The sequence below is a fragment of the Diaminobutyricimonas sp. LJ205 genome, from assembly GCF_009755725.1.
Taxonomy (GTDB): Bacteria; Actinomycetota; Actinomycetes; order Actinomycetales; family Microbacteriaceae; genus Ruicaihuangia.
Genome location: NZ_CP046619.1, coordinates 2,785,494 through 2,842,562 on the forward strand (window position 1 = coordinate 2,785,494; position 57,069 = coordinate 2,842,562).

At 64.8% G+C, this 57,069-nt stretch carries 56 protein-coding genes (2 of these 56 running past the window's edge); 14 read left to right on the top strand and 42 right to left on the bottom strand.

All coding sequences use genetic code 11. The features are described 5' to 3' along the window. Positions 1 to 78: the 3' portion of a FadR/GntR family transcriptional regulator gene (locus GO591_RS13595; protein WP_157157313.1), read on the top strand. The gene continues 651 nt to the left of window position 1, outside the view; the window shows 78 of its 729 coding nt (coding positions 652-729); its start codon lies beyond the left edge, outside the window; the stop codon is at positions 76 to 78. Between the two features lie 19 nt (positions 79 to 97). Here the strand turns inward: GO591_RS13595 and GO591_RS13600 are convergent, their stop codons facing one another. The 13 genes from GO591_RS13600 to GO591_RS13660 form a co-directional block, all read right to left on the bottom strand. Then, complete coding sequence (locus tag GO591_RS13600) at positions 98 to 1,417, bottom strand: FAD-binding oxidoreductase (RefSeq protein WP_157157314.1); 1,320 nt, start codon at positions 1,415 to 1,417, stop codon at positions 98 to 100. 171 nt (positions 1,418 to 1,588) lie between these two features. Next, the gene (gene mmsA, locus GO591_RS13605; protein WP_198295482.1) at positions 1,589 to 3,127 is read right to left on the bottom strand and encodes a CoA-acylating methylmalonate-semialdehyde dehydrogenase; all 1,539 of its coding nucleotides are present in this window, start codon (positions 3,125 to 3,127) and stop codon (positions 1,589 to 1,591) included. Between the two features lie 82 nt (positions 3,128 to 3,209). After that, the gene (locus tag GO591_RS13610) at positions 3,210 to 3,914 is read right to left on the bottom strand and encodes an ABC transporter ATP-binding protein (protein ID WP_157157315.1); all 705 of its coding nucleotides are present in this window, start codon (positions 3,912 to 3,914) and stop codon (positions 3,210 to 3,212) included. After that, positions 3,907 to 4,638, bottom strand: coding sequence for an ABC transporter ATP-binding protein (locus GO591_RS13615; protein ID WP_157157316.1), 732 nt, complete (start codon positions 4,636 to 4,638; stop codon positions 3,907 to 3,909). Before GO591_RS13615 ends, GO591_RS13610 begins: the two co-directional genes overlap by 8 nt. Then, on the bottom strand, positions 4,628 to 5,809 hold the full coding sequence (locus GO591_RS13620) for a branched-chain amino acid ABC transporter permease (RefSeq protein ID WP_157157317.1): 1,182 nt from the start codon (positions 5,807 to 5,809) through the stop codon (positions 4,628 to 4,630). Before GO591_RS13620 ends, GO591_RS13615 begins: the two co-directional genes overlap by 11 nt. Continuing rightward, the gene (locus GO591_RS13625) at positions 5,806 to 6,687 is read right to left on the bottom strand and encodes a branched-chain amino acid ABC transporter permease (RefSeq protein WP_157157318.1); all 882 of its coding nucleotides are present in this window, start codon (positions 6,685 to 6,687) and stop codon (positions 5,806 to 5,808) included. Before GO591_RS13625 ends, GO591_RS13620 begins: the two co-directional genes overlap by 4 nt. A gap of 60 nt (positions 6,688 to 6,747) precedes the next feature. Beyond that, positions 6,748 to 7,989, bottom strand: coding sequence for an amino acid ABC transporter substrate-binding protein (locus tag GO591_RS13630; protein WP_157157319.1), 1,242 nt, complete (start codon positions 7,987 to 7,989; stop codon positions 6,748 to 6,750). Positions 7,990 to 8,474: 485 nt separating this feature from the next. After that, positions 8,475 to 10,007, bottom strand: a complete 1,533-nt coding sequence (locus GO591_RS13635; RefSeq protein ID WP_157157320.1) for a cytochrome b/b6 domain-containing protein — start codon at positions 10,005 to 10,007, stop codon at positions 8,475 to 8,477. A gap of 6 nt (positions 10,008 to 10,013) precedes the next feature. Then, entirely contained in the window at positions 10,014 to 10,997 is a 984-nt protein-coding gene (locus GO591_RS13640; protein ID WP_157157321.1) for an electron transfer flavoprotein subunit alpha/FixB family protein, read from the bottom strand. 11 nt (positions 10,998 to 11,008) lie between these two features. Continuing rightward, positions 11,009 to 11,785, bottom strand: a complete 777-nt coding sequence (locus GO591_RS13645) for an electron transfer flavoprotein subunit beta/FixA family protein (RefSeq protein ID WP_157157322.1) — start codon at positions 11,783 to 11,785, stop codon at positions 11,009 to 11,011. 113 nt (positions 11,786 to 11,898) lie between these two features. Next, positions 11,899 to 13,092, bottom strand: a complete 1,194-nt coding sequence (locus GO591_RS13650; protein ID WP_157157323.1) for an acetyl-CoA C-acetyltransferase — start codon at positions 13,090 to 13,092, stop codon at positions 11,899 to 11,901. Positions 13,093 to 13,124: 32 nt separating this feature from the next. Further along, positions 13,125 to 14,285, bottom strand: coding sequence for an acyl-CoA dehydrogenase family protein (locus tag GO591_RS13655; protein ID WP_157157324.1), 1,161 nt, complete (start codon positions 14,283 to 14,285; stop codon positions 13,125 to 13,127). Further along, positions 14,282 to 16,366 (bottom strand): 3-hydroxyacyl-CoA dehydrogenase NAD-binding domain-containing protein, encoded by a 2,085-nt coding sequence (locus GO591_RS13660; protein ID WP_157157325.1) that lies wholly within the window; start codon positions 16,364 to 16,366, stop codon positions 14,282 to 14,284. Before GO591_RS13660 ends, GO591_RS13655 begins: the two co-directional genes overlap by 4 nt. Before the next feature lie 117 nt (positions 16,367 to 16,483). Between GO591_RS13660 and GO591_RS13665 the strand changes: the two genes are divergently transcribed. From GO591_RS13665 to GO591_RS13690, 6 genes are all read left to right on the top strand, one after another. After that, the gene (locus GO591_RS13665; RefSeq protein ID WP_157157326.1) at positions 16,484 to 17,161 is read left to right on the top strand and encodes a TetR/AcrR family transcriptional regulator; all 678 of its coding nucleotides are present in this window, start codon (positions 16,484 to 16,486) and stop codon (positions 17,159 to 17,161) included. 244 nt (positions 17,162 to 17,405) lie between these two features. Continuing rightward, complete coding sequence (locus GO591_RS13670) at positions 17,406 to 18,101, top strand: NUDIX hydrolase (protein ID WP_157157327.1); 696 nt, start codon at positions 17,406 to 17,408, stop codon at positions 18,099 to 18,101. Position 18,102: 1 nt separating this feature from the next. Then, positions 18,103 to 19,368: a quinolinate synthase NadA gene (gene nadA / locus GO591_RS13675; protein WP_157157328.1), complete on the top strand. Its 1,266-nt coding sequence runs from the start codon at positions 18,103 to 18,105 to the stop codon at positions 19,366 to 19,368. 1 nt (position 19,369) lies between these two features. Next, complete coding sequence (nadB, locus tag GO591_RS13680; protein WP_157157329.1) at positions 19,370 to 20,878, top strand: L-aspartate oxidase; 1,509 nt, start codon at positions 19,370 to 19,372, stop codon at positions 20,876 to 20,878. Continuing rightward, positions 20,872 to 21,729, top strand: coding sequence for a carboxylating nicotinate-nucleotide diphosphorylase (nadC, locus tag GO591_RS13685; protein ID WP_157157330.1), 858 nt, complete (start codon positions 20,872 to 20,874; stop codon positions 21,727 to 21,729). Before nadB ends, nadC begins: the two co-directional genes overlap by 7 nt. Further along, on the top strand, positions 21,726 to 22,883 hold the full coding sequence (locus GO591_RS13690) for a cysteine desulfurase family protein (protein WP_157157331.1): 1,158 nt from the start codon (positions 21,726 to 21,728) through the stop codon (positions 22,881 to 22,883). Before nadC ends, GO591_RS13690 begins: the two co-directional genes overlap by 4 nt. A 364-nt stretch (positions 22,884 to 23,247) precedes the next feature. Here GO591_RS13690 and GO591_RS13695 read toward each other — a convergent pair whose 3' ends face one another. The 5 genes from GO591_RS13695 to GO591_RS13715 form a co-directional block, all read right to left on the bottom strand. After that, positions 23,248 to 24,498 carry an alpha-hydroxy acid oxidase gene (locus tag GO591_RS13695; protein WP_304506151.1) on the bottom strand — a complete coding sequence of 417 codons (1,251 nt, stop codon included), beginning with the start codon at positions 24,496 to 24,498 and terminating at the stop codon, positions 23,248 to 23,250. Beyond that, positions 24,474 to 25,322, bottom strand: coding sequence for an ABC transporter permease (locus GO591_RS13700; RefSeq protein ID WP_157157332.1), 849 nt, complete (start codon positions 25,320 to 25,322; stop codon positions 24,474 to 24,476). Before GO591_RS13700 ends, GO591_RS13695 begins: the two co-directional genes overlap by 25 nt. Positions 25,323 to 25,407: 85 nt before the next feature. After that, positions 25,408 to 26,280 (bottom strand): ABC transporter substrate-binding protein, encoded by an 873-nt coding sequence (locus tag GO591_RS13705; RefSeq protein ID WP_157157333.1) that lies wholly within the window; start codon positions 26,278 to 26,280, stop codon positions 25,408 to 25,410. A 284-nt stretch (positions 26,281 to 26,564) separates the two neighbouring features. Continuing rightward, entirely contained in the window at positions 26,565 to 28,169 is a 1,605-nt protein-coding gene (locus GO591_RS13710) for a thiamine pyrophosphate-binding protein (RefSeq protein WP_157157334.1), read from the bottom strand. After that, the gene (locus tag GO591_RS13715; protein WP_157157335.1) at positions 28,166 to 28,975 is read right to left on the bottom strand and encodes an ABC transporter ATP-binding protein; all 810 of its coding nucleotides are present in this window, start codon (positions 28,973 to 28,975) and stop codon (positions 28,166 to 28,168) included. Before GO591_RS13715 ends, GO591_RS13710 begins: the two co-directional genes overlap by 4 nt. 92 nt (positions 28,976 to 29,067) lie before the next feature. Between GO591_RS13715 and GO591_RS13720 the strand changes: the two genes are divergently transcribed. Then, the gene (locus GO591_RS13720) at positions 29,068 to 29,730 is read left to right on the top strand and encodes a TetR/AcrR family transcriptional regulator (RefSeq protein WP_157157336.1); all 663 of its coding nucleotides are present in this window, start codon (positions 29,068 to 29,070) and stop codon (positions 29,728 to 29,730) included. 17 nt (positions 29,731 to 29,747) lie between these two features. Here GO591_RS13720 and GO591_RS13725 read toward each other — a convergent pair whose 3' ends face one another. Both GO591_RS13725 and GO591_RS13730 read right to left on the bottom strand, forming a co-directional pair. After that, positions 29,748 to 30,404 carry a 3-oxoacid CoA-transferase subunit B gene (locus tag GO591_RS13725; RefSeq protein ID WP_157157337.1) on the bottom strand — a complete coding sequence of 219 codons (657 nt, stop codon included), beginning with the start codon at positions 30,402 to 30,404 and terminating at the stop codon, positions 29,748 to 29,750. Further along, positions 30,401 to 31,090, bottom strand: a complete 690-nt coding sequence (locus GO591_RS13730; protein ID WP_157157338.1) for a 3-oxoacid CoA-transferase subunit A — start codon at positions 31,088 to 31,090, stop codon at positions 30,401 to 30,403. Before GO591_RS13730 ends, GO591_RS13725 begins: the two co-directional genes overlap by 4 nt. Before the next feature lie 149 nt (positions 31,091 to 31,239). On the opposite strand from GO591_RS13730, the gene GO591_RS13735 reads away from it, so the two are divergent. Next, positions 31,240 to 32,478 carry an acetyl-CoA C-acyltransferase gene (locus GO591_RS13735; protein ID WP_370455291.1) on the top strand — a complete coding sequence of 413 codons (1,239 nt, stop codon included), beginning with the start codon at positions 31,240 to 31,242 and terminating at the stop codon, positions 32,476 to 32,478. Positions 32,479 to 32,726: 248 nt separating this feature from the next. After that, positions 32,727 to 33,338, top strand: coding sequence for a TetR/AcrR family transcriptional regulator (locus tag GO591_RS13740; RefSeq protein ID WP_157157339.1), 612 nt, complete (start codon positions 32,727 to 32,729; stop codon positions 33,336 to 33,338). 42 nt (positions 33,339 to 33,380) lie between these two features. On the opposite strand, the gene GO591_RS13745 is transcribed toward GO591_RS13740, so the two are convergent. From GO591_RS13745 to GO591_RS13825, 17 genes are all read right to left on the bottom strand, one after another. Continuing rightward, a complete protein-coding gene (locus GO591_RS13745; RefSeq protein ID WP_157157340.1) occupies positions 33,381 to 33,959 on the bottom strand; it encodes a nuclear transport factor 2 family protein in 579 nt (192 codons plus the stop codon). Positions 33,960 to 34,141: 182 nt separating this feature from the next. Further along, the gene (locus GO591_RS13750; RefSeq protein ID WP_157157341.1) at positions 34,142 to 34,918 is read right to left on the bottom strand and encodes an enoyl-CoA hydratase-related protein; all 777 of its coding nucleotides are present in this window, start codon (positions 34,916 to 34,918) and stop codon (positions 34,142 to 34,144) included. Next, positions 34,915 to 35,814 (bottom strand): acyl-CoA thioesterase, encoded by a 900-nt coding sequence (locus tag GO591_RS13755; RefSeq protein WP_157157342.1) that lies wholly within the window; start codon positions 35,812 to 35,814, stop codon positions 34,915 to 34,917. The genes GO591_RS13750 and GO591_RS13755 overlap by 4 nt, the downstream gene beginning before the upstream one ends. Further along, entirely contained in the window at positions 35,814 to 36,557 is a 744-nt protein-coding gene (gene fabG / locus GO591_RS13760; RefSeq protein ID WP_157157343.1) for a 3-oxoacyl-ACP reductase FabG, read from the bottom strand. The genes GO591_RS13755 and fabG overlap by 1 nt, the downstream gene beginning before the upstream one ends. 26 nt (positions 36,558 to 36,583) lie before the next feature. Beyond that, positions 36,584 to 37,036, bottom strand: coding sequence for a MaoC family dehydratase (locus GO591_RS13765; protein WP_232466185.1), 453 nt, complete (start codon positions 37,034 to 37,036; stop codon positions 36,584 to 36,586). Next, positions 37,037 to 38,494 (bottom strand): class I adenylate-forming enzyme family protein, encoded by a 1,458-nt coding sequence (locus GO591_RS13770; RefSeq protein WP_157157344.1) that lies wholly within the window; start codon positions 38,492 to 38,494, stop codon positions 37,037 to 37,039. Continuing rightward, entirely contained in the window at positions 38,491 to 39,306 is an 816-nt protein-coding gene (locus tag GO591_RS13775) for an enoyl-CoA hydratase-related protein (protein ID WP_157157345.1), read from the bottom strand. Before GO591_RS13775 ends, GO591_RS13770 begins: the two co-directional genes overlap by 4 nt. Before the next feature lies 1 nt (position 39,307). Continuing rightward, on the bottom strand, positions 39,308 to 40,090 hold the full coding sequence (locus GO591_RS13780; protein WP_157157346.1) for an enoyl-CoA hydratase/isomerase family protein: 783 nt from the start codon (positions 40,088 to 40,090) through the stop codon (positions 39,308 to 39,310). Beyond that, positions 40,087 to 40,920, bottom strand: a complete 834-nt coding sequence (locus GO591_RS13785; protein ID WP_157157347.1) for an acyl-CoA dehydrogenase family protein — start codon at positions 40,918 to 40,920, stop codon at positions 40,087 to 40,089. The genes GO591_RS13780 and GO591_RS13785 overlap by 4 nt, the downstream gene beginning before the upstream one ends. 5 nt (positions 40,921 to 40,925) lie before the next feature. After that, a complete protein-coding gene (locus GO591_RS13790; protein WP_157157348.1) occupies positions 40,926 to 42,050 on the bottom strand; it encodes an acyl-CoA dehydrogenase family protein in 1,125 nt (374 codons plus the stop codon). Beyond that, positions 42,047 to 42,694 (bottom strand): TetR/AcrR family transcriptional regulator, encoded by a 648-nt coding sequence (locus GO591_RS13795; RefSeq protein WP_157157349.1) that lies wholly within the window; start codon positions 42,692 to 42,694, stop codon positions 42,047 to 42,049. The genes GO591_RS13790 and GO591_RS13795 overlap by 4 nt, the downstream gene beginning before the upstream one ends. After that, complete coding sequence (locus GO591_RS13800) at positions 42,694 to 43,407, bottom strand: ABC transporter ATP-binding protein (protein WP_157157350.1); 714 nt, start codon at positions 43,405 to 43,407, stop codon at positions 42,694 to 42,696. The genes GO591_RS13795 and GO591_RS13800 overlap by 1 nt, the downstream gene beginning before the upstream one ends. Then, on the bottom strand, positions 43,404 to 44,162 hold the full coding sequence (locus GO591_RS13805) for an ABC transporter ATP-binding protein (RefSeq protein WP_157157351.1): 759 nt from the start codon (positions 44,160 to 44,162) through the stop codon (positions 43,404 to 43,406). Before GO591_RS13805 ends, GO591_RS13800 begins: the two co-directional genes overlap by 4 nt. Continuing rightward, complete coding sequence (locus GO591_RS13810) at positions 44,159 to 45,181, bottom strand: branched-chain amino acid ABC transporter permease (protein ID WP_157157352.1); 1,023 nt, start codon at positions 45,179 to 45,181, stop codon at positions 44,159 to 44,161. Before GO591_RS13810 ends, GO591_RS13805 begins: the two co-directional genes overlap by 4 nt. After that, entirely contained in the window at positions 45,181 to 46,056 is an 876-nt protein-coding gene (locus GO591_RS13815; protein ID WP_232466416.1) for a branched-chain amino acid ABC transporter permease, read from the bottom strand. Before GO591_RS13815 ends, GO591_RS13810 begins: the two co-directional genes overlap by 1 nt. 8 nt (positions 46,057 to 46,064) lie before the next feature. Then, entirely contained in the window at positions 46,065 to 47,288 is a 1,224-nt protein-coding gene (locus GO591_RS13820; RefSeq protein ID WP_157157354.1) for an ABC transporter substrate-binding protein, read from the bottom strand. A gap of 34 nt (positions 47,289 to 47,322) precedes the next feature. Beyond that, positions 47,323 to 48,255, bottom strand: coding sequence for a cyclase family protein (locus tag GO591_RS13825; protein WP_157157945.1), 933 nt, complete (start codon positions 48,253 to 48,255; stop codon positions 47,323 to 47,325). A 155-nt stretch (positions 48,256 to 48,410) separates the two neighbouring features. Here GO591_RS13825 and GO591_RS13830 point away from each other — a divergent pair, with 155 nt between their 5' ends. From GO591_RS13830 to GO591_RS13845, 4 genes are read left to right on the top strand one after another with little or no spacing between them, the layout of a single operon-like run. Further along, entirely contained in the window at positions 48,411 to 49,406 is a 996-nt protein-coding gene (locus tag GO591_RS13830) for an NAD(P)H-dependent flavin oxidoreductase (RefSeq protein WP_232466186.1), read from the top strand. Between the two features lie 8 nt (positions 49,407 to 49,414). After that, the gene (locus GO591_RS13835; RefSeq protein ID WP_157157356.1) at positions 49,415 to 50,191 is read left to right on the top strand and encodes an electron transfer flavoprotein subunit beta/FixA family protein; all 777 of its coding nucleotides are present in this window, start codon (positions 49,415 to 49,417) and stop codon (positions 50,189 to 50,191) included. A 14-nt stretch (positions 50,192 to 50,205) separates the two neighbouring features. Then, entirely contained in the window at positions 50,206 to 51,189 is a 984-nt protein-coding gene (locus GO591_RS13840) for an electron transfer flavoprotein subunit alpha/FixB family protein (protein ID WP_157157357.1), read from the top strand. 7 nt (positions 51,190 to 51,196) lie between these two features. Next, positions 51,197 to 52,846 carry a cytochrome b/b6 domain-containing protein gene (locus GO591_RS13845; RefSeq protein WP_157157358.1) on the top strand — a complete coding sequence of 550 codons (1,650 nt, stop codon included), beginning with the start codon at positions 51,197 to 51,199 and terminating at the stop codon, positions 52,844 to 52,846. Between the two features lie 170 nt (positions 52,847 to 53,016). On the opposite strand, the gene GO591_RS13850 is transcribed toward GO591_RS13845, so the two are convergent. From GO591_RS13850 to GO591_RS13870, 5 genes are all read right to left on the bottom strand, one after another. Further along, positions 53,017 to 53,241 carry a thiolase family protein gene (locus GO591_RS13850; protein ID WP_157157359.1) on the bottom strand — a complete coding sequence of 75 codons (225 nt, stop codon included), beginning with the start codon at positions 53,239 to 53,241 and terminating at the stop codon, positions 53,017 to 53,019. After that, positions 53,238 to 53,900: a 3-oxoacid CoA-transferase subunit B gene (locus GO591_RS13855; protein WP_157157946.1), complete on the bottom strand. Its 663-nt coding sequence runs from the start codon at positions 53,898 to 53,900 to the stop codon at positions 53,238 to 53,240. Before GO591_RS13855 ends, GO591_RS13850 begins: the two co-directional genes overlap by 4 nt. Positions 53,901 to 53,902: 2 nt before the next feature. Next, a complete protein-coding gene (locus GO591_RS13860) occupies positions 53,903 to 54,607 on the bottom strand; it encodes a CoA transferase subunit A (protein ID WP_157157947.1) in 705 nt (234 codons plus the stop codon). A 117-nt stretch (positions 54,608 to 54,724) separates the two neighbouring features. Further along, the gene (locus tag GO591_RS13865) at positions 54,725 to 56,374 is read right to left on the bottom strand and encodes a cytochrome b/b6 domain-containing protein (RefSeq protein ID WP_157157358.1); all 1,650 of its coding nucleotides are present in this window, start codon (positions 56,372 to 56,374) and stop codon (positions 54,725 to 54,727) included. Between the two features lie 7 nt (positions 56,375 to 56,381). After that, a protein-coding gene (locus GO591_RS13870) for an electron transfer flavoprotein subunit alpha/FixB family protein (protein WP_157157357.1) crosses the window boundary here: on the bottom strand, positions 56,382 to 57,069 show its 3' portion. 296 nt of this gene lie beyond the right edge of the window; 688 of the gene's 984 nt are visible here — the last part of the coding sequence; its start codon lies beyond the right edge, outside the window; the stop codon is at positions 56,382 to 56,384.

A 57,069-nucleotide genomic window follows, 5' to 3' on the forward strand; every position in this document is an offset into this window, starting at 1 on the left:
GTCCATACGCATAATCGAGGGATTCGAGCTGACACTCGGTCGTCGTCGGTGGCCGGTTTGCCACGGGCACGGGCCTAGGTCGCACGGCCGGGGGCGCTCACCCCCAGGAAGCAGGAACGGCTGCCGGTGCAGCAATGACGTGCCCGTGCCGGAAGACGTTCTCGGGATCGTACTGACGCTTCAGACTCAACAGCCGCTCGCGATCCTCAGGGTCATACGCAGCGAGAACCCGTTCCGGGCCGACTTCATCGCCTTGGAAGTTGAGGACCGGCTGGCCGGCCGACGCGGCATCAGCGAGGCGGAAGATCTTCTCTGCCCGAGCGCGAGAGCTGTGCTCCGTTCTTCCGATAACCGTGACGCTGAACTCCGAACCACGACCGCCGACACAGTTGGCGTGGACTGGCGATCGAGTCATTTCGCCGCCCAGGTGCCGGAATTCGATGTAAGGGGGAAGCCCTCCGTTATCGTCCGGATATGCCTCGAGAACTTCATCCAGAAGGTTCCTGCTCAGGTAGGGAAGGTAGCGGCTCTTCTCCGTGAACGCGACGGGGCCGGCGCCATCGTTGTGCACTTCTCGGATGCGCGAATAGGGCTTCGCATCAACAGCGTCGGTGAGGATGCCCGGCAGCGTACGAATGGGCGCAAGGAGCGCTGACGATTCCCGGCTGTCGCCCACTGACGTGCACCTGAGGTGCAACAGGTGACTGAAACCTTCAGCCTTCACTTCGGGAACCGGTGCCCGAATTGCAACAGATGCCGCGAACCAGTCAGGAAGCGTACGAACCCAGTCCACGAAGAACGGCAGCACGTCAGGAATCGCGTCGGGATGGAAGAAGAGGGCACCACCGTAGAAGGACGGCACCGGGAACAGTGGCACCTCGATCGCGGTTGCTATGCCGAAGCTTCCCTTGCCTCCGCGGACCGCCCAGAAAAGGTCTTCGTATTCGTTCGGCGTAACACGAATGAGTGCACCGCTCGCAGTAACGAGCTCAACCTCGAGGACCGTATCCGCGGCGTACCCGAACTTTCGGGACAGCAAACCAATGCCGCCGCTGAGCGTGTACCCCATGACACCCACGGTTGGAGATGATCCATGCACCGGAGCGAGGCCGTACTTCGTCGTTTCGGCAATGACCTGTCCCCAACGCACGCCCGCCGCGATCCGGGCGGTTCGGCGAGTCGGATCTACCTCAATGCCGGTCATTCGCTGGGTCGTGATCAGGACGGCGTCGTCACTTGTGTCGAACCTTCCGTGCCCCGTCGACTGCACGGCGATTCCTCTGCCCTGCTGAACGGCCGCGAGAACTGCGCCTTGCACATCGCGGGGCGTTTCAGCGAAAACAATCGAGCTCGGGTTGGGCGGGTAGGAAAGACTGAAAGAGTTCAGTTCCTCGATGCGGTCTACCACCGACGCCATCTCGCTTTCTTCGTTGATCCACTATAACGAATATGGCCAGAGAGGGCCCCGCACCGGTTTCAGCATGTGATATTTCCTCGGGCAGTCAGTGATGGAACAGTGGGGCGCAGGCGGCGTCCGCGTTGATCTGCGGACACCGCCTGCGCAGGACTGGCGCGTCGTGCGGATGGATCAGTTAGGCCGGAAGCCGAGGTCGACGCCGGAGGTCGATTCGTCCCAGCGGCTTGTGACGTACTTGGGCCGGTTGTAGAAGCGCCAGGATCCGTTGTTGAGACCGGTGTCGCCGAAGATGGAATCCTTCCAGCCAGCCACGCTGTAGGCAGCGACGGGCACGGGGATGGGCACGTTGATTCCGACCATTCCCGCTTGGGCTTCCCGCTGGAAACGCCTCGCGAGCAGTCCGCTGCGAGTGAAGAGCGATGCCCCATTGCCGTAGCGGTTGGTACGCACGAGCTCGAGTGCCTCGTCGAAGGTTTCGACTCGCACGAGGATGAGAACGGGGCCAAACACCTCGTTCTGGTAGATCTCGGACGACGGGCTGACGCCATCCAGCACCACGGGACCGACGAATGACCCCTGGTCATGGCCTTCCACTGGTTCGGTGCTGCGATCGACAACGGCGGTCGCACCGCCCGCGATTGCGCGCTCAACGAAACCACGGATGCGCACCTGCGCGTCGATGCTGATGACCGGCCCCATCTCCGATGAAGGATCTGCACCGTTACCGACAACGACGTTCATCGCACGTTCGCGCATCTTCTCCGCGAGGGCATCTGCGACATCGCCGACGACCACTGCTGTCGTGACTGCCATGCATCGCTGGCCTGCCGATCCGAATGCGGCCGACGAGAGCGCATCGGCGACTGCATCGAGATTCGCGTCCGGGGCGACGACGAGGTGGTTCTTGGCTCCTCCCATCGCCTGAACTCGCTTGCCCGCTTGCGATGCCCTGCTATAGATCGCCCGAGCAACCGGAGTAGATCCGACGAAGGAGACCGCTGCCGTGTCCGGATGATCGATGAGCGTCTCGACCACCTGCTGCCGACCGTGCAGAACGGTCAGGACTCCGGCTGGCACACCTGCTTCCGCCGCGAGCTGTGCGATGAGCAGACTGGGTCCGGGGTCCTGCTCGCTGGGCTTCAGGATGAAGGTGTTCCCCGAGGCCAGGGCGACCGAGAGCATCATCAGCGGGATCATCACCGGGAAGTTGAATGGCGTAATCCCCACGCAAACGCCCAGCGGGTGCCAGGCCATGAATGTGTCGATGTTTGTGCCGGTCTGCTCCGACAACTCGCCCTTCAGGAGGAACGGCACTGCCGCGGCAAGCTCGACCGCCTCGAGACCTCGCGACACTTCGCCGCGCGCATCGTCCACCGTTTTGCCGTGCTCGGCACTGATGGCCACTGCCAACTCGTCAGTGTGCTCCATCAGCAGTGCGCGGAACCTGTGCAGCACCGCCGCACGCCGAGTCGGCGTGGTGGCGGCCCATGCAGGGAACGCGGCGGCCGCGGCCGCGACAGCGCGATCGACAATCTCACGATCAGCGAGGGAGACCTGAGCGATTTGAACGCCGGTCGCGGGATTGATAACAGGCCATAGCTCGCCCGACTTATCGACTGCGCCGTCGATCCAGTGCGGGATGCCGACCAGTTCGGAGTCCGTTCGGGTGGCATCGATGGTCGCCTGCACGTTGGCGGATGGAATACTCATGGATCTTCCTTTCAGTAGAGGGGATTCTCAGGACGTAACCGGAGCGGCGCTGGATGTGCGCCGCCCCGCGTAGTCGCAGCTTTCACATTGCGAGATAGGCCTCTCGCACTCGTTCGGATCCGAGCAATTCATCCCTTGTGCCAGAGGCCACAACCGTGCCGCCTTCGAGCACGTATCCCCGCCCGCAGATCTCCAGAGTGCGATGCACGTTCTGTTCGACGATGAGGACCGCCACGCCTAGTTCGTGAACTCGAAGGATGAGGTCGAACATGTCGTCGACGATGATCGGAGCCAGCCCCAGCGACGGTTCATCCATCAGCAGGTATTGGGGATCGGCCATCAATGCACGCCCGATGGCCACCATTTGCTGTTGGCCGCCGGACAAAGTTCCCGCTGGCTGATCAGCCCGATCGGCGAGTATCGGAAACAGTCCGTGGACCTTCTCAAGCCGTGACCGCACGATCGCCTTGTCCCGCGTGGTGAATGCCCCGAGCCCGAGGTTCTGCGAAACGGTCAGCTGGTTGAACAACCGGCGCCCCTCCGGCACCAGCGCGAGCCCGGCACTGACGAACTCGTGGGGCTTGCGTGCGGCGAGCGATTCCCCGTCGAGCAGGATCTCGCCTCGAGATACCGGTAGTACCCCGGCAATCGTGTTCACCAGCGTTGACTTGCCGGCACCATTTGCCCCGAGGACTGCAACGATCTCGCCCTTGTCCAAGGTGACGCTTACCGAATTCAGTGCCAGGGCTTCGCCGTAGTGCACCTGGATGTCTTTGACCTCAAGCATGTGACCGTCCTAGGTAGGCGTCGATGACATCATCCCGGCGAAGCACGTCGTCGGGCTCGCCCTCGGCGATGACAGTGCCCGACTGGAGCACCACCAAACGATCGCTCAGGCTCACCACGGCGCGCATGTTGTGCTCGACGAAGATCACGGCCACGCCGGTGTCGCGGATCTTCATGACCAGATCGATCGCCGACTCGATCTCTGAGGGGTTGAGCCCCGCGAGCACTTCGTCGAGCATGACCAGCCTCGGTCGACAGGCAAGGGCTCGGGCAAGCTCCAACTGCTTGCGCTGATGAAGAGTCAGGTGCTCAGCGGTCACATGTGCCCGCTGGGCGAGCCCCACGAATTCGAGCAGTTCCATGGCCTGGTCATCGGCCCGCCCGCGGGGCCCGCTGCGACCGAAGTACCCGCCGATTGCCACGTTCTCGAGGGTGGTGAGCGTGCTGAACGGACGTGGCACCTGATACGTCCTGGCCAGTCCGGACTCCGCTATCTTGTGCGGCACCATGGTGTCGATGCGGGCGCCGCCGAAGACGGCACGACCGCCGTCCAGGGGAAGGTACCCGGACAGCACGTTGATCAAGGTCGACTTTCCCGAGCCGTTCGGGCCGACCAGTCCGACGATCTCGCCCTCGCGCACCTCGAGGTTGACTCCGTTCAGGGCACGCAGGCTGCCGAAGACCTTGACGACCTCCGACACCGAGAGAATGACCTCAGCCGACATGCGCCACCTCTTTCCGTCGTGGCCGAAGTCTGCGCCAGATCGTGGCGGGCACCAGCAGGACGGCAAGGGTCACGAGCATCCCGATCAGCAGTGCGTCAACGAAGCCCCCAACGGCGCCTGTCACGCTCAGAATCGTCACTACCGCAACCAAAGTCACCGCGCTCAGGACGGGCACTTTCTTCCATTGCTCGTAGATGCCGCCATCGAAACGCACGACCACGAGAATCAGCACCGCCCCAGTGAGAATCTGGCTGAGCTCGCTGACCCCGATCCCGGTGAGCCTGTCGCTCAGCGTGTACATGAGCACCGCACCGATGATCGGCCCCAGCCAATGCCGCCGGCCGCCGACGAGCGCCATGAGTACGACGAATACTGACACCTCGATGCCGTAGGTGGTCTCCGGCTCGATGTAGGCGACCATCACGGCGTTGAGCGCGCCGGATGCGCCGGCGATCGCCGCGGCGATCACCAGAGCCGTGAGCTTGTACCGGAAGGTCGGCACTCCGATCGTTTCGGCGACTCGCTCGTCATCCCGAATCGCGAAGAGGCCCTTTCCGAACCGCGAGCGTTGAACCGCGATCGCGGTGATCACCGCGACGATCGCCAAGGCCAGCCCCAGGTAGTAGAGCATGTCGTTGAACGATCCCATCCAGTCCGGATAGCCGACGTCGCCGACGATGAGGACTCCCCCGCCGCCGATGGCGTCCACGTTCCGAACCAGCACGCCGAGCGCGATCGCCAGCGCGAAGGTGAAGAGCGCGAACACCTCATGCGCAAGGCCCCGACGGAAGATGATGTAGCCCAGTCCGAGGCCTAAGAGGCCAGCCAGGAGTGCGCCGACCCCGATCAGCGCGAAGATCGAAAGACCCTCGGTGCCGGCGAGATTGGCGGTGACATACATGCCGGTGCCGTAGAAGGCAGCGTGTCCGAAGCTCAGGTATCCGGAGTATCCGCTGAAGATGTTCCAGCTGGTCGCCTGAGTGATCCAGAAGAAGACCGTGTAGCCGAAGATCAGGTAGTACGCACCGATTCCGAACAGGTCATGGAGGGTCGGGATTGACAGCAGCCCGGCTACGAGGATCACTCCGGCGGTGAGTCCGCGCCAGTGCCAGGACTTCCGTGGCGCCAATCCTGGGGTCGCGATGGGGGGAGCTTCCTGGAGTCGTGTCATGAGCCGCTCACCGCCACAGTCGGGCGGAACATGCCGTTAGGCCGGAAAAGGATTACGAGGACAAGGACCGCGAGCGCCACGAGCTGTGCGAGCGAGGGGCTCGCGAACTGCCGTGTGAACGATTCGACGAGGGCCAGGACCAGGGCGGCGACGCTCACTCCGACCGGGTTTGCCAGACCGCCGAGCAGCACAATGGCGAGGGTGATCGGAACCCAGGCGAGGGCTGCCGAGGGCGACAGCGCGTTCATCGTGCCAATCAACGATCCGGCAACCGCGACGGCGGCACCGCTGATCACGGCGATGACATAGCCGAGGCGTGGCGCATTGATGCCGAACGCCGCTGCCATCGACGGATCCTGTACGCCCGCCCTGATCGCGAATCCGTATCGGCTGCGGTTCAGCAGCCACCAGGCGGACCCGCAGAACAGTATTGCTGCGATCAACCCGAACAGCTGTACCGAGGGGATGGTGAACCCGCCGAGCCAGATCACGGCCTGGGCCCACGGATTCGCCGAGGCCGGAATGCGCACGAGGTCTTGTGTCCAGTAGAACGCGATTCCCGCTTCAATGACGAGAAGCAGCCCGAAGGTCGCGATGAGCGTTCCAAACACGCCCATGCGCGTCTTCGCGACGAACCACTGCAAGCCGACGGCCAGCAACACGCCAAGCGGCACGGTGATCAGCAGGGTCAGCAGCGGATCGACCGCCATCTTCGCCGAGAACTCGTACGTGAGATATGCCGACAGGAAGGCGAAGCCGAAGTGCGCGAAGTTGATCGTCCGCAGCAGTCCCCACGTCAGCGAGAATCCGAGCGCGAAGGTCGCGTAGAGGCCGCCCAATAGGAGGCCCGAAATGATGGTCTGTAGTACTTGGTGCACCGATTCTCCCGTCACGCTCAGCGGAATCGGTGGGGGTCCGGTTGGACCCCCACCGGTTCACTACCGAATTGCGCGCCCGTCGGTCGCGACCTTCGAGGGGTATACGACGTAGAACTCGCCATCCTGGACCTGCTTCAGGTAAGCGAGGTCGCCGTAGTAGTTGTTCTGCGTCGGGTCGAAGTCGATGCCACCCAGCACGGTCTCGATTTCATTTCCCAGGAGGTACTCGCCGATACCCTTCTGGTCCAGGCACTCGCAGCCTTCGACGCCGGCGACGATCGTCTGCCAGCTCGCCCACGAGAGCGCAGCCTGAATCTCGGGCGCCGTGTAGGCGAGACCGGCGTCCTTGGCGGCAGAGACGTACCGGTCGACCATGATGTCGGCACCGGTGTTCGACATGAAGGGCTCATGCGGCTCGAACATGGTCATAGTCGTGGCGCCTTCGACGAGGTCTCCGGCGCTGAGCAGGAGCCCGGGCGCCGGGAACAGGTGGAACTGGTGCCGTGGCTCCCAACCCACCTGCGAAAGAGCGGTCAGCAGGGCCGGCGAGTCGCCGCCCAGGGCTCCGACCCACAGGAGATCCGGGTCGGCGTCCTTGATGCGCTGGGCAATGGGCGCCCAGTCCGTGTTGCCCTGCGGGAAATCGAGTTCAAGGACGACATCCAGCCCGCGGTCCTTGGCGATGTCGATCGCGCCCTTCTCCTCCTCGTGCCCCTTGGCGATGAAGCCGGATGCCGGGTTCTCGTTGACCACGAACGCGACGGTCTTGGGCGCGTCGGAACCGAGTTCTTCGTAGGCGTCGAAGATCGTCGTCGGCATCGTCGAGCTGGAGTTTCGACCGGAGGCGAAGAGCGGGAAGTGCCACTTGTAGTCGTACGCATAGGTCAGGGTGGCGCTGTGGTGCGGGAAGACCATTTCGTTGCGCTCGGCGATGTCCATGGCTGCGGTGATGTTCGCGGTGCCGTAGGGCCCGATGAGCAAGTCGACGTTCTCTTGCGAGATGAGGCGCGTGTATGCCGCTGCCGATGTCTGCGGGTTGGATTCGTCATCCAGGAGCACCCACTCGACTTGGCGTCCCAGCAGGCCGCCGTTCTCGTTCAACCATTCGACGAACTGCTCGCCCGCAACCTTGTGGATCGCGCCGGTTGGGGCGAGCGGTCCGCTCAGCGCAAGCGTGCCGCCGATCCGGATCGGTTCGGTCGAGTTGCCGCTTGGGCTGCTGGGCGGTGCTGATGTGCATCCGGCCAACAGTGCTATCAGAGTTGCGGCGGCAGCTGCCGCCGCGAACTTGGTCCTCGCCATTGAGTAAACCTTTCTCGTGGTCGACATCGCCGTCGACGCAGTCTCGTTATCGATATTGATTGCTTGATACGTTGCGAAATGTGGCGTTAGGGGTTGAGAGGCCCGCGGATGAGAACACGTGTGTGTTCGCCCCCTGAAACGCCCCCCGTTGAATCGCGCCTGGCTTGCGGGTTGTTCACATCGCGGACGTCGGGACCGAGCACCGATTTCTTATAGTGAATATAATGAATGTAATGACATTACGAATTTTCTCGCCGCATTGTCAAGCGAGTCCCGGAGATCTCTGGGATTCCCGATTCGCCTACCGCCAAATTGACCTGAGCGGCCGCACTCACAGATGACCGCGGGAATCTCTGTGTGATCGACACGACGACCTGCGAAGCCGTCCTGGAGGTCGAGGCATCCTCCCGCAGAAGTGCAAGAGGTCCTCTACGCCTCTTCAGGACCGCCAGCCAACCAAATTCCTTGCGCCGGTCGACGACAGATCAGCGTGCGGTGACCTTGCCGGTGAGCTTCGCGATCGGGGCGAGCACCAACGGGCGGGCCGCGATCCAACCGGCGACAATTATGAGCAGCGAGACGAAGAAGATCCAGAACCCGGCCCAGTTGACGACATCGGTGCCGTCATACATGTGGTTCAGGTTCCGCAGCGCCCCCGTCGCGAACACGAGCGCGACGTGCACGATGATGAACGCCACGAAGTACAGCATCACCGGGAAGTGGATCGCCCGCGCCCACTCGACCGGGTACACCCGGTTCAGCGTCTTCGCGTTCTTCGGCCACAGGCCAGACATCCGCACGCCGGTGAGCGCTGCCAGCGGCGCGGCGATGAAGACCGTGATGAAGTACATCAGCTGTTGAAGGCTGTTGTAGTTCACCCAGCCGTTCTCGGTCGGCCAGTCCAGCGACACGTATTGCAGCATCGCGGAGAGGGCATTCGGGAACACCTCCCAGCTGGTCGGGACGATTCGCATCCAGTGCCCGGTGACGAACAGCATCACCACGAAGATGACACCGTTGAGAAGCCACAGGATGTCGAGTGACTGGTGAAACCACAGTGCCAGGCTGATCTTGCCCTTGCCGTTCTTCGACCACTTCGGCGTCCAGAACGCGCTTGGCCGTTTCTCGGTGCGCACCTGCAGCCCGGAGCGGATGATCAACACCATCAGGAACACGTTGAAGAAGTGCTGCCATTGCACCCACGCCGGGAAACCGGGGGTCGCGGTCTCGGGAAGGTGATATTCGCCGGGGTAGGCCGTGAGGAAGTCCTGCATGAACGGCAGGTTCAAGAACCAGGCCGCGGAGACCACCACCACCATCGCCGCGAACAGCAAGGCGAAACCGCCGATCGTGGCGATACCCATCAGCTGTCCACGGGTGTAGACGCCGAACCGTCCGGGCTGCCGGGCAGGCAAGGGCTTCGGTTTGGAGCGGGCCTGCGATGTGGCGGCCGCCGGCGTGGTCGAGAGTGCTGACGTGGTGGGGCGTGCCAGCGGGGCGCGCACTGGCTGTTCCGCAGTGGGAGTCGGAGCCAGCACCGCCAGTGCTACCTCATCCGCTGCTGCTGTTGACAGTCCCCCGGATGCGCCAACAATGCGCGCGGGTGCGAAGCCCGCAGGCGGCCACGGCTCGCTGCCCTTCGCGCGCGGAAGGCCGCGCCGGAGGGGACGATCGGATGCCGCGGCGGTAGGAGCCGCGGCGACCGGCCCTGCGAGCACGACCGGGCTCGTCGCGGCGATGGGAGCCGGTGCGGCGGTGTTCGGATCCGCGTCCGGAGTCGATGTGGCGGCCGTCGGCGCCGCGGCCTGCTCCATCTCGCTAAGCCCGGTCACCGGCTCTAGAGTCAACACCGACGAAGTCGCCGCGGCAGCGGCCGACATCACCACCGGTTGCTCGGGTGCTCCCGCCTCAGCGATGCGCACAGCATCCACGGCCGGCGCGTCGCCGGCAGGTGGCCAGGGTTCACCGCCGGGCCTCCGCGGGAGACCTCGGCGTATCGACCGCACCTGCGTCGCCATCGCCCGCTACTCCTTCTTCGTGTCGATGGCAGCGATCAGCTGTGGCACAACGGTGAACAGGTCGCCGACGACACCAAAGTCCGCGATCTCGAAGATCGGGGCATCCGCGTCCTTATTTATAGCGACGATCGTCTTTGCCGTCTGCATGCCGGCACGGTGCTGGATCGCCCCTGAGATGCCGAGCGCGATATATAGCTGTGGCGCGACCGAAACTCCCGTCTGTCCAACCTGATGGGACTGAGGGATGTAGCCCGCGTCGACCGCTGCCCGGGACGCACCCACGGCCGCGCCAAGCGTGTCCGCGAGTTGCTCAACAAGAGCGAACTTCTCTTGGGATCCCAATCCGCGCCCACCGGACACGACCTTCGCCGCTCCACGCAACTCGGGACGGCTCGAGGTCTCCACCACCGCGTCGAACGAAACGATGGATGCCGCAGGCTTGCCCGATGTAACCACCGACAGCGTCTCCACGGTGGGGGTGGACGCTTCGGCGCGGGCGTCGATCGACCCCTGTCGCACCGTGATCACCGGCGCCCCCCAGGTGACCGCGGAGTCGACGTTGTAAGCGCCGCCATAGACCGAGTGGTGAGCGACGATCCCTTCCGCATCCCGGGAGACCCCGATCGCGTCGACGGCGAGCCCGGACCGGGTGCGGGCGGCAAACCGGCCGGCGACATCCCGACCTGCGACCGAGTTCGAAATCAGCACCGCGTCCGGGCGCACCGCGTCCACGGCGGCCACGAGCGCATCGACCACCGGCACCGTCAAGCTTCCCGTGTCAGCGGCCTCAGCCACCACCACGTTCGCGGCGCCCAGGGCGCCCGCCGCATCCACCGCGGCAGCTCCCGCACCGGGTTCGGTCACCACCAGCGCAACCGGTGTGCCGATCTGGGCGGCTGCGCCGAGCAGGCCCGCCGCGCTGCCCGCTAGTCCGCCGGAAGGGGTGAGCTCGACGAGGACGAGAATGGATTCTGCTGCGTACTCGGTCATGATCTCGGTCCTCACACCAGTCGATTCTGCCGGAGGAACTCGGCGAGCTGCTCGCCCGCGTCGCCCGCATCGACAATCTTCACGCCCGCCTCACGGGCGGGCTTCTCCGCGATCGCGATCAGGATCGACCGCGCGACCTCCGGGTCATCCGGATCGATGTCCAGGTCCGCGAGGGTCAGCGTCTCGAACGGCTTCTTCTTCGCCGCCATGATCCCTTTGAAGTTGGGGAACCGCGCATCCGGCAGCGCCTCCGTGATCGACACCACGGCAGGCAGGGGTGCGCTCACCTGCATCGTGCCGTCATCCGTCGTGCGAACCCCGGTTACGGCGTCCGCAGCGATCTCGATCGACGTCAACGAGGTCGCCTGGGGCACACCGAGCAGTTCCGCGACCATCGCGGGAAGCACGCCGCCCGTCCCGTCTGTGGACAGGTTTCCCGCGATCACCAGATCGAAGCCGGTGCGCTGGATCGCCGCGGCGAGCACCTGTGCGGTCAGCCCCAGATCCGCCCCGCGTAGCGCCTCGTCGGCAACCTGCACCGCCGATGTCGCTCCCATCGCGAGTCCCTTGCGCAACGTCGCCGCCGAGCTGTCCGGTGCCATCGACAGCAGCACCACCTCGGTGTCGGCGTTCTTGTCAGCGAAGGCGAGCGCCACTTCGAGCGCGCGCTCCCCGATCTCGTCGAGAACAACCTCGCCCGCCCCGCGGTCCGCGAGCCCCGTCTCGAGGTCGAGCTTTCGAGCCCCGTATGTGTCGGGAACTTCTTTCACCAGCACGATGATCTTCATCGATATCTCCTCACGCCGCCTTGTTCCGGGGCGACTTTCCCAACACACCCTTACGGCTCTTCACTACTCCCATCCGCCGACACCGAGGCTGGACGGACAACCGCTCGAGGTGGTCACTTCACTCGTAGGACCAGCGCTTCGCCCTGTCCGCCCCCTCCGCAGAGGGCGACGACGCCCGCACCCCCACCGCGCCGCTTGAGCGCATACGCGAGGTGAAGGGCGAGGCGTGCGCCGGATGCGCCGACGGGGTGGCCGAGCGCGATCGCTCCACCGTCAACGTTCACGATGGCTGGGTCGATGTCCAAGTCATCGGCTGATTGCAGCACGACAGAGGCAAACGCTTCGTTGATCTCTACGACGTCAAGGGCCGCGACGGCGGTGCCTTCTTTGGCCAACGCCTGTTTGATGGCGTTCGCTGGCTGCGAGTGCAGCGACCCGTCGGGCCCCGCCACTTGGCCGGACGCACCGATCTCGGCGATCCATTCGTAGCCGTTCTCGATCGCCCAATCCTTGCTGGCGACGACAAGTGCGGCTGCGCCGTCGGTCAGCTGAGATGAGCTGCCAGCCGTGATTGTGCCCGCTGCGCGGAACGCGGGCCTGAGCCGGGAGAGGCTCTCGCTGGTGGTGTCGGGCCGGATGCCGTCGTCCTCACTGACGAGCACGGGCTCACCGCGCCGTTGGGGAACGCTGATCGGAGCGATCTGTTCTGCGAACACCCCGGCAGCGCGAGATCGGGCCGCGCGTTGGTGGGAAGCGGCAGCGAAGGCGTCCTGCGCTTCACGGCTGATCTTGCGGGTGGCGTTACCGTCATCGGTCGCTTCGCCCATGATCAGTTTCTCGAACGGGTCGACCAGTCCGTCGTAGTTGATGGCGTCTTCGAGTTGCTGACTGCCGTAAGGGTGGGCCTTGCGGGAGCCGAGTAGCAGGTGTGGAGCGTTGCTCATCGATTCTTGGCCACCGGCTACGACGACCCGAGCGTCGCCTGCTCGGATCAGGCGGGCGGCGTCGATGACGGCGGTGAGGCCAGAGAGGCAGAGTTTGTTGATCGTCACCGTCGGCACGTCCCATCCGATACCGGCGCCGATGCTGGCCTGGCGGGCTGGGCCCTGGCCGCTTCCAGCCTGAATGACTTGCCCCATGATCACGGCGTCGATCGCCTTCGCGGGCACTCCGCCCGCCTCGAGCGCCGCCTTGATGGCGTGCGCGCCCAGCTCGGAGGCAGTGATCGACGCGAGTGATCCGTTGATTTTGGCGAACGGGGTGCGGGCGCCGCTGATGATGACCGCGGTGTGGTTCTGAGTGCTCATTCTTCCTCTTTCACGAGTAGTGACTCCACCTGTCAGATGTTCTGGACTCCGGCGAGCAGCTGACGCGCCATCACAATCCGCTGGACCTGGTTCGTGCCCTCATAGATCTGAGTGATTTTGGCGTCTCGCATCATCCGCTCCACCGGGAAGTCTCGGGTGAATCCGTAGCCGCCGAGGAGTTGGACGGCATCCACGGTCACTTTCATCGCGACGTCGGAGGCGAAGGCTTTCGCCGCCGCTCCGAAGAAGGTCAGGTCGTCGTCGCCGCGCTCGGATCGGCCGGCGGCGGCATAGGTCAGCTGTCGCGCTGCCTCGATTTGCATGCCCATGTCGGCCAGCATGAACTCGACCCCCTGAAATTCCGCGATCGCCTTGCCGAACTGCTTGCGCTCCTTGACGTAGCCGAGCGCGTAGTCGAGCGCCCCCTGCGCAATGCCAACCGCCTGGGCCGCTATCGTGACGCGCGTGTGGTCGAGCGTCTGCATCGCAATCGCGAATCCGTTCCCTTCCTCACCGATGATCCGGTCCGCGGGGATCCGCACGTCGTCGAAGTAGACCTCGCGGGTCGGTGAGCCCTTGATCCCCAGCTTCTTCTCCGGAGCGCCGAACGAGACTCCCTCGTCGGACTTCTCCACGACGAAGGCGCTGATCCCCTTGCTGCCCTTGTCCGGATCGGTCCGGGCAAGCACGGTGTAGTACTCGGAAACGCCGGCGTTCGTGATCCAGCGCTTGACACCGTTGAGGACCCACTCCCCACCGTCGCGCACGGCACTCGTCTTCTGGTTTGCCGCGTCGCTTCCTGCATCCGGCTCGGACAGACAGTAGGAGAATCCGCCCTCGCCTCGGGCCAGCTTGCCCAAGTACCGCGCCTTGAGTTGCTCGTCGCCGCCGAGCTGGACGGGGAGGGAACCGAGCTTGTTGACGGCTGGAATGAGGGAGCTCGACGCGCACGCGCGCGCGACCTCCTCAACCACGATGACGGTCGCCAGAGCGTCGGCTCCAGCGCCGCCGTACTCCTCCGGAACGTGGGGCGCATGCAGGTCCGCCGCGAGGAGGGCGTCCGCTGCCTCCTGGGGGAACCGCGATTGCTCGTCCACCTCGGCCGCGTATGGCGCGATCTTGGCGTCCGCGATGGCACGGACCGCCTCGCGAATCGCTCGGTGCTCGTCGGATAATGCGTAGAGGTCAGTCATCGAATCACTCCAGTCGTGGTCGGAATAGCTGTCTGAGTTCGTAGTCGGGAGTCTGGTTGCCGTTCGGAAACCCCACGACTATCGAGGTAGGGGGTGACTCCGCCGAGCGCCCACGGGAAATTTGCACCCAGGATGAGTGCTTTATCGATGTCCTCGGCACGCTCGACGACCCCCTCTGCGAGCATCAGGCCGACCTCATCGGCAAGCGCATCGAGGATGGCGCCTGCAATCCCGTCGGCGAAGACGGCATTGTCGCGCCCACTCTTCCGCGCCGGCAGAATCCGTGCCGCCTCCGCTGTCAGCGTCTTGTCGCTATTCAGCACCGCGCGTTGCCCGTCAGCGACCACCTTCGTCAGCCATACGGGGGTGGTGAATCGTTCCGGATACGCTCGGTGCATCGTCTCGTTGACGTGGAGCTGGATGGCTGGCCCCACGAAGTCGAGTAGCCGCAGCGGGCTCATCGGTAGTCCGAGGAAGTCAATTGCGTGGTCCACCACAAGCGGATCGGCGCCGTCGTCGATGGCCCTCAGCACTTCGTCGTACAGGCGCGCCAGCACGCGGTTGACGACGAAGCCGGGAGTGTCGGCTGATACGACCGCTTTGCGCTTGACCGTGTCAGCGAGGGCCAGAACGGTCGCCATGGTGACGCCGTCGCTCTGCCGCCCGCGAATGATTTCGACGAGCGGGACCGTTTGAACCGGGTTGAAGATGTGGAAGCCGATGAAGCGCTCGGGGTGCTGCAGAGCATCCGCCATGTCAGAGATCGACAGCGAACTGGTGTTCGTTGCCATGATCGCGTCGACGGTTACGTACTTCTCTGCGGCGGCAAGGGCCTCCTTCTTGACCTGCATGTCTTCGAAGACCGCCTCGATGACGAAATCGGCTCCGGCGATCGCGTCGAGGTTTCCGCTCGATGAGACGAGGGCTCCGAGCTGGTCTGCGTCCGCCCGAGCGAGTTCGCCTGCTGACGCCGCCGCATCGAGCTGGTCAAGGACAAGCTGCCGTCCGCGAGCAGCGCGTTCGTCGTCGAGATCGGTCAGTACTACCGGGATGCGGCCGAAGCGAACCAGCAGGGTAGCCAGCTGGCTTGCCATCAAGCCGGCCCCGATGACGGCTGCGCTCCGGATAGGCCGGACTTCGTTACCGGTCACTGCGGTCTTCATATCGGCCGGAAGACTGGAGCGCGAGCGAGAAAGGCCGTACGCGTACAGGCTCGCCTTCCCGGCATCGCTGAGCAGCAGCTCGGCGAAGAGGGCCGTTGTCGCCGTCTCTGCCTCGTCGAGTGTCTCGAGCCGGGCGGCATCGAGACGGCGCACAGCCGCTGCGGGCGCGGAGCTCACCGTGGGCCGGGAGCGTTCGAAATCCCGGTGCACCGATTCGAGCTGCGCCGCATACTCTCGATCACCCAACGTGCGGGAACGGCGACCAGCATCGTGCGTCGAAAGTCGCTCGGCCACCACCACGGGCCACGCCTCTGCCCAATCGGCAGCGGGGATCAACTCGTCGACCACACCGAGACGCTTCGCCTCGTCTGCGGTCATGCTGGCACCTCGGCGGGCGTCGCGGACCGCAACATCGTATGCAACCCGTGGGCCGGCCACGCGCGCGAGCTGATGGATGCCACCCCAACCCGGCACCAGCCCGAGCCGGACTTCCGGCAGTCCGATGGCGCGGGTGTCGCTTCGCGCGATCCTGTAATCCGCGAAGAGAGCGAGCTCGAGCGCTCCGCCGAGGGCGTATCCGGTAATGAGAGCGAAGCTGGGGGCATCCAACTCGGTGAGCCGACGGAAAGTCCGCCATCCCTGGACACCGAGCGCTAGTGCCTCTTCTCTTGTTTGCACGCCCGCCAGAGCGCTGATATCGGCTCCCGCCCCGAAGGACTGGGCGCTGCCGAGCAAGACGACGCTCTCGACATTGTGGGCAGCGATGTCATCGATGGCTTCGTTGAACGAGGCGAAGCGCTCAGGGCTCCAGATGACTGGCTTCAGGGAATGCGGGTCGCCCAGATGCACCAGTGCGCTCGGCGCGCGTCGGCCGGGCAGCACGCTGTATTCGACACGAACGTGGGACTCCATTGTCATGCGGTGAATGCCTTTCTTTGCCAAAGAGAATCATGAGACTGAGTCTCATGTCAAGAAACTGAGGTTCATCGGCGCTGTGCGACATCTCCCGAACGGTCTTCAGCGTAGATTTCAGACATGGCCGGTAAGGACTCATCAGCCGCGCAGTCGTCGCCAGACGTGACTGCTGCGGCCATTCATCTGCTTGCCGAACACGGGTACGACACGACTTCAGTCGACGAACTGGCCGATGCGCTCAAAGTCAGCCGGAGCACGTTCTTCCGGCGCTTCGGCACGAAAGAAGACATCGTCTTCGCAGACCACACCTTCTTGCTCGAGCGCCTGGGCGACGTGATGGCGACTGCTCACGGCGACGCGTTCGATGCGGTCAACAAGGGATGCCTCACGGTACTCGAATACCACCTGTCCCGACCAGAAGCGACGCTCGAACGAAGGGCCTTACTGCGCAGCAATCCCTCGCTTCGTGAGCGCGAACTGGTGATGTCGCATCGGTACGAACGCGTCTTCAGAACCCATCTGAGCGCTCAGTTGGGTGATGAATCCGCACGCGGGTGGGTTGCGAGCGCCTACGCGGCATCCGCGGTCGCAGTGCACAATGATGCTTTGCGCGCCTGGTTCGCAGACTCAGGAATCGATGCCCCGCGCCGCCTCAATGCGGACTTGTCCGAGCTCGCGCAGTCCTACCGCCGGAGTTCTGGGCCGCGTTCCCGATCACGCATCGTCCTGACCGCATACGAAACGGATGCACCGATCGAGACGGTCATGGCGAAGATCCGCCACGCGGTAGAGGGTTGAGGGCTTTCGCGCCCTCCTGAATAGCCAAACAGGACGTCGAGACACATCTCGAATGCGAAGGGCACGCTGAGATTGATTTGCAAGACGAGCGGCCATCAGACGGCGCTCCAGACCGCCTCGACGCCACCAGTAAGCTCAACGCTCCCATGCGAGTGGAGGTCCACTAAGTTCACCAACCGTTCACAGACGCTGTAAAATCTCTTAGGGTCATTCAGACCTTTACTCGAAGGGAGAGAGGCGGCTTGTGGACGGGCAGCACGAAGGCGTGTCACTGGCGGTATCGACCGTCATCTTCGCGCTGCGCCCGGACGAGCACACCGGTCAGCCGACACTCTCGCTCCCGCTGGTACGCCGCATCCGTGACCCGTGGAAGGGTCGCTGGGCACTGCCGGGCGGCCCGCTTGGCGTCTCCGAGGGGCTCGAAGCCGCGGCATCCCGGTCGCTGCGCGACACCACCGGGCTCGCCCCACGCTATCTGGAACAGCTCTACGCGTTCGGTGAACCGGACCGGTCACCCGAGCACCGGGTGGTCTCGATCGTGTACTGGGCACTGGTGCATCCGCGCGAGGCGGAGCGTGCCGAGATCGGTGAGAACGTGCGCTGGTTCGCCGCCGACGACCTCTATGACCTGGCCTTCGACCACAACACCATCGTCGACTACGCGCTCTGGCGGCTCCGGAACAAGATGGAGTACAGCCGCATCGCCCACGCCTTGCTCGGCGAGACCTTCACGCTGACGGAACTGCGGCACGTCTATGAGGCTGTGCTGCGTAAGCCACTCGACCCGGCGAACTTCCGCCGCCAGGTCGAGAAGACCCTCGTTCCCACCGACAGCGTCGTCACCGGCGGCCGGCACCGTCCGCCGCGCCTGTACCGCTACGACGACAGCGTGCAGATGACCGACCCCGGACCCCTTCCCTCCACCCTCCGAGGAAACTGACATGAGCTCGATCTCCCTCCCCATGCCGCGTCTCGAACCGCAAACCGCGACCTGCGCCCCCGAACTGGCCTCGCCGCCGTGGACGTTCGACAGCGCACCCGGTTACGGCCCAGGCGCATCGATGGGCGATGTCATCCCGACCGGTGCACCGCGGCAGGGCGCCCTGCCCGAGGAGTACCGGACCGCATCAGCCGACGAGCTGGACCGCCGCGTCATCGCCGCGAAGTCGCGACTCGGCGACCGGGTGGTGATCCTCGGGCATTTCTACCAGCGCGACGAAGTGGTGCGGCACGCAGACTTCGTCGGCGACTCCTTCCAGCTGGCGAACGCTGCACGTACGCGCCCGGATGCCGAGGCCATCGTCTTCTGCGGCGTGCACTTCATGGCCGAGACCGCCGACATCCTGGCGCATCCCGGCCAGTCGGTGATCCTGCCGAACCTCGCCGCCGGCTGCTCGATGGCCGACATGGCCGACATCGACTCCGTCACCGAGTGCTGGGAGCAGCTGGAGGCGCTGTACGGCACCGAACCGGATGCTGCGGGCCGAGCGCCGGTGATCCCGGTCACCTACATGAACTCATCGGCAGCGCTGAAGGCGTTTTGCGGCGAGCACGGTGGCATCGTGTGTACGTCGTCGAACGCCGAGACCGTGCTGGACTGGGCGTTCGAACGCGGTCAGCGGGTGCTGTTCTTTCCCGACCAGCACCTCGGCCGGAACACCGCCAAAGCCATGGGCGTCTCCACCGACCTGATGCCGATGTGGAACCCGCGCAAGCCGCTCGGCGGCAGCGACGAGAAGACGCTGACCGACGCTCGCGTGATCCTCTGGCACGGATTCTGTTCGGTTCACAAGCGCTTCAGCGTCGACCAGATCGACAAGGCGCGGCAGGAGCATCCCGGCGTACGCGTGATCGTGCATCCGGAGTGCCCGATGCCGGTCGTCGATGCGGCCGATGAAGCCGGCTCGACCGACTACATCCGCAAGGCGGTCGCCGGAGCGACCAAGCCGACGACCTTTGCGATCGGCACCGAGATCAATATGGTCGCCCGGCTCGCGGCCGAGCATCCCGAGCACACCATCTTCTGCCTCGATCCGGTGGTCTGCCCCTGCTCGACCATGTACCGCATTCACCCCGGCTACCTGGCATGGGTGCTCGAGGCCTTCGAACGCGGGCAGATTCTGAACACCATCCGGGTCGACGAGGCTGTCGCTGAGCCCGCCCGTGTCGCGCTGGAGCGGATGCTCGCTGCGGCGCCGAGGCGCTGACATGCGCGTCCTCGTTATCGGCAGCGGCATCGCCGGGCTCGTCGTGGCGCTGCGCGCCGCGGTGGAGCACGACGTCACCGTGATCACCAAGGGCGTGCTTGCCGACGGCTCGACCTGGCATGCGCAGGGCGGCATCGCGGCCGCGATCGGCTCGGACGACAGCGCCGGGCTGCACATCGCCGACACCCTGCGGGCGGCCGGCGGACTGGCCGACGCTGACCTGGTTTCCATCCTCTGCACCGAGGGCCCACGGCGGATCCGCGACCTGGTCGGAATCGGCGTGCGGTTCGACCGTGACGGTGCCGCGTTCGCACGCGGGCTTGAGGCGGCGCACTCTCGTGCCCGCATCCTGCACGCCGGCGGCGATGCCACCGGCCGGGCGATCCAGGGTGCCCTGATCCATTCAGTGCAGGATGCGCCGGTGCGGGTGCTCGAGCGCAGCATGCTCACCGAGCTCCGCAGCCACGGTGGACGAGTAAGCGGCGTCGAGGTCCTCACCGACGGCGGCCGGATTGAGTTGAATGCCGACGCGGTCGTGCTGGCGACCGGTGGAGGAGGCATGCTCTACCCGCACACCACGAACCCCGCAGTGAGCACCGGCGACGGGGTGGCAGCCGCACTGCGGGCCGGCGTTGCCGTGCGCGATCTGGAGTTCTACCAGTTCCACCCCACCGCGCTGGCAGTACCGGGATGCCCGCTTGTGTCCGAGGCGGTGCGCGGTGAGGGCGCGGTGCTCGTCGACTCTTCGGGACGCCGGTTCATGACCGGCGTGCACCCTGACGCCGAGCTCGCGCCGCGCGATGTTCTCGCCCGGGCGATCCATGATCGTGAACGCGAGACCGGCAACCCCGTACTGCTGGACGCCACTGCCCTCGGCCGCGCCTACCTGGAGAAGCGATTCCCCACCATCAGTGCCGCCTGCCGGGCGCACGGCTGGGATATCGCCGCTGAACCGGTGCCGGTGACCCCCGCCGCGCACTATTGGATGGGCGGAATCGCCACCGACTCGCACGGCCGATCTTCGCTGCCGGGCCTGTTCGCGGTCGGCGAGGTGGCGTGCACCGGGGTTCACGGCGCGAACCGCCTCGCTTCGAACTCGCTGCTCGAGGCGCTGGTCTTCGCCTGGCGCTGCGCCGACGCGCTGGACGCCGTGTTGTCGCATCCTGCCTGGACTGCCGCCAGGCCCAGCGCGGCGGTGGCACGCACCGCGGCGGCGGCACCGGCCTTCACGCGCGCCACCCTGCAGTCGCTGATGGCCGAGCATGCGGGTCTGCGCCGCGACGGGCACGGCCTGGAACACGCTGCGGGAACACTCGATGCGTGGGCCGCGCAGCTTGCGGCGACGTCCGCATCGACCACCGTCGACCAGGAGGACCGCAACCTCCTCACCGTGGCGCGTGCGCTGGTCGGCGCGGCGCTGGCCCGCGAGGAATCCCGTGGTGCGCACTTCCGAACCGATTTCCCGGCGACCGCCGACTCAATGACCCGCGAAGGGGCACTGGCATGCTGACCGACTCCCGACTCGACGCCGTGGTTTCCGCCGCCCTCGACGAGGACGCTCCATGGGGGGACATCACCTCGACAGCGGTCCTCCCTGCCGCGGCCCAGGCGCAGGCGACGCTGACCGCGCGAGAGCCCGGTGTGCTCGCCGGCTCCGAAGCGTTCTCCGCGGCCATGCGACTGACGGATGCGGCTATCACGGTGGACTTCGCCGCGCGCGACGGCGACCGGTTCGACGCCGGCGACGAGCTCGCGCGCGTGACCGGTCCCGCGCGTTCGGTACTCACCGGCGAACGCGTCGGATTGAACCTAGTGCAGCGGATGTCGGGAATCGCGACCCTCACGGCGCGCTTTGTCGCCGCCGTCGCCGGGACCGGCGCGCGCATCGTCGACACCCGGAAAACCACTCCCGGGCTTCGCTTGCTCGAACGCCACGCGGTGCGCTGCGGAGGGGGCCACAACCACCGCTACTCGCTCTCAGACGCGGTCCTGGTCAAGGACAACCACCTGGCCGTGCTCACCGCCGGCGGACGGGACCTGACCGAGGCGTTGCGCGAAGTGCGCGAAAGGATCGGCCACACCACTCATTTCGAGGTCGAGGTCGACCGCATCGAGCAGATCGAACCGGTGATGGCCGCCGGCGTCGACACCATCATGTTCGACAACTTCAGCGTCGACCAGTTGCGCGAGGGTGTCGCCCTGGTCGCCGGCCGCGCGCTGATCGACGCCAGCGGCGGGGTGAGCCTCGACACGGTCGCCGCGATCGCTGCCACCGGAGTCAACGTGATCTCGGTCGGGGCCCTCACCCACAGCGCACGGGCGATCGACCTGGGCCTTGACATCCGAATCGACGCACCATGACCCGCACCCTCTATCTCGACCACGCCGCGACCACCCCGGTTCGGCCCGAGGTACTCGAGGCGATGTGGCCGCACCTGGCCGGTGGCTATGGCAACCCGTCGAGCACCCACGACATCGGGCGGTCGGCCGCGGCCGCCCTCGCCGATGCGCGCGAGCAGGTCGCCGCCGTGCTCGGCTGCCGGCCCACCGAGGTGACCTTCACCTCGGGCGGCACCGAGGCCGATAACCTGGCGGTCAAGGGCATTGCGCTCGGCCGCCCGCGTGGCAGGCACCTCGTCACCAGCGCGATCGAACACCCCGCCATCCTGGAAAGCTGCGAATACCTTGCCCGCATGCACGGCTTCGAAGTGAGCATCGTCGGCGTCGATGCATCCGGTCTGGTCGATCCGGCCAGCCTCGCCGCCGCGATGCGGGACGACACCACGCTGGTCACCGTGATGACCGCGAACAACGAGGTCGGCACGGTGCAGCCGATCGAGGCGATCGCAAATGCGGCCCGCGCTCGCGGCATCCCGGCGCACACCGACGCGGTGCAGGCGGCCGGATGGCTGGACGTGTCGATGCCAGCGTTGGCAGTGGACTCGGTCAGCCTGGCCGGGCACAAGATCGGCGCGCCCAAGGGCACCGGGGTGCTCGCCACCCGGGGCAGGCTGCCATTCGAGCCGTTGCTCCACGGCGGCGGCCAAGAGCGCGGCCGGCGCTCAGGCACCGAGAACGTCGCCGGCGCAGTCGCCTTCGCCACCGCGCTGCGTCTGGCCGAAAGGGAGCGCGAACAGGCGGCGGCGGCCAGCGCGGCCGTGCGTGACCGGTTCATCGGCCATGTGCTGCACCTGGTCCCAAATGCGCGGCTGACCGGGCATCCGGAACTGCGGCTGCCCGGCACCGCCTCGTTTGTCTTCCCCGGCGCGAGCGGTGAGGCAGTGCTGCTCGAGCTGGAAGCGCGCGCAGTCACCTGTTCAAGCGGATCGGCCTGCGCAGCAGGCCAGGACGATCCGTCACCGGTGCTCCTGGCAATGGGTTTCAGCGCCATGATCGCCACCACCTCGGTGCGATTCAGCTTCGGAGCGGAGACCACGACCGACGAACTGGACGCCGTGGCCGTGGCCGTAGGCCAGGCCGTGCATGCGGTGCAGAGAATAGGAATCGCTGGCTGAGCTGTCTGTGGCGGAACCGGCGCGTGGTGAGGCTCACACCATCTCACCGATGTTCCCCCTTACCGCTGCGTTACCGCTCGGATCGGGCCCGATAACAGAAACCCCCAGGTCCTTGAAAACACAAAAGTTCCGGGGGCTTCACAATGGCGGGTTGTTCTGAAAGCTGAGACGAGCTTACTCCCGACTGGCCACTCTCTTTCGCCCAGTTTTTTCGGCATCCTCCGCAGATGTGCAAGAAATCCTCCGCGTCGGCTGTCGCGTCAGAACGGGTTCCCCACTCAAGCCGCTCCGGAGCAGGAGCCGAGCGGAGGCGATCCTCGTCCTTGGATTTCGACTAACCGACAGGCGGACGCCATCCCGCGAATCAGCCTTTCCGAGGAGATTGATTGACGATTTGGCCGATGTGAGCTCGACTCAGGTCGCCAATCGTCGGCACGCCAAGAAGGCGCATGGTCCGCACGAGTTCGGTTCGCAGGATCTCGAGAGCTCTAGCGACTCCCTCTTCACCGCCGGCCATGAGACCGTACAGGTAAGCGCGCCCGATGAGGGCGAAGTCTGCTCCAGACGCGAGCGCCGCGATGATGTCGGCCCCGTTGCGGATTCCCCCGTCGTACATAATCACTGCGTCACGGCCGAGGCGGCGGCGGATCGCGGGTAGAGCATGCAGCGGCGCAATCGAGCGGTCCAGCTGGCGACCGCCGTGGTCTGACACAACAACTCCATCCGCCCCTATCTCGACGAGGCGCGCGGCATCGTCCGCGTCCAGTACTCCTTTGACTAGCAGGGCGCCCCGCCAATGAGCGCGGATCCAGACGATGTCCGCGTACGTGGTGCGAGAATCCATGATGCGCGTCGACAGGTCAGTCATAGCGAGGCTCGACACATGCTCGAAAGCGAATTTGTATGGCTCGGTCGTGAGGAAGTCGAACCACCAGCGAGGGCGGATGCTGGCATCGAGGACGGTTTTCAGCGAGATCGCGGGTGGAATCGTCATACCGTTTCGCACATCGCGCAGTCGGTTGCCCGCAACCGGACAGTCGACGGTCACCATCAGGGTGTCGTAGCCATGAGCGGCTGCGTCGTGCAAGAGGCGCTCGGTCAGCTCCCGGTCGCGGAACGGGTACAGCTGAAACCACTTCCGCGCCGTAGGAACCGCTGCCGCGAGCTCGCTCACCGACGTCGTGCCGACGGTCGAGAGCGTGTATGGAATTCCGGCGGCAGCGGCAGCACGCGCAACGGCTGGTTCACCCGCGGCGTGCATCATTCGCGTGAATCCCGTCGGGGCGCATCCGAACGGCAGGGCGGATCGCTGCCCCAGGATGCTCACGCTCGGATCAACGTCGGCGACGTCAACGAGCACACGCGGATGAAACTCGACAGCATCCAGTGCCGCGCGAGCGCGGGCGTCCCCTATCTCGTCGTCAGCTGCTCCGTCGGCGTAGTCGAACGGGCCCTTTGGAGTGTGGCGACGCGCGAGTCGGCGGATTTCGGCGATCGTATGGGCATGCTCGAGCGCGTTGAATTTTGGCTTCGCTGGTCGGAGAAACGGTGCGAGCTCGCCGAGCCGCGGCATCTGTCTCCGCATGCGGGTCATCGCGTGGCGGGCGGCTGCCAACGCAGGAGCCGACGTTCCAGCCCCTCGGTGAGCATGTTCAACACCGCGGCAATCACCATGAGAACGACGATGATCGCATACACCGTTGCAAGATCGAATACTCCTGCAGCGCGTGCGATCATCTGACCGACACCGCTCTCAGCCGCAATGAGCTCGGACGTGACAACTCCGAGAAGCGAGTAGATCAGCCCCAGTCGCACACCAGCCAGGATCGAGGGCACTGCGGCAGGGAGGACGACCTTGGTGATGACCTGGTATTTGGGTGTTCCGAGCGTCGCCATGAGCCGCAGTAGCTCCGGATCGGCCGCCATGGCTCCCGCTTCGGAATTGACCAGAAGCATGAACACGACAATCGTGAAAGCGAGGGCCACCTTTCCCTCGGTGTCCAGCCCGAATAGGATGATGAAAACGGGGGCGAGCGCGACGCGCGGTGTGGCGTTCAGTGCACTGATGAAGGGCGCGAGAACGCGCCGTACACGCGGCAGCATTCCAAGAATGAGCCCGAGCGGGATGCCGATGAGCATTGAGAGCCCCAGCGCCATGAACACAGCGGAGAGAGTCGACCACAGGTTTGGCCAGAGTTCGCCGGTCGCCATCAACTCGTACAGGCGCACAGCGACGTTGCCCGGACTCTGCACGACCACCGGTCGTCCGATCCCCAACACACTGAAACTCTGCCAAATCAGGAGCACCGCAGCGAGCACGGCGATCTGCCAGAGCAGGGTCACCCCCGGTGACATGCCGCCGTTGCCCCGGCTCTTCAGTTGGCGCGACGTGGGCGCGGTCTTGGGGATGGTCTTAGCGTCAGGCAACGACGTCGTCACGATTTCGCCTCTCAATGGTTGGCAGTTTGCGTATGTCTATGGGCCCGGGTGGCGGCGGAACTGGTCCGCCGCCACCCGGTGCTTATCAGCGCGGGTCGGATCCTGCGCAGACCGGCTCGACATGGTCGGCGTACGCCGGTTGCGCCACGTCGAGTGTGGCGAGAAGATCGTCGAGGGCCGCCCAGTCAGCCTTTGTGATAGCCGCCGTCGGGTAAGTGCCGGAATACGCGTCCCAGTACGCCTGGGCGACATCTGGGTCGAGGGCGAGCGAATCGACGAAGAACATGCCCATCGCCTTCGAGTTCGCCGGATCAGCGGCGTAATCGAATGCGTCCCAGACTGACTGGCAAACTGCCTTGACGACATCGGGGTGGGCGTCGGCGTACTCGCACGTCGTCCCGAGTGCGTGCTGCACGTACTTGCCGATCACAGGGTCGTCGCTGCCGCCCACGAAGTCCGTGAGCCGCGTGTACTCACTCTCGTCAAGGATCTGCAGCATTGGTGCGAACGACCATGTCGCATCGACTTGGCCCTCTTGGAAAGCGGCGATGGCTGATGCGACGCCGCCCGTCGCGACGAACGTGACATCATCGGGCTTCAATCCGGCTTCAGAAAGTACGTAGCGTGCGAGTTCCTCGCCCAGGGTGCCTAGCGCTGACACGCCGATCTTCTTTCCCTTGAGGCCGGCGAGGTTTTGGGGATAGGAGCCGGAGTCATCAAGACCGAGCTCGGGGCTCGCGATGAACTCGTAAATGTTACGCTGACCGGCCGTCAGATAGCGGAAGCACTCACCCTGCTCGACGAGCGGCCCCGTCGCCAGAGTGGTGAGCGAGCCGAACTGAGCTGTGCCGTTCAGGAGCGCGGCGACGATCTCTTTGCCCGAGACGACGTCGTAAGTCGAGTCGAGTTGGACGCCGCGATCCTCGGCGAATCCGCCGGTGAAGGCGAGTCTCTCCATCGCACTAGCCGGACCGCTTCCGAAAACCGCGATCGAGATCGGGTCGGCATTGATTGAACCCGAGGAAGCGCCCGAGGCGTTCGAAGTGTCAGCCGTCCCGGCCTCAGATGAGCATGCTGTGAGGGCGAGCACGGCTGCCAGAGCCGCGGCGCCAAATCTGATTGCGCGATGCATTGTCGATGATCTCCTTTGATTCTGTTGCAAGTCGCTGGCTCATTCAGTCACAGAACGAGTCCGGTGTCAAACGTGCGTTTGTTTGTTTGGTGGCTCAGCACTTCGGCGCTTCAGTGCAGCGCATTCGGAATTGCCGCGGGATCCAGCCGGATGTCGATGAGCCGTGGCCCCGGGGCCCGAACCGTCGTTAGCGCCGAGCGCAGGGCGTCAACGGATGCGACGGAGAACGCCTGAGCGCCCGCCGCCTCGGCAACCGCCGCGAATTCTGGCCACGGTAGAAGGGAGAGTTTGGGGTCCATCCCCCTGGCTTCAAACTGCACCCACTCCGCGCCGTAACCCCCGTCGTTCATGACGATCACCGTGATGTCCAAACCATGGCGGATCGCTGTCGTGAATTCCGCATAGCCACCCAGCATGTGCCCACCGTCACCGGTCACCAATGTGACGGGCGTGTCGGGAGCTGCCGCTGCGGCGCCGATCGCGTACCCCATGCCTAGCCCGATCGATCCGAAGTGGATGGTCGGTACAAGTTTTCGGGGATGCTCGATGTGAAGCGACTTCCACGCCAGCGGAAGGAATCGCCCTCCGTCGGTCACGAGGATATGTTCGGGCGGCAGCAGTTCGTCCATCGCGCGATAGGCCGCCATAATGTCAAGGGTGGTGTCGGCGGCGCCCGAAGCGGCCGGTTCGCCCCCATCGATGGCCGCCAGACCGGCTCGGAACGTCGTCGGCAGTATCTCCGCCTCTTCGATCAAATCGCACATGGCTCGCGCGACCTCAGCGGCGTCGCCGCCGACCAGCACCGCGCCGGGGATGTCACTGCGCGCGCGTGATGCGTCGACGTCGCAGACCACCACGCGCTTCCCCTTGAGAAGAGTGTCATGTTCGGTCGTGAAGCCGTTAAGGCTCGCACCGAACGCGATGACGCAGTCGCTCGCCGCGATCGCCTGCACACCGGCATCCGAGGACAGTCCACCGAACACCCCCACATCTGCCAGCATCCCGCGGAAGAGATCCTTCGCTCCAAGCGTCGTCGCCAACGGCGCCCCGAGCAGTTCAGCCAGGCGGATGAGCTGCTCGCGTGCCTCGATCCCGCCTCGACCGGCGAGCACAAGTGGACGTCGCGACGATCCGATGATCCCCAACGCATCGTCAAGATCCTGTTCGCGGGGCGGGGGCGGGGCGAACCGGCTCACCTCGCTCCCGGTAGCAGTCGGGATTGCGACATCCGCCCACATGAGCTCTATCGGCACGTTCAGCACGACCGGTCGCGACTCCACAGCAGCGATACGAAACGCACGTCGCACATCGGACTGCCATGTATCCGCCGACCTGATCTCGACGAAGGGTGCTTCAGCGACGGCGGCGACTGCCCGCTGGGGGACGTTCTGCAAATTGGACTCGTCAATGCGCGCGGTGTCGCCGGCGATCAGGACGATCGGCAGGCGGGCTCGCGCCCCCTCGATGAGCGCGGTGACAGTGTTCGTAAGCGCCGGCCCGTGAGTGACAGTGGCAACACCGACCCTTCCGCTCACACGGGCAAATCCGAGCGCAGCCAAGACGGCCGCCGTTTCATGCGCGACAGAGACGTAGCGTCCACCGTGCTCACGGACATAGCTGTCAACGAAGAAGAGATTGCCGTCGCCGATCAACCCGAAGAGCGAGTCGACCCCGGCACTCCGGAGGAACTCCGCGAGGGCGGCATGCAGCTTCACTTAGCCGCAGTTCCGTGGTCGACATCCTGGAGAAGGTGGTGCAGGCGCCGCTCGAGCGCCCGGAATTCCTCGGTGAAGGGAAGTTCGCTGGCGTCTCGCGGCCTAGAGAACGGCAGTTCCACATCCGCGACAACTTTTCCTCCGGTACCCATTACGACAACACGATCGCCCATGAGCAGGGCTTCGTTTAAATCGTGCGTCACGAAGACCACCGCGCTACGCTCCCGCTCCCACATCGCGAGGAACTCGCTCCGCACCGACTCACGAGTCTGCGCGTCGAGGGCAGCGAAGGGCTCATCCATGAGGATGAGCTTCGGCTGCGTAGCCCAGGTGCGTGCCAGAGCGACGCGCTGACGCATTCCCTGGGACAACTGCCACGGATACAGGGATTTGGCATGGCTGAGACCGAGACGATCGAGGAGGTTAATCGCGCGGCGGCGGCGTTCAGCGCGGGGAACCCCACGCACCTCGAGTCCGAGCTCGACATTACCGGTGGCGGTGCGGAAGGGCAGGAGCGCGTCGCGCGCGAACATGTAACCCAGCCGCGACCGCGCGGCCCGCGGTGTCGTACCCAAGACAGAGACACGCCCGCTGTTCTCGGTCAGCAGGCCGGCCAACAGATTGAGGACCGTCGTTTTCCCGCAGCCGCTTCGTCCGATCAGCACGAGGAACTCACCGGGACGCGCCTCGATAGAGAACTCGTCGAGGATGTTGCGGGATCCTCCCTCCGGAGTTGGGAAAGTCACAGTCACATCTGTCAGCGACATTCCCTCTGTCGCGGATTCGCGTGTGGCGGAAGACGTCATCGTCGTACCTCTCTTGGGCCGACCCTCATGGTTAGTGGTCACTGAGTGGTTAGCCAATCAAACAATCATTTGGTAGTTGATACTATAGCCAGGTGAGCGACGAAGGGGCCCATGTCGCCCGAAAGGATGCCATGACGTCACGCTTTACAACTGACAGCCGAGCGGACCAGACGAACGAGCGGACCAATCGCGGCCCCGACGTAGTAGCCACCGCCGTTCAAGTGATGTCCGAACGAGGCTACGCCGCGACATCGATGCGGGAGATTGCAGATCGGGTGGGGATGCTCAAGGGCAGCCTCTATTACTACTTCACCTCCAAGGAGGATCTGCTGCTGGGGATACTGGAGGACTCGCACGCACAGGTCGAGGCGATCGCCACGGAAATCTCAAGCAAGGGCCTATCCCCCCTGCAGGAGCTTCTCGAGTACTTGCACGACTCGAGTCTCTGGTACCTGGCCAATGTCGAGCGAGCGAACATCTTCTTCACCGATCGCCGGCATTTGACGGGTGACCGGTATGAACGCGCCAACCACCTCGGCCGCGCTTTTGAGAAGAAGCTGCAGAAGCTGGTCAGAGATGGGCAGGCAACCGGAGAGGTCCGCGCCGACCAGGACGCACGGCTCATCGCACGATTCGTCATGGGCACGCTGAACAACGTGCGCTTCTGGACCAACCGCAACTCGGAGGGACCGAGCGCCGACGAGATGGCGGTCGCGCTGATCACCCTCGTGCACGACGCGATCAGCGCTCGCTGATCGCGTTGGAACACGTTTCAGGCTGAGATCGTCGCGGCGGTGGCGTCGATCAACTCAACGCCGACACGAGCGGCGAGTTCATCGACATCGGCCGCATCGAAGAGCTCGAGTACGCGGACCTCGCCGTCCAGAAGTTCGAATACCGCCACGTCGGTATAGATTCGGTCGACGCACTCCCGAGCGGTCAATGGATAGGTGCACTCGTCGAGGAGTTTGCTCTCCCCGGTCTTGGTAAACAACTCCATGACTATGTAGACACGGCGGGCGCCAGCCGCAAGGTCCATCGCGCCGCCGACGCCGGGTATCGCGTCATCTGCGTTGGTTCGCCAGTTCGCTAGATCGCCGCGGCTCGAGACCTGGTAAGCCCCCATGACGCAATAGTCAATATGCCCGCCCCGCATGAGCGCGAACGAGTCAGCGTGGTGGAAGTACGAGGCGCCCTGCTCTTCGACGACATGAACCTTGCCGGCGTTGATGAGATCGGGATGCTCCTCCCCGAGCTCCGCAGCGCGGCCCATGCCCAGCATGCCGTTCTCCGTATGCAGGACGATTTCCCGGCCCTCGGGCAGGAAGTCGGCGACGAGCGTGGGAACGCCGATGCCGAGGTTCACATACGAGCCGTCCGGGATGTCCTGGGCGACGCGCGCGGCTATCTCGCTCCTCGTGAGCCTCACGCCGCGACCTCCCGACCCTCGCTCAGGCCGGCATTGATCACACGATCGACGTAGATGCCCGGCGTGACGATGACTTCGGGGTCCAACTCGCCCCGCTCGACAATGGCGCTCGCCTCGACGAGAGTGAGCCCGGCTGCGGTGGCCATGATGGGACCGAAATTCCTCGCGGTCTTCTGGTAGACGAGGTTCCCCGAGCGGTCGGCCTTGTGCGCCTTGATGAGGGCGACATCGCCGGGCAGGGGCTCCTCAAAAACGTATCCGATGCCGTCGATGATGCGTGTCTCCTTGCCTTCCGCGAGTTGGGTTCCGTAACCGGTGGGCGTCAGGAACCCGCCGAGTCCGGCGCCGGCGGCTCGGATTCGCTCGGCGAGCGTGCCCTGCGGCAGGAGTTCCAGTTCGAGTTCTCCCGCAAGGAAAAGTTCCTCGAAGATCGTCGAATCCGGCGCTTTGGGAAATGAGCAGATCACCTTCCGCACGCGCCGCTTGCCGAACAGGTCAGCCATCGCTGCACCGCCAGCGGCCGCGTTGTTGTTGACGATGACCAGATCCTTGGCACCTTGGCGGACCAGCGCCTCGATCAAGATCGTGGGCAGTCCGGGCGGGCCGAAGCCACCTACGAGGAGCGTCGCTCCGTCCGCGATGTCAGCCACCGCGGCATCCGCATCCGCAACCACCTTGTCGATCACAAACCCACCTCACCGTTGAACCGGGAAACAACAGTCCCCTCTTGGATACATTCAACGCCATCCACAACAACGAGTCAAACGACTGTTTGGTAATTTCTGTGAAGTCGCCGCATAATGAGGCAGGTTGCTCGATTCGAGCGCCCGAGTAGGTGCACACGGTACAGCCACGAGGTGGCATGACGAGGATGTCGGTAAAGATGCGAGAAGCCGTTGTCGTTTCCACAGCGAGAACCCCGATCGGTAAGGCCTACCGGGGCGCCTTCAATGACACGCAGGGTCAGGAACTGGCCGCCCACGCCATTGGCCACGCCGTGTCCCGCGCCAATGTCGACGGCGCGGAAATCGAGGATGTCGTCATGGGCTGCGCCCTTCCTGAGGGCAGCACAGGCTTGACGGTCGCCCGCCAAGGTGCGCTCCGCGCCGGGCTGCCGGTAAGCGTGCCGGGAATGACAATCGACCGCCAGTGCGGGTCAGGCCTCATGGCGATCGCCGTCGCGGCGAAGCAGATCATCGCGGACGGGATGGACATCGCAGTCGGCGGAGGCGTCGAGTCGGTGAGTCTTGTGCAGAATGAGCACCAGAACCGCTACCGGCTCATGGACCCCTGGCTTCAGCAGCAAGTGCCGGCTCTGTATATGCCGATGCTTGAGACCGCAGAGATTGTTGCGGCCCGCTACGGCGTAACGCGCGACGCGCAAGACGAGTACGCCCTCCTGTCGCAGCAGCGAACGGCCGCCGCGCAAACGGCGGGTCGCTTCGATGCCGAGATCGTGGCGATCTCGGGCACGAAGATCGTTGTTGACCGCGCCACCGGCGCCACCGACCATTCCGCCTTCACCCTTGCAACCGACGAAGGTAACCGCCCTGGCACCACGCTTGACGACCTCACGCGTCTCTCGCCCGTCATGACGGACACCCTCGACGGCGCCAGCATAACCGCCGGCAATGCATCGCAACTCTCGGACGGCGCTTCCGCGGCGGTGCTGATGGAGTCAGGGGAAGCGTCGCGCCGGGGACTTGAACCGCTCGGCATCTATCGCGGAATCGCGGTCGCGGGATGCGAGCCGGACGAAATGGGCATCGGCCCCATCGTCGCGGTGCCCAAGTTGCTGCGTAAGCATGGCCTGACCATCGATGACATCGGTCTCTGGGAGCTCAACGAGGCCTTCGCCTCGCAGACCCTCTATTGCCGCGACACCCTCGGCATCGACCCGGACCGCTTCAACGTGAATGGCGGCGCGATCTCGATCGGCCACCCTTACGGCATGTCAGGCGCACGCATGGTTGGACACGCCCTGATCGAGGGCCGACGCCGTGGTGCTCGGTTCGTCGTCGTGACGATGTGCATCGGTGGTGGGATGGGGGCCGCCGGGCTCTTCGAGGTCTAGGGGGTTGGGACGCGACGCTGGCGATATCGAAACCCGTGCCGCGCTCGGAGAAACCTTGGCTACCAGACGCGCTCGCCGGAGAACATCTTGGGCAGGTCCAACTGGATAGACACTCCGGCGCCCGGGCCGCACGTGGCGAGCGGGATAGTATCGCCATGTCAGGGGCGTTGTTAGGGAGACGAAGCTGGATCCGTCGGATCGCTCGCGAGCCGATATCGCCCCGTCCAGCATGAGATATGGAGCAGTCAATGACGACGGCACGCACAACGAGAGCGACTCCTCGGAGGAACCGCGACGCGGAGATCCTGGACGCGGCCACGTCAGTGTTCTCGCAGAAGGGCTACTCGACCGCGTCCCTGCAAGATATCGCCGAGCGGGTTGGCATCCTCAAAGGCAGCCTCTACCACTACATCTCCTCCAAGGAGAGCCTGCTCTTCCGTATCCTCGAGGAGTCTCATGCGTCTGCCCAGCAGTTGATGGACGACGTGGATGCTTTGAACCTGCCCACTACCGAGAAGTTCACGACCTACATCGATCGCCTGGCGAAGTGGTATCTCGAGAACCACGAGCGGGCGAGTCTCTACCTCAACGAATGGCGCTATCTTGAGGGTGACTACGGGCGCACCGTGCGTGCCCAGCGTCGTGCGTTCACCGGCTATGTTGTCGCGATGATCGACGATGCGATCGCAGACGGAACGGCGCGGCCTCGGCTCGACACCGTCATCGTCACGAATTACATCCTGTCGGCGATCAGCTCGATCCCGAGCTGGTATCGGTCGGGTCCCCCGGCCGACATCGCCGGGGTAGCGCAGCAGATCGCTTCCGTGTCGCACTCGATCGTCTTCCGGGACGAATACTAGGCGCAAGTAATCTCCAGGCCCTCACCCCCAGTGCCATGTGGCCTAAGGCGCGGGGCGCACTTTCACGTCGCGTAGGTCGATCCCGAACAGATTAATGAGCCATGGTTCCATCGTTTCGACCTCGTGAGGAGCCCAGAACGGCGAGTCGAAGCCGACCGTGAAGCGCTCGATAGCCAAGCCTTCATCATGGGTCCGCAGGACGAGTCGGCAGAACGCCGACGTCTCGTAAGCGCTCCTGGCCCTGGTCGCTCCGAATATCTGCAGAACGGCGTACGCGACGACGCGCTCGTCATCCGCCTCCTCGACGACGAGGTTCGAGAACACGTGTCGCCGCTGATCTTTCTGCACGCCCCAGAAGCGGGTCAACCAGTCCATGACCTGCTCGTGGCCGACAAACGGACCGACGCGAACCTCTCCCATGACGTTGCCTTCCCAGACCGCGTCCGGGGTGAAGATCGACGCGACGACATCCGCGAGCCGTTCGTCAACCCCCCACGAGTATCGATGCACCACTTGTTGAACGTCTGTGATTACGTGCGAGGGCACACGCCGCCAATCGGCGCCGAGCACGACTGCGCCTCTCTTCGCTCCCCAACCCGGCTGCGGCCGCAGGTGCGCCATCAGCCGACACCGTGATGCTCGGTCTGCAAGCACTTAGTACTTAGCACGCTGCTCATGCGTCCATGATAGCCAACCGTACGTTTGGTTTTGGCACGTCACCGTAGCATGTTCAGAACCGCACAGCTCGAATGATCGTTCGATTTGTTACTTCACTAACCGGAACGAAGAATGCTGAAGCGCGGTCAATCGCCAGCGAATTCGGGGCGGTGACGTTCGCGAAACGCGTGGAGGCCACGCTTGGCGTCCTGCGATGCGAACACTTCCACTGCAGCTGCACTAGTGAGGGCGATCACGTTCGCATCTGTGGCCGCGTGACTACGCGCAAGCGACGCCAACCACTTTGTCGTCCGGACCGCGAGCGGAGCGTTCGCGGCGATGCGTTCGGCGAGCTTGAGTGCGTCGGCGACGACTCGGCTCACGGGTACGACGGCGTGCGCGAGTCCCCATGACTCGGCGTCGTCAATCGCTATGAGGCGGCCAGTGAGCAGCAACTCGAGGGCGACCTTTTCGGGGAGTTGCTGTGCCAGTCGGTGGACACCGCCCCCGGCGGCGAAGAGTCCATGTGCGACTTCGGGTAGGCCGATCCTAGCTCCCTCGGCGGCGACAATCACATCGCAGGCGAGAGCAAGTTCGAGGCCGCCGCCGACGGCGTCGCCGTTGACGGCGGCGATGAGGGGTTTCGTGAGCACCCGCGAGGTCATGCCCGCGAACCCAGAGCGAGCATCCCGAGTCGATTCAATCGGTTCGCCAGCAGCTACGGCTTTCATGTCGAGCCCCGCGCAGAACGCCTTGCCTGCGCCAGTGAGAACCCCGACGCGAAGATCCGCTGACTCTTCGAGGCGGTCCAGCGCTCTCCCGAGTTCCTGTGTGAGAGCACCGTTGACCGCGTTCAGCCTTTCGGGGCGGTTCAGGGTGATGACCAGCACGTGACCGCGTCGCTCCGTGATGACTGTGCTCACGAGAGCCCTGCATGGACGGCAGGCCCCGAGAGCCGCACCAGCCCTTCCTGAGTGACGGAGGCGAGCAGCCCGCCTGCCCGATCGAAGACTCGCCCATGGACGAGGCCTCGTTCGCCGCCTGCCCACGGACTTTCCTGCTCGTAGAGAATCCAGTCGTCGAGACTCGCCGGTGCGTGCCACCAGACCGCGTGGTCGAGGCTTGCAACGCTGAGGCCAGGTGCCGCAAACGTCAGGTCATGCCCGCGGAGGATCGATTCGAGCACCGTGAAGTCCGTTGCCATGGCAAGCGTGGCCCGATTCACAGCCTCCGACCGCTCACCGAGCGGAAGTCGAGCGCGAAGCCAGACCGCCTGTCTGGCTCGCCCGCCATTACCGGGATCTGGATCCTGCGGAACACGCCTGAGCTCCACGAAGGAGCGATGACCGCGCCCACCATCACCGATCGCCGCGGGGATGTGGATTCCATCGTCGGGCGGGAGTGAGTCGGGGTCGGCGTAGTCACCTACCGAGACTGTTTGATGTCGCAAGCCCTCTTTCGGATCCTGAAACGAGAGGCCCACCGTCATGAGCAGGCGACCGTCTTGATTCGCGCGCACTGTGCGCACCGAGAACGAGCGCCCATCGCGCACTGTTTCAACGTCATACGACACAGGTGTGTCGGCCCGACCGGCTCGCACGAAATACGCGTGTAGCGAGTGAGCAAGCCGTTCCTGCCCGAGGAGAGACATCGAGGCTGCTGTGACCGCCTGCCCGATCAGCTGACCACCGAAGAGGCGTCCGTACCACCCCGGAACCGGCGTGCCGACGAAGCTCTCGTTGGCAGAGCCGCCCGGGTTGACGGGCCGCACAGCGACGAGGTCGTACAGATCGAGGTCGGCGTCCCGCGTGTTGGTCATCAGATGTTGCGCCCACCAGCGATCTCGATCGTGACCCCAGTCAGGTAACTCGCCATATCGCTTGCCAGGAACACCGCGACCTGCGCCACTTCAGCGGGCTCACCGAAACGCCCGAGCGGAACATCCGCCAATCGCGATTCCCGCACTTCCGGACTGAGCTTCTGCGTCATCGCCGTCTCGATGATTCCCGGTTGCAGTGCGTTGACGCGCACGCCAGCAAAGCCAACTTCCTTCGCAGCGGCCTTGGTAAGGCCGACGATGCCCGCCTTCGCAGCGCTGTAATTTGTTTGACCGGGATTGCCCACCTTGCCCGAGATGGACGACATATTAATGATCGAGCCGCCTCTGCCCTGGTCACGCATCAGCGTCGCGGCCGCTCGGGTGCCCAGCCAGGTGCCTTTGAGGTGCACGTCGAGAACGAAGCCGAAGTCGTCCAGTGTCATCTTGCGCATCGTCTTGTCGCGCGTGATCCCGGCGTTGTTCACCATGATGTCCACGCCGCCGAAGACTGCGACGGCTGACTCGAGCAGCCGATCGACGTCGCTCTCTGACGTCACATTGCAGGCGACTCCCCGTGCGCGGTCCTCACCGCCCAAACGGACAGCGGCAGCGACGGCCGCGTCTCCGTCCAGGTCGCCAATCACCACGTTGGCGCCCTCGGCCACGAAGGCCTCGGCGATCGCGAAGCCGAGGCCTTGGGCGGCTCCGGTGATCACTGCTGTGCGTCGTTCGAGAATTGCCATCGGTTAGTTAGTCCTTTTAGTCAGGGTCAGGGGATTAGGAGCGAGACGGTGTCCGCTACGCAGGCGGGCACATCCGTTCCCTCGATCTCGACGGTGTTGCGCACGACGACCCGCGCTCCGCGGGAGGTGATCTCCATGTGGGTGAGTACCGCACGTGCCCGGATGCGCGAATCCACCCGCACGGCGTTCGGGAACCGCACACGATCGAGCCCGTAGTTCACCTTCATGTCGAAACCGGTGAACTCGAAGGCATCTCTCACGAGGTGCGGGAGCAATGAGAGGCTGAAGTATCCGTGGGCGATCGTGGTGCCATATGGCCCCTCGGCGGCGCGTGCCGTGTCGACATGGATCCACTGGTGGTCACCGGTCACTTCAGCGAACGCCGTGATCGCCGGCTGGGTCACCTGGTGCCAGGAGCCGACACCGAGCTCCTCCCCCATAGCTTGTTCCAGCTCCGCGATTCCGTTGAGGCGCCGCACTCAGCCCGTCACTCCCTGAGCGACCATCTCGCGGAGGTCGAGTTTGCGGATCTTGCCCGTCGGAGTCTTCGGCATGCTTTCGACCACGTGCAGTGCTGCGGGAAGCTTGAAGGCGGCTGCCTGCGGGCGAATCCATTCGAGCAGCGCGTCGGGCGCGGTCGAGAACCCGTTGCGCAGCACCACGAAGGCGACGGGGACCTCGCCCAGATCAGGATCAGGCGCACCCACTACAGCGGCTTCGAGCACCGCTTCGTGCGACGAAATCAGCCGTTCGATCTCTCCCGGGTAGATGTTCTGCCCGCCGCGGATGATGAGCTCACGCTTTCGGTCAACGATGCTCAGACGGCCATCGGTGAACACTCCCACGTCTCCCGTGTGGAGCCAGCCGTCGACGACCGGGCGCGGCTCCGACGTACCGATGTAGGCCGAGAAGACCGACTCGCCGCCGATCAGGATCTCGCCTCGTCCGTCGGCCTCATCCGAGTCCGCGAGCTTCACGTCAACCCCTGGCACGACGAGTCCTGCCGAAGCAAAGTCTCCATTGTTGGAGTCCCTGGTGCCGACGCGGTTCTGCGAAGCGATCGCGGTTCCCTCCGTGAGCCCGTAACCGAAGAAGAGGAACGCGTTCGGGAAGACCTGCCACGCGTCACGGGCAATCTGGGCTGGGCTGGCCGCGGCGCCGATCCCGAGGGTGATCGGCTCCTCGTAGACCACACCTTCCTTGTAGAGGCGGGTCAGCATGGTCGGCACGAGCGGGAGGAAGGTCGGCTTCGAGTCCTCAAACGCGCGCTGCATGTTCTCCGACGAGAATCGGCGCAGCAGCCGCATCGTCGCTCCTGTGATCGCCATCATGTTGATGCCTTGATTGAGCGCGTACGTGTTGAAAATGGGCAGGGTGAGCAGGATGACGTCCTGCTTACCGATCCCGATCCACCGGTAAGTGGCGTCATAGTTCGCGGCCAGGTTGCGGATGGAAAGTTGCACACCCTTCGGCCGTCCGGTTGAACCAGAGGTTTGAAGCACGAGTGCCGGGTCGTCGATGTCGAGGCATGCCATCTCTGGCGCGGATGACTCCGCACCGAGCGTGTAGAACTCACCGTCAACGACATAACCCGAGGCTGTCGAGGACGCGAGATTGACGGGAGTGTCGCTGACAAGCACTTCGATGCCGAGATACTCGATGACGTCGAGCACCTCACTCTCGCGCATGCCCCGGTTCAGCGGCACTACGACGCCACCGAGATAGAACGTCACGTACTGGTAGATCACGAAGTTTGGCGTGCTGTCGATATAGAGCCCGACCCGAGTGCCGCGCCGCACTCGGTCGGCAAGCGTCGCTGCGCCGCTCAGCACGGCGTCGCGGAGCTGAGCGAAGGAATACGAACCGTCATCGGTGACGATCGCCGGCTTGTCCGCCTGCGAGAACGCCCAATCGAAGAGCGGGATCGCGCGATTCATTCCGCTGCTCCCGCGTTGAACCACGCGATCGCGCCCTTAAGACCGAGCTCAGCGACCTTGTCCGTCATCTTGTGGGTCTCCGGCGACGTGTGCGCGATGGCATCCCATTCGGCTCCCATCAGCACCGACTCCCGGAAGCCCTGCTGGTCCAGGAACCGGTTGAGCGCGAGCTTCTTGATGCGAAGCAGGTCGAGCGGCATCTTCGCCACGCTCGCGGCGAGGGCATCCGCCTTCTCGAGCGCGGTTCCAGCCGGAACCGCGTAGTTGGCCCAGCCAAGCGCGGTCGCTTCCGCGCCACTCAGCCTGCTGCCGGCGATGAAGGAGAGCTCCTTGGCCTTCTTGGGGCCGATCAACCAGGCCGAGGTCGGACTCAACAGTCCGCCGCCGAGCGGGATCGCTGGCCAGCCGAGCACTGCGGCCTCACTCACTACGGTGATGTCGGTGCACACGGCGAGCATGGTTGCGCCGCCCATGCAGTAGCCCTCGATCGCCGAGATTACGGGCTTGGGGGTGTCCCAGACAGCCAGCCAACGATCGATGTTCCGACGCAGCGATGCCCAGTCGGCGTAAGGGCTGAGGTCGGCGGCCGCGTCCGAGTAGCCATTGCCCGGGTCGACGTCGAAGCCGACGCTGAAGTTGTCTCCGGCCCCGGAGAGTACGATTACCGACACATCGTCGTTCGCACCCAGCTCGGCGATGGCTGCCGAGAACTGCTCGAGCATCGGGTTGTTCAGGGCATTCAGCTTCCTGGGCCGGTCGAGCACGACGTGTGCGATGCGCCCGTCGATTGTCGTGCTTACGAGTTCCGTCACGTCATTCTCCTTTGAAAGTGATCAAATCGAGGTCGCCCTTGGCTAGGAAGGTCGACACCGCCGCCTTGTGGTCAGCGGTTGCGGCAAGAACCCCCTGCGCCATGGATTCCCGGTCAAGAGCGTCGGCGAGCGAACCCTCCACTGCCCGGTTCGCGAGCAGCTTCGTGAGCCCGAGCGCGAGGGGCGCCTTCCGCGCCAGCGCCGCGCAGTAAGAGACCGCGCCGGCGTCGAAATCGCCATCGACAATCTGTGCGACGAAGCCGAGCTCCTTGCCTTCCTCGGCGGTGAAACGATGCCCGCTGAGAAGGGCTTCTTTCGCGCGGTGCAGTCCAATGGCCTGGCTCAGCAAGTAGGTGCCGCCCATGTCCGGCATCAGGCCGATGCGGACGAATGACTGCTGGAACCATGCCGTGGGCGCGGCCAGCACGATGTCCGACACCAGAGCCAGGTTGAATCCTGCCCCTGAGGCGATTCCATTGACGGCTGCAACCACGGGTTTCTGCAGATTCGCGATTCCCTCCGTGATCTGGCGCCCGAAGGTGAGCACGGCGTTCGTCTCGGACGGGGTCCGGGTACCCATGCCGCGCACGTCTCCGCCAGCGCAGAAGGCGCGCCCAGTTCCGGTGAGCAACACCACTCGCGTCTCGTGGTCAAGGGCGACCGCTCGGAGTGCCTCAACCAGAGCGGCTTTGACGCCATCGTCCAACGCGTTGAGAGTATCAGCGCCGTTGAGCCGCATCCGGAGCACGCCCGACGCGGGCCGATCGAGGTCAAGCGCGGTCACTGAGTCTCCCCGAGGATCGAATCGAGTTCAATCACCTGGTTGAGGAAGTGCTGAATTCCCACCTCCCAGGTGAAGCCGACGCCGCCGTGCACTTGGATTCCCAGTTCGATTGCGGTGCGGACGAGGGAGAAGCCCTGCCGCGCCCAGCGAGCCGATCGCTCCGGTTCGTGGGCAGCAGCGATTGCCGCCGTCCAAGCCTGTTCCCGCGCGATGTGCGCATCTGCGAGGTGGTGCCTCACTGCTTGAAAGCCCTTGATCGGCTGGCCGAACTGCTCCCGAGTCTGCGCCCAGGCGACGGACTGCTCGATCACGGCATCGGCGCAGCCCACGGCGACCGCGACATACGCCGCACGCGCTTCGACGAGCTGGGATCCGTGGATCTCAGCCGTCGCACCGGACAGCAGCGCCACGGGGGTGAGCAGGGAGAAGGACTCCACCGACAGCGGTGCGGCTTCGACCGGGGCACCGGACCCATCGACCACCATCACGCCCTCGGAATAGTAGGGGGCGACGATTTCCGTTCCGCGACGCAGGGCAGGGACCACACCAGCCGCCAGCTGCTCCTCGTCGAGCTCGAACCAACGTCCGGCGAGAAGGGTCGAGACGATCGGAGTGGAGTACGGGAAACGTCCCGAGATCCGGGCGACCTCGAGGATGTCGCGCAACTCCATTCCGTTCTCTGGATCCGCGGAGATCGTTCCCCATCCACCTTCGGCCAGAACCGACCAGATTTTCGCGTTCGGGGCAGCTGGAGACCCGGCTGCGCTCTCCAGGATCTCGTGCACGTTCTCGGCTACCAGGGTGCCGACTTCTTCGACGACTGTGGACATGGCGGTTACCTCGCTACTCTCAGGACGCGGTCGGTGATGATGTTGCGCTGGATCTCGTTCGTCCCCGAATAGATCGACATCGCCTTGGACGCCAGATAGTGGTGGCGCCAGTAGTCACGGTGGACGGAGCATCCGCTGTCCAGGCCCAGCCGCGTCGAGTCCTGAATCAATTCGCTCCACTGCACTTTGAGGATCGAGCCGGCCTGGAACCAGTCAAGCTCGGCTGCCTTCTCCTCGGTGGAGCGGAGGATGTGCCAGCGCAGCAGTTCGCGGCGGTCGTCGAGCCGGGCAGCGTCGAGCCTGCTATTGCTGGCGCAGCAGCGGTTGAGCAGGTCGATCTGCGCGGTGGCCTCGACAAGACGGGTGGCCGCCTCCGTGGTGCCGCGCTCGTTGCTCAGCACCGTCATAGCAACGCGCCAGCCCTCGTGCTCCTCGCCCACGAGATCCTCATCTGCGACGAAAACGTCGGTGAAGAACACCTCGCTGAACTCCTCCTCGCCGTTGATCTGACGAATCGGCCGCACGTCGACACCCTCCTGCTCCATGTCGAGCAGCAGGAAGCTTAGATTGTGATGCCGCGGCAGGTCACTGGAAGTCTTAACGAGCATGAGGCAGCGCTTCGAGTACTGCGCGAAGCTCGTCCAAATCTTCTGCCCATTGACCAGGTAACCGCCGTCGACCTTCTTGGCCGTTGTGGTGACCGAGGCGAGGTCGGAACCCGCGCCGGGCTCTGAGAATCCCTGGCACCAGATCTCGGATGCGTCGAGGATGCGCGGCAAGTACTTCGCCTTCTGCGCTTCGGTGCCCGCTGCGATGATCGTCGGCCCCGCCAGAACGCGTCCGATCCGTCCGAATCCGTCCGGGGCGTTTGCCCGCGACGACTCCTCGTAATAGATCAGCTCTTCGATCGGGCCGAAACCACGGCCGCCATATTCCGATGGCCAGGACAGCCCGGCGTATCCCGCTGTGTGGAGTGCCGCGTCCCACTCCCGTTGCGCTTGCTGGACCTCATCCGGAGTGAGCGAGGCGCGGCTGGTCTGCCATTTCTTCGGGAGCGCGTCGCGCACCCAGGTGGCCACATCGGCTCTGAACTCTGCCGCGGCGGGTTCGTCGAATCGGGTGATGCTCATGCGGGATCAGTGCTCCTTGTTGATCGTGTGTGAGTCGAGGTCAGCGCTCCGTCGTCGTCTGGTGGTCGCGCCACCATCTGCACTGCAAGGTCGCCGAAGAGACCACCCACCGCGTCCGCGTCAAGACGGCCACCTGGCCGCCACCAGTTGATGACAGAGTCGCTCATGCCGAGGATCGCGTACGTCGTCGGGGTGACGTCGACCTCGCGGAATTCACCCCGATCGATCCCCTCCTGGATGATGTCTTTGAACACCTGCTCGTAGGCCTTGAGCATCACGAGCAGCGAGTCCCGGACATCGCCGTCGAAGTGCACGAGGCTGTCGCGGAAAAACACGACGACGTTCGACGAGCTCAGGTAGTGAATGACATGGGCTTTTACCCCGGCCGCCAAGCGGGCGCTCGGCGCGGGCCCCGCCACCTCGAGCGCGGCGAGCACCGAGGCGTGCAGTTCGCCCGTGCCATTTCGCACCATGCTCTCGACCAGCGCCTGCTTCGACGAGATGTAGTTATAGAGGCTCTGCACCTCGATCCCCACGGCCTTGGCGATCTGGCGAAGGGTCATCCCCGTGTAGCCCCACTGGTTGAAGAGCACGCGAGCGGCTTCAAAGATTCGGGCTTCAGTGTCGTTCTTCTCGATCAGCATTACTTCTCCCCTACTGACAGGTGTCTGTTGATGAGCTCGGGGCGAGAAATGAGTTCGTCGGGTGTGCCCGCCCAGACCGCTCGACCAGCTTCCAAGATGTGGACTCGGTCGGCGAGCTCCGTCACGAAGCGGAAATTCTGTTCGGTGACGAGCACTCCGACATCAAAGAGCGTGGGCAGTTGGGAGATTGCCGACTGAAGCTGCTCAACTATGAGCGGCGCGAGTCCCTCGGTGGGTTCATCGAGCAACAGGAAGTCGGGCGCGCTCATCAAAGCACGGGCGATGGTGACTGCCTGCTGCTCGCCCCCGCTCAACTCGAAACCGCGACGCTTCATGAGCTTCCCGACGAGCGGCACGCTCGCGAGAACGCGCTCGAGCTGATCCTTCGGCGCTTCCTTCGACTTCGCGATGTCGAGATTCTCCGCAACGGTGAGGGCGGTGAAGATACGCCGATTGTCGGGCACCCACGCCACCCCGAGCCGCGCGACCTTATAGGTGGGCACTTTACGGAGCGACCTGCCGCCGACCATGACATCACCCGTCGAGCTGAGCTCGGGGTTGTTGATGATCGATTTCAGGAGGGTTGTCTTACCGGCGCCATTGCGACCGAGAAGTCCCACCGTTTCGCCCTTGCGGAGCGAGATCGACACGTCGGTCAGGGCGATAGCGAGTCCGTAGGAGGCCGACAGCGAGGTCACAGCGAGTTCGGTCATGCCACACCTGCCTCGTAGGAGTTGCCGAGATAGATCTCGCGGGTCATCGGGTCGTCCCGCACCGCCTCGGGCGCGCCTTCGAGCGCGATCCGGCCGTTGGCCATCAGCACCACGCGGTCCGCGAGGGCGAAGACCACCTCCATGTCGTGCGCGGTGATCACAACAGTCAGGTTGGGCCGCGATTCTCGAAGACCCTTGAGCAGGCGGATGGTGTGCGGGATGTCCTCCGCACCCATCCCCGCAGTCGGCTCGTCCAGCAGTAACACCGCGGGATCCTGTGCGAGCGCCATGGCGATCTCGAGACTCTTGCGGTCTCCGTGAGAAAGCGTGCTCGAGGACTGGTGGCGGCGCTCCGCGAGCCCTGCCGCCTCGAGTGCTGCTGTCACGCTCTGTTCCGGTCGCGGCGTAGCCGACACCGGATTGCGGTACCGACTCCTGTGGGCATCTCGCGCGATCACGACGTTCTGTTCCACGGTCTTCTCAAGAAAGTAGCGCGCCACCTGGAAGGTGCGAGCGACGCCCATGTGGGCCAACCGACTCGCGCCCGCCCGGGTCACGTCCTTTCCGAACACCGAGAGCGCACCCTTGGTGGCGCGGTGCTCCCCCGCCATGACTCCGAAGAGGGTTGTCTTGCCCGCGCCGTTCGGCCCGATGATGGCGACCGTCTGCCCTTCCTGGACGGCAAGCGAGACATCCTGGACCACCGGCGGGCCGCCGTAGTTCTTGTAGACGTTGTGCAGTTCGATCGCAGTCATCGCCTTCTCCTTGCGTTCGCGGCGAGATCCCGCACTTTCGACAACACTCCGAGCACACCGCTCGGGAAGAGCAGCACGACGGCGAGCAGGATGGCGCCGAGCACCAGCGTGCCGTTCGGGGAGTTGCCGAACACTAGTGCGTTGATGAATTGGAAGAGGATCGCGCCGACCGCCGGCCCCCAGAAGCGCATCATGCCGCCGAGCAGCGCCATGATGATGATCTGGCCGCTGAAGGTGAACGACAGTGTGGTCGGCGTGACGATCGACCCCTGCTGGGCGAAGAGCCCGCCAGCGAGTCCCGCGATCATTCCCGCGAGCGTGAATGCTGCCAACCGAAGTGACTTCACCGGGATGCCGATGGCCGCCGCCTTGACCGGGTCGTCGCGCACCGCATTGAGGCTCTCACCGAACGATGAGAGGTGGATGCGGCGAAGGATGCCCATGACCACTGCGATGACGATGATCGAGTACCACCAGAACGAGGTCGGCAGGGTGAGGTCGACGCCGAAGATCTCGCCGCGCGGAATGCCGTAAATGCCGTTGTCGCCCTGCAGCACCGGCACCCGGAAGGTGAGTAGATAGGCGATCTGCCCGACGATCATCGTCAGCATCGCGAACTCGACCTTGGCGAGCCGCTGGCCGATGAGACCGATCAGGATCGACCCAACGGCGGCCACAACCGCCGAAACTCCGAGAAACGCCAGCGGACCCCACGCCTGATCCTTGAGGAGAGCGGTCGTGTATGCGCCCATCCCGAAGAAGGCCGCATGACCGAACGTGTACGTGCCCGTCCAACCGAAGAGCACGCCGAGACTGGTGGCCAGCAGCGCGTAGATCACCGCGACGCTGAGGATGTACTGCATGTTGGCCGGCATTACGAAGTAGGCCACCGAGGTCAGCGCCAGGAAGATCAGCGGCTCGTAGACCGGACGCAGATCGAAACGCGTGGCCGGGACCCCTTGGAGGATCGATGGGCCGGCGGTGATACGACGCGACGCCGGGCGGACGGGTGTGCTCATCAGGCCCTCCCTAGCTTTGCGCTGCCGAGCAGGCCGCGAGGTCTCACGAGCAGAACGACGGCCACCAGGATGTAGAAAGTGAAACCGGTCAGGTACGGTGCGTACGCCACCGCGAAGGCCTCTGCCACGCCGACCAGCAGCGCTGCCACGAGCGAACCCGTTACCGATCCGAGGCCGCCGATGATGACGATTGCGAAGCTCTGAAGCATGAAGGCATGTCCGAGACTTGGCGACACCGAGACGTTCGGTGCGATGAGGGCGCCGGCGAGTCCGGCGAGGGCGGAGCCGAGGCCGAACACCAGCAGCATGATGCGCTTGGTGTTCAGGCCCACGGCTTCACCCATCGCCGCGTCCTGCGCGACGGCCCGCACGGAGCGGCCGAAGGAGCTCTTGTTGATCAGAACGAACAGTCCGACGGCGACCAGCGCCCCGATGACGACCAGCAGGATGTCATACACCGGGATGGTCGCACCAAGGAGCCGCACGCTGCCGGAGACGATCTCCGGCTTGCTGATCGAACGGGGCGAGTTGCCCCAGATCATTTCGGCCGCTCCCTCCACGATGAGGAGGATCGCGAAGGTGGCGAGCAACATCGTGATGTGATCTCGACGGTAGAGCCGACGAACGACCGTGCTTTCCGTGACGATGCCCAGCGCAGCCACAGCTGCTGCGCCGGCGAGCACCGCGATGATGAAGGTCACCACCGTGGGCAGGCTGGAGCCGATGATCGTGGTGGCCAACAGCGCTCCGATCACGAAGAACGAGCCGTGCGCGAAGTTGAGCACCCCGATGACTCCATAGATCAGCGTCAGGCCGCTCGCCACGAGGAAGAGCGGCACTCCGTACGCCACTCCACTGATAAGCGTCGAGATCACAGTCAAGATCAGTCCTCGTCTCGCGGAACCACGACGGTCTCAAGCACTTTGACGCTCTCCTCGGCGGAGGCGTCGCCAACCGTGTTGGTGATGACCACCGGCGGGTTTCCCTGGTGAGACTTGGCGTCGATCGTGAGTTCGCCACCGGGGGTGTCGAAGCTCAGGCCGGCCAGCGCCTTCACAACCGCAGCGGTGTCGGTGGATCCCGCCTTCTCAATGGCGGCCTTCATCGCGAGTACGCCCACGTAGGCGTCGTAGCTCCAGTCGACGGGCAGCTTGCCGGTGAGCGCCTTGTAATCCTCGACGAACGCTGCGTTCTCGTCGTTGTCGAATGCGGCGTAGTTGTAGTCGTACGCGTTCCACACGTTCGGCGCTAGCCCGTTGAGCGTGCGGGCGATCGGGTAGTAGCCGCCGGGGTTGACGATCACCGCGAACTTCGATGACAGGTCGTAGGACGCGGCCTGCTGGAGGAAGCTTCCGGTGCCCGAGCTGAAGGTGCCGAGGTAAAGCGCGCTCTTCGACGGGTCGGTGGCTCCGTTCACCAGCTGCTGCACCTGGAGTCCGAAGTTCTGCTCGCCGATCGGGACGAAGGTCTCGCTCACAATGTCGAGGTCGACCTTGGCGTCCTTGATCTCGTCCTGGTACAGGGCCCACTGGGTCGTGCCGGTCACGTAGTCGTAGCCGAAGGCCGAGTAGTCGGTGGCCTCAGGGAACTTCTCCGCGATTGTCTGCGCCAACGGTCCAATGAGCGCAGAGTCGCTGTTCGATGTGCGGAAGAGGTTCGGGAAGGGGGCTTCTTCGCCGTTCTGGCCAGTGAGTCCGTCGTTGGTGCATCCGGTGTCGACCAGTACGACGTTCATGCTCGCGAGCTGAGGGGCGAGCGCAAGACAGCCCGCGCTAGATAGCATTCCGACAACTAGGTTGACGCCCGAGTTCGAAAGGTTTCGGACGGCTGCGGTCGCGGTCTCCGGCGTGGTCTGCTCATCCTCGTCGGACAACTCCACCTGGCGGCCCAGAATGCCGCCAGCAGCGTTGATCTGGTCGACCGCCACCCGGGCGCCCGCTACCTGGTTCTCGCCGATCTCGGCGAGCGGTCCAGACTGCGGTCCCACAACTCCGATTTTGATCGGCTCATTGCCTGCGTCGCCTGGTGTTGCCGAACAGGCTGCGAGCACTCCGATAGTTCCGAGGACGGCCGCGATGGCGACCGTTCGTCTTGCGAGATTCTTCATTGAATTTTCCTTCGCTAGGTGAGGGGTCGTGCTGTCAGAGAATCGCCAGGGCGTTCCCCGGGGAACCAGCTGCTCCGCGCAGGTTGAGCGGGGCGGCCGTGAAGAGGAAATCGAATCGGCCCGCACGGGCGCACGCTTCGGACAATCGCTCGAGATCGAACAGCTCGGCGAGGGGAATGCCGAGCAAGGGCAGGAGCCGTCGGTGCAGCGAACCGACCGACGGGTCTCCCGGGACGGGTTCCACGGCCGGCAGGTCGGTTACGACCGCGGCCACGTGCCAGTTCCACAGCAATCGGGCTGTGTCTTCCCCGGCATGGAGACCAGGGATGGCGGTCACCGCATCGGCATTGTCGGGACGCGCCGCGTACTTCGCCGGCCATCCAGTACGGATCACCAAGATGTCGCCTTGCTCGATTTGAGACTCCTGTGCCTCGACCACCTCGCGAAGAAGGCCCGCCGAGATCGTGTACTCCTCGTCGACCGGGATGCCACGATTCCCGGTCGCAATCAGGTGTGCCTCGACGTCGACGAGCACTCCGCGCCCGACGATGCCTCGTTCGGCCCACACCTCAATGCCGAGGTTGGCCTCGATCCCATCTTCGGCCGCCTCCACTCCCCCGAAGAAGCCGAACTCACGAGCACGCACGTGATAGAAACCATCCCACTGGCTCGAGCCCTGAGGGAAATAGTTGTCGACCGTGTCGTCTTTGGTGTTGCGGTCAGCGTCGAACTGCGAGTGCCGCATCGGCGCGCGGCCGAAGAGAGGCGGATCCGGCTGGTGCACCGGAAGGCTCAACGGAATCACTTCACCCGTCGACACCGAACCAGCGGCAGCGGCGACCACCCGGGGAGTGAGGAAATTCAGTGTGCCGAATTGGTCACCGGGGCCGAAGTACGCCCAAGAGTGCGCCATCGCCAACTTCTCGATGCGAGGCAATTCGTCATAGGCGGGAACGCCTTCGTGCATGTTCACGAGAGACAGTATTGACTGACGAACGCTCGTCAGTCAATACTGGGAGGAGAAGTTGCCTGACGAACGCTCGTCAGTCTGATGACATCTGAATGGTGAGCGGTCGATACGAAGTCGAACACTCACTTGTCTGGCCAAAGGAGACCACCGCAGTGTTGACTACACGCTTCACTTCACTTTTCGGCGTAGAAGCGCCAATCATGCAGGGCGGCATGCAGTGGATCGGCAATGCAGAACTCGCCGCAGCGATTTCAAACGCCGGCGGACTCGGCACCATCACAGCGTTGACCTTTCCAACACCGGATGCTTTGGCAGAGCAGATTAGGCTCTGCCAGGATCTCACCGACAAGCCATTCGCGGTCAACCTCACGACACTGCCGTCAATCAACCCGCCTCCCTACGAGGAGTATCAGGCAGTGATTCTTGAGCTGGGGGTCCCAGTAGTCGAGACTTCAGGTTCGAATCCGGCGCTGTTCGTGGACACCTACCATGCGGCCGGTGTCAAGGTGGTACACAAGGCCACCAGCGTGAAGCACGCCCTAAAGGCAGAACGGGCGGGGGCGGACGCTATCGCAATGATCGGCTTCGAGGCCGCGGGGCATCCTGGCGAGCTCGACGTGCCTCTCTTCGTGCTGCTCGCTGCGGCGGCTCGCGAGATCAACGTTCCGCTGCTCGCCGCTGGAGGCATCGGCAACGGCGCAGGACTGGCCGCATCCCTGGCGCTCGGCGCCGAGGGCGTGCTGATGGCCACCCGATTCATGGCCACGGTCGAGGCACCGATTCACCAGAAGGTGAAGGAGGCGCTCGTGGCCCGAGACGAATTGCAGACGAACCTCATCTTCCGCCAGTTGCGCAACACCGCGCGGGTTTCGAAGAACAGTGTCTCCGATGAGGTCGTGTCAATCCTCGGGGCGGGTGGAGAGTTCGCCGACGTACGCGAGCTCGTCGCTGGGCGGCGCGGGCGCACGGTCTACGACACCGGCGACCTTGAGGCGGGCATCTGGTGGGCCGGACTCTCGCAGACGCTCATTGACGACATCCCCAGCTGTGTGGAACTCATTGACCGCTTGGTACAGGACGCCGAAGACGCCATTGCCGGTGCGCTCGTACAGAAGTCCGCCCAAGGCGCACGCGCAGATTCGGACTAGGAGAAGAAATGAAGATTATCGTGCTGGTGAAAGAGGTTCCCGACACGTACGGGGATCGCAAGCTCGACCTGGAGACGGGGCTCGCCGATCGCGCCGCCGGGGATGTCGTGCTCGATGAGATCGGGGAGCGCTCGCTCGAGGTCGCGCTCTCGTTTGCGGATAAGAACGCCGACACCGAGGTAGTGGTGCTGTCGATGGCTCCTGAAACCGCCGCAGCGACCTTGCGCAAGGGGCTCGCGATGGGCGCGGCATCCGCTGTGCAAATTTCCGACGAGGCACTCTCAGGCGCGGACCTCGGGCTCACCGCCGAGGTACTCGCCGCCGCAATCCAGCGCACCGGGTTCGATCTGGTGATCGCCGGGAACCTGTCCACCGACGGCACGGGCGGCGTTCTCCCGGCGATGGTCGCCGAATTGCTCGGGGTGCCTCACGCCACTTCGCTGACCTCGATCGAGATCGCCGCAGACACCGTGACCGGGGTTCGCTCAACGGACGGCGGCACGATGCAGGTGAGCGCACCGCTCCCGGCCGTGGTGTCGATCACGGAGGCGCTGCCGGATGCGCGGTTCCCGAACTTCAAGGGGATCATGGCGGCGAAAAAGAAGCCGTTCGAGACGCTGTCTCTGGCCGATCTTTCGATCGATACGGATGGTTCGGAGGCCGCACGGTCGATCATGATCGCGATCGCGGAGAAGCCGGCCCGCGACGCTGGCGTGAAGATTGTCGACGAGGGGGACGCGGGCGAGCAGCTCGCCGATTTCCTCCTGCAGAACCGACTCGTGTGAGGAACTAACTAACCATGACCGATTACGCAGCAGATTCCATTCTCGTCCTGGTCGAGCTGACGCCGTCCGGCGGGCTCGCGGGCAACGCGGCGGGCCTTCTGGGCGCGGCCGCTCAGGTCGGCACCCCGGTGGCGCTGGTGGTGACCGCGCCAGGTGCGGGGGATGCCGCAGCCGACGCCGCTGGCGCTCTGGGTGCCGCGAACGTGGTCGTCGCTGAGAACGCAGATCCGGCAAGCTTGACCGTGCCGGTGGTTGATGCTCTCGTCGCGGCCGTGGATGCGGTGCGTCCAGATGCGGTGCTGATCTCGAACTCGATCGCGGGGCGGGATGTCGCGGGTCGGTTCGCCGCTCGCACCCGGTCTGGCCTTGCCGTCGACGCGATCGGCGTGTCCCGGGATGCCGAGGGGATCGTGGCTCACCACTCGGTGTACGGCGGTGCCTACAACGTCGACTCCGCGGTGACTTGGGGTGCCCCGGTGATCACTATCCGTCAGGGCTCGATCGATGCCCGCGCCGAGGCGCGCACCCCTACCGTCGACACCCTGTCGGTGACCGCATCGGGCAAGCCCGCGGCATCCATTCTGTCCTTTGACTCGGTCGTCGAGGCCTCCAGCCGTCCCGAGCTGCGCGGCGCGGCGAAGGTTGTCGCCGGCGGGCGAGGCCTGGGCTCGGAGGATAAATTCGTGCTGGTGGAGCAGCTCGCCGACGCCCTCGGCGCGGCCGTCGGCGCGTCCCGTGCGGCGGTCGACGCCGGTTACATCCCGCAGTCGCACCAGGTCGGCCAGACCGGGGTGTCGGTGGCGCCGCAGCTGTATGTCGCGCTGGGCATCTCCGGGGCGATCCAGCACCGGGCCGGCATGCAGACCTCGAAGACGATCGTCGCGATCAACAAGGATGCGGATGCCCCGATCTTCGAGATCGCAGACTTCGGTGTCGTCGGCGACCTTTTCACCGTCGTGCCGCAGCTGATCGCTGCCCTCGATTCGAAGAAGGCATAGATCCAACATGGCAACCTATGTACGGTCGATCCGGCAAGGTCTCCCGCGGTGGCACGGCGGTGCCCCCTGGCCACCGGCCGGCGACGCACCGGACGCGGATGCCGCGGTCAACGCGGACTCGGTCGTAGCCGAACACGCTGTGGACATGTCGGCGGATGCCGCGATGCCCGCGGCGACCCTGACCGCAGAAATGCCGACCGGCCTCACCAAGATGAAGCCGGCCGCGGCGCCGACTGTGGCGCAGCAGGCAGCGACCGCCGCTCCGGCCGGAGGCCTGTGGCCCATCCGTCGCGGCCTGCCGCGAGTTGCCGGCGGCGAACCGTGGCCCCCATCGGGCGCAGCGGGCATGCCCGCCGCAGCCGCGTCCGTCGTCGCTGCGGCGCCGGCTGCTGCTGCCACTTCGACTCGGAACGTGGCAACACAGGCTGCCGCCGCCGAGCAGGCTACGGCCGCCGCGACGACTCCGACCGCCGGGGCATCCGATCATCCGCTCCGTCGCGGCCTGCCGCGCGTCAAGGGCGGCAACCCGTGGCCACTTGCCGGGTTCGTGCCCGCCCGCGTTGTCGCGAAATCCGGGGCATTGGTGGCACCGGATGAGGTCGCACCCGCACCGACCGCACGGGTCGAGGTCACCCCAGCCGCGGCGGCATCCGTCCCCGCTCCGTCCCCGACTCGTTCCGCCGCGCCGACTCGTCCGTCGGCGCCAGTCCGCCCGCGTCCGGCGACCGCGCCTGCCCGGGAGCCCGGACGGTTTGGCGCCTTCACTGGTGGGCAGTTGCTGGGTCTCGCCCTCATCGGCGGCTTCGCGCTGCTGTTCGCGGCGATGGTCGCGGTGGTCTCCGCAGCCTGGTTCCGGAACCTGCCAGTCATGCAGGATTTCCTTACCACTTATCCGGGCGAGTACCACCTGCCTGATGGTGCGACCCCCGGATTCCCGGTATGGGTGCAGTGGCAGCACTTCTTTAACGTGTTCCTGATGGTGTTGATCATCCGCTCCGGACTGCAGGTGCGCACCGAGAAACGACCAACCGCGTTCTGGACGCCACGCTGGTCGAAGAACGGCAGGGGCAAGATCAGCCTGGCGCTCTGGTTCCACCAGTCGCTGGATGTCCTGTGGCTGCTGAACGGGGTGATCTTCGTGGTGATGCTCTTTATCACCGGACACTGGATGCGGATCGTGCCGACCAGCTGGGAGGTCTTCCCCAACGCCTTCTCCGCCGCGCTGCAGTACCTGTCGCTGAACTGGCCGACCGAGAACGGTTGGGTCAACTACAACAGTCTGCAACAGATCATGTACTTCCTCACCGTGTTCATCGCTGCGCCGGTCGCGGCGATCACCGGCGTGCGGATGTCGGGGATGTGGCCGAAGAACGCGAAGACGCTCAACCGGATCTACCCCGTCGAGCTGGCGCGGGCGATCCACTTCCCGGTGATGCTGTACTTCGTGGCGTTCATCATCGTGCACGTCGCGCTCGTGTTCGCGACCGGGGCGTTGCGGAACCTGAACCACATGTACGGCGGCACCGACGTCATGAACTGGGCGGGATTCTGGATCTTCTTCGTCTCACTGCTCATCATTGTGGGCGGCTGGATCGCGGCCCGGCCGATTCTGCTCGCACCGATCGCCCGACTGTCCGGCAAAGTCAGCGCGCGCTAGCAAGGTGACGCTTACCTCGAATCCGAAGATTCGACCCTTCAGAATCTGGCGCACAGATCGACCAAGTTGGATGCCAATCTAACGTGCTCTCCGGTGCACATAACGACGCTCGCCCGGCCGAGAACACCCTGCTCTGCCAGTTGCCATTCCACTCTCGATGTACTCAGGACTCACTTCATTACCGTCCTCGGAGGCGGCGCATCGGTCGCCGTCGCGGTCACGAGCACACCCGGGTCAAGATCGAACACCCGGTCGACGTCCTCGGCGTCGACCTCCGCTCGCTGAAGCGCGGCGCGAACGGCGTGCGCACCCAGAGTCGTCGCTGACACCGTGGCGAACTGGCCATTGAATCTGACGAATGGCGTCCGGGCGTACCCAGCGATGATCGCAGTCATGCGATCTTCTCCATCCGCTGCTGAAGCTCCGCACCAATATTGAATGGGGCTCCGGTGATGTCACGCAGCCCGTCGATCGATTCGCCTGGCGCGACGTCGACCAGGGTGAGTCCGTCCGCCCCAACGGTGAAGACCGCCCGGTCGCTGATGATCCTGTCAACGACACGAACTCCGGTGAGCGGCAAGTCGCATTCCGTGACGATTTTCGGGCTGCCGTCTTTCGCTACGTGCTCGGTAATCACAATGACATACGGTGTGCCCGCGACGAGGTCCATCGCGCCGCCCATTCCTTTGACCATCTTCCCCGGAATCATCCAGTTGGCGAGGTCGCCGAACTGCGAGACCTGCAGGGCCCCGAGAACCGCGGTCTGCACGTGACCGCCGCGGATCATCCCGAAAGAGGACGCGGAGTCGAACACGCTGCCGCCGGGGAGGATCGTGACTGTTTGCTTGCCTGCGTTGATCAGGTCGGCGTCTTCGTCACCGTCGAAGGGGAACGGCCCCATGCCCAGCAGCCCGTTCTCGCTCTGCAGGGTCACGTGGACCCCCTCGGGAAGATGATTTGCCACGAGGGTGGGGATGCCGATCCCCAGGTTGACGTACTGGCCGTCCTCTAGCTCTCGGGCCGCGATTGCGGCCATCTCATCACGTGTCCACATGGTCACGCCTCCTCGCGGACGCGCACGGTCCGCTGCTCGATGTCTTTCATGCGGTTCTCCACCTTGATCACCCGGTTCACGAACACACCCGGGGTCACAATCTCCTCAGGATCGAGGTATCCCTCGATGACTTCTTCCGCTTCGGCGATCGTCAGTCGGCCGGCAGCGGCGACCAACGGGTTGAAATTGCGTGCGGTGAGCCGGTAACGGAGATTGCCCTCGGCGTCTGCACGATGCGCTCGCACTAGTGAGATGTCGGCGACGATCCCGCGCTCGAGGATCGCGCGCTGCCCATCAAAAGTCCCCTCCGGCTTTCCCTCGGCGACGGCGGTACCGACCCCGGTCGGCGTATAGAACGCCGGGATGCCCGCGCCGCCCGCCCGGAGTCGCTCAGCCAGGGTTCCCTGCGGCACGAATTCCACTTCGAGGGCTCCTGCTAGATACTGGTCGGCGAACAACCGGTTCTCCCCAACGTAGGACGAGAGCACCTTCCGGACCTGCCCGTTCTCCAGCAGCAAGCCCAGGCCCTTGCCATCGACGCCCATGTTGTTCGAAACCACCACGAGCTCGCGGGCGCCACTGTCCCGAAGCGCCTCAATCAAATTGATCGGGATGCCGCTGAGCCCGAAGCCGCCAACGGCGACTGTCATGCCGTCCCGGGTGGCCCCCGCCAGAGCCTCCGCCGCGCTCCTCCATAGTTTGGACACCATAATCAGCCCTTCCCCTCATAAATGCGGCTAGTCATCGCATTCGTTCCCGCGCCTGCGGGCACGGCGTCTTAACATCCCAAGTGTGGAGGCGTATGTCCTTCCGCGACCCACGCCTCAGCGCGCGCTAACTTTGCCGGACAGTCGGGCGATCGGTGCGAGCAGAATCGGCCGGGCCGCGATCCAGCCGCCCACAATGATGAGCAGTGAGACGAAGAAGATCCAGAATCCCGCCCAGTTCATGACGTCGGTGCCGCCGTACATGTGGTTCAGGTTCCGCAACGCCCCGGTCGCGAACACGAGCGCGACGTGCACGATGATGAACGCCACGAAGTACAGCATCACCGGGAAGTGGATCGCCCGCGCCAGCTCGACGGGGTAGATCCGGTTGAGCGTCTTCGCGTTCTTCGGCCACATCCCCGACATCCGCACGCCGGTGATCGCCGCGACCGGCGCAGCGATGAACACGGTGAGGAAGTACATGATCTGTTGCAGACTGTTGTAGTTGACCCAACCGTTCTCGGTCGGCCAGTTCAGCGACAGGTACTGCAGCGCGGCGGAGAAGGCGTTGGGGAAGACCTCCCAGCTGGTCGGCACGATCCGCATCCAGTGTCCGGTGATAAAGAGCATCACCACGAAGATCACCCCGTTCAGCAGCCACAGGACATCCAGCGACTGGTGGAACCAGAGCGCCAGGCTGATCTTGCCCCTGCCGTTCTTCGACCAGCGTGGCGTCCAGAACGCGGTTGGTCGTTTCTCGGTGCGCACCTGCAGTCCGGAGCGGATGATCAACACCATCAGGAACACGTTAAAGAAGTGCTGCCACTGCACCCATACCGGGAATCCGGGGGTCGCACCATCAGGCAGGTGGTACTCGCCCGGATAAGTGGTAAGGAAATCCTGCATGACTGGCAGGTTCCGGAACCAGGCTGCGGAGACCACCGCGACCATCGCCGCGAACAGCAGCGCGAAGCCGCCGATGAGGGCGAGACCCAGCAACTGCCCACCAGTGAAGGCGCCAAACCGTCCGGGCTCCCGGGCAGGCGCGGTCGCCGGACGCGGGCGGACTGGCGCCGACGGACGAGTCGGCGCGGCGGAACGAGTCGGGGACGGAGCGGGGACGGATGCCGCCGCGGCTGGGGTGACCTCGACCCGTGCGGTCGGTGCGGGTGCGACCTCATCCGGTGCCACCAATGCCCCGGATTTCGCGACAACGCGGGCGGGCACGAACCCGGCAAGTGGCCACGGGTTGCCGCCCTTGACGCGCGGCAGGCCGCGACGGAGCGGATGATCGGATGCCCCGGCGGTCGGAGTCGTCGCGGCGGCCGTAGCCTGCTCGGCGGCGGCAGCCTGTGTTGCCACGTTCCGAGTCGAAGTGGCAGCAGCAGCCGGCGCCGCAGCGACGACGGACGCGGCTGCGGCGGGCATGCCCGCTGCGCCCGATGGGGGCCACGGTTCGCCGCCGGCAACTCGCGGCAGGCCGCGACGGATGGGCCACAGGCCTCCGGCCGGAGCGGCGGTCGCTGCCTGCTGCGCCACAGTCGGCGCCGCGGCCGGCTTCATCTTGGTGAGGCCGGTCGGCATTTCTGCGGTCAGGGTCGCCGCGGGCATCGCGGCATCCGCCGACATGTCCACAGCGTGTTCGGCTACGACCGAGTCCGCGTTGACCGCGGCATCCGCGTCCGGTGCGTCGCCGGCCGGTGGCCAGGGGGCACCGCCGTGCCACCGCGGGAGACCTTGCCGGATCGACCGTACATAGGTTGCCATGTTGGATCTATGCCTTCTTCGAATCGAGGGCAGCGATCAGCTGCGGCACGACGGTGAAAAGGTCGCCGACGACACCGAAGTCTGCGATCTCGAAGATCGGGGCATCCGCATCCTTGTTGATCGCGACGATCGTCTTCGAGGTCTGCATGCCGGCCCGGTGCTGGATCGCCCCGGAGATGCCCAGCGCGACATACAGCTGCGGCGCCACCGACACCCCGGTCTGGCCGACCTGGTGCGACTGCGGGATGTAACCGGCGTCGACCGCCGCACGGGACGCGCCGACGGCCGCGCCGAGGGCGTCGGCGAGCTGCTCCACCAGCACGAATTTATCCTCCGAGCCCAGGCCTCGCCCGCCGGCGACAACCTTCGCCGCGCCGCGCAGCTCGGGACGGCTGGAGGCCTCGACGACCGAGTCAAAGGACAGAATGGATGCCGCGGGCTTGCCCGATGCGGTCACCGACAGGGTGTCGACGGTAGGGGTGCGCGCCTCGGCGCGGGCATCGATCGAGCCCTGACGGATAGTGATCACCGGGGCACCCCAAGTCACCGCGGAGTCGACGTTGTAGGCACCGCCGTACACCGAGTGGTGAGCCACGATCCCCTCGGCATCCCGGGACACGCCGATCGCGTCGACGGCAAGGCCAGACCGGGTGCGAGCGGCGAACCGACCCGCGACATCCCGCCCCGCGATCGAG

Bases quoted from the DNA above. Each gene is read 5' to 3' on its own strand.
- GO591_RS13600 (WP_157157314.1), bottom strand. From the start codon at position 1,417: ATGGCGTCGGTGGTAGACCGCATCGAGGAACTGAACTCTTTCAGTCTT.
- mmsA (WP_198295482.1), bottom strand. From the start codon at position 3,127: ATGAGTATTCCATCCGCCAACGTGCAGGCGACCATCGATGCCACCCGA.
- GO591_RS13610 (WP_157157315.1), bottom strand. From the start codon at position 3,914: ATGCTTGAGGTCAAAGACATCCAGGTGCACTACGGCGAAGCCCTGGCA.
- GO591_RS13615 (WP_157157316.1), bottom strand. From the start codon at position 4,638: ATGTCGGCTGAGGTCATTCTCTCGGTGTCGGAGGTCGTCAAGGTCTTC.
- GO591_RS13620 (WP_157157317.1), bottom strand. From the start codon at position 5,809: ATGACACGACTCCAGGAAGCTCCCCCCATCGCGACCCCAGGATTGGCG.
- GO591_RS13630 (WP_157157319.1), bottom strand. From the start codon at position 7,989: ATGGCGAGGACCAAGTTCGCGGCGGCAGCTGCCGCCGCAACTCTGATA.
- GO591_RS13635 (WP_157157320.1), bottom strand. From the start codon at position 10,007: ATGGCGACGCAGGTGCGGTCGATACGCCGAGGTCTCCCGCGGAGGCCC.
- GO591_RS13640 (WP_157157321.1), bottom strand. From the start codon at position 10,997: ATGACCGAGTACGCAGCAGAATCCATTCTCGTCCTCGTCGAGCTCACC.
- GO591_RS13645 (WP_157157322.1), bottom strand. From the start codon at position 11,785: ATGAAGATCATCGTGCTGGTGAAAGAAGTTCCCGACACATACGGGGCT.
- GO591_RS13650 (WP_157157323.1), bottom strand. From the start codon at position 13,092: ATGAGCACTCAGAACCACACCGCGGTCATCATCAGCGGCGCCCGCACC.
- GO591_RS13655 (WP_157157324.1), bottom strand. From the start codon at position 14,285: ATGACTGACCTCTACGCATTATCCGACGAGCACCGAGCGATTCGCGAG.
- GO591_RS13660 (WP_157157325.1), bottom strand. From the start codon at position 16,366: ATGACAATGGAGTCCCACGTTCGTGTCGAATACAGCGTGCTGCCCGGC.
- GO591_RS13665 (WP_157157326.1), top strand. From the start codon at position 16,484: ATGGCCGGTAAGGACTCATCAGCCGCGCAGTCGTCGCCAGACGTGACT.
- nadA (WP_157157328.1), top strand. From the start codon at position 18,103: ATGAGCTCGATCTCCCTCCCCATGCCGCGTCTCGAACCGCAAACCGCG.
- nadB (WP_157157329.1), top strand. From the start codon at position 19,370: ATGCGCGTCCTCGTTATCGGCAGCGGCATCGCCGGGCTCGTCGTGGCG.
- nadC (WP_157157330.1), top strand. From the start codon at position 20,872: ATGCTGACCGACTCCCGACTCGACGCCGTGGTTTCCGCCGCCCTCGAC.
- GO591_RS13690 (WP_157157331.1), top strand. From the start codon at position 21,726: ATGACCCGCACCCTCTATCTCGACCACGCCGCGACCACCCCGGTTCGG.
- GO591_RS13705 (WP_157157333.1), bottom strand. From the start codon at position 26,280: ATGGAGAGACTCGCCTTCACCGGCGGATTCGCCGAGGATCGCGGCGTC.
- GO591_RS13715 (WP_157157335.1), bottom strand. From the start codon at position 28,975: ATGACGTCTTCCGCCACACGCGAATCCGCGACAGAGGGAATGTCGCTG.
- GO591_RS13740 (WP_157157339.1), top strand. From the start codon at position 32,727: ATGACGACGGCACGCACAACGAGAGCGACTCCTCGGAGGAACCGCGAC.
- GO591_RS13745 (WP_157157340.1), bottom strand. From the start codon at position 33,959: ATGGCGCACCTGCGGCCGCAGCCGGGTTGGGGAGCGAAGAGAGGCGCA.
- GO591_RS13755 (WP_157157342.1), bottom strand. From the start codon at position 35,814: ATGACCAACACGCGGGACGCCGACCTCGATCTGTACGACCTCGTCGCT.
- fabG (WP_157157343.1), bottom strand. From the start codon at position 36,557: ATGGCAATTCTCGAACGACGCACAGCAGTGATCACCGGAGCCGCCCAA.
- GO591_RS13770 (WP_157157344.1), bottom strand. From the start codon at position 38,494: ATGAATCGCGCGATCCCGCTCTTCGATTGGGCGTTCTCGCAGGCGGAC.
- GO591_RS13785 (WP_157157347.1), bottom strand. From the start codon at position 40,920: ATGTCCACAGTCGTCGAAGAAGTCGGCACCCTGGTAGCCGAGAACGTG.
- GO591_RS13790 (WP_157157348.1), bottom strand. From the start codon at position 42,050: ATGAGCATCACCCGATTCGACGAACCCGCCGCGGCAGAGTTCAGAGCC.
- GO591_RS13795 (WP_157157349.1), bottom strand. From the start codon at position 42,694: ATGCTGATCGAGAAGAACGACACTGAAGCCCGAATCTTTGAAGCCGCT.
- GO591_RS13800 (WP_157157350.1), bottom strand. From the start codon at position 43,407: ATGACCGAACTCGCTGTGACCTCGCTGTCGGCCTCCTACGGACTCGCT.
- GO591_RS13805 (WP_157157351.1), bottom strand. From the start codon at position 44,162: ATGACTGCGATCGAACTGCACAACGTCTACAAGAACTACGGCGGCCCG.
- GO591_RS13810 (WP_157157352.1), bottom strand. From the start codon at position 45,181: ATGAGCACACCCGTCCGCCCGGCGTCGCGTCGTATCACCGCCGGCCCA.
- GO591_RS13820 (WP_157157354.1), bottom strand. From the start codon at position 47,288: ATGAAGAATCTCGCAAGACGAACGGTCGCCATCGCGGCCGTCCTCGGA.
- GO591_RS13825 (WP_157157945.1), bottom strand. From the start codon at position 48,255: ATGCACGAAGGCGTTCCCGCCTATGACGAATTGCCTCGCATCGAGAAG.
- GO591_RS13835 (WP_157157356.1), top strand. From the start codon at position 49,415: ATGAAGATTATCGTGCTGGTGAAAGAGGTTCCCGACACGTACGGGGAT.
- GO591_RS13840 (WP_157157357.1), top strand. From the start codon at position 50,206: ATGACCGATTACGCAGCAGATTCCATTCTCGTCCTGGTCGAGCTGACG.
- GO591_RS13845 (WP_157157358.1), top strand. From the start codon at position 51,197: ATGGCAACCTATGTACGGTCGATCCGGCAAGGTCTCCCGCGGTGGCAC.
- GO591_RS13850 (WP_157157359.1), bottom strand. From the start codon at position 53,241: ATGACTGCGATCATCGCTGGGTACGCCCGGACGCCATTCGTCAGATTC.
- GO591_RS13855 (WP_157157946.1), bottom strand. From the start codon at position 53,900: ATGTGGACACGTGATGAGATGGCCGCAATCGCGGCCCGAGAGCTAGAG.
- GO591_RS13865 (WP_157157358.1), bottom strand. From the start codon at position 56,374: ATGGCAACCTATGTACGGTCGATCCGGCAAGGTCTCCCGCGGTGGCAC.